At 71.1% G+C, this 55209-nt stretch carries 59 protein-coding genes and 1 pseudogene (1 of these 60 only partly in view); 29 read left to right on the forward strand and 31 right to left on the reverse strand.

Features of this window, described 5'->3' with window-relative positions; translation table 11 throughout:
• Positions 1-237: pseudogene (locus tag IG84_RS0117255) on the reverse strand (biotin synthase BioB); the annotation flags it as partial.
• A 144-nt stretch (positions 238-381) separates the two neighbouring features.
• Here IG84_RS0117255 and IG84_RS0117260 point away from each other — a divergent pair.
• Positions 382-1569, forward strand: coding sequence for an 8-amino-7-oxononanoate synthase (locus IG84_RS0117260; RefSeq protein WP_031057577.1), 1188 nt, complete (start codon positions 382-384; stop codon positions 1567-1569).
• Positions 1570-1650: 81 nt separating this feature from the next.
• Here IG84_RS0117260 and IG84_RS39890 read toward each other — a convergent pair whose 3' ends face one another.
• The gene (locus IG84_RS39890) at positions 1651-1887 is read right to left on the reverse strand and encodes a DUF397 domain-containing protein (protein ID WP_078648936.1); all 237 of its coding nucleotides are present in this window, start codon (positions 1885-1887) and stop codon (positions 1651-1653) included.
• A gap of 34 nt (positions 1888-1921) precedes the next feature.
• Positions 1922-2794: a helix-turn-helix domain-containing protein gene (locus IG84_RS0117265; RefSeq protein ID WP_031057579.1), complete on the reverse strand. Its 873-nt coding sequence runs from the start codon at positions 2792-2794 to the stop codon at positions 1922-1924.
• A 256-nt stretch (positions 2795-3050) separates the two neighbouring features.
• Between IG84_RS0117265 and IG84_RS0117270 the strand changes: the two genes are divergently transcribed.
• Positions 3051-3518, forward strand: a complete 468-nt coding sequence (locus tag IG84_RS0117270; protein ID WP_031057587.1) for an ATP-binding protein — start codon at positions 3051-3053, stop codon at positions 3516-3518.
• 54 nt (positions 3519-3572) lie between these two features.
• Here the strand turns inward: IG84_RS0117270 and IG84_RS0117275 are convergent, their stop codons facing one another.
• From IG84_RS0117275 to IG84_RS0117290, 4 genes are all read right to left on the reverse strand, one after another.
• Entirely contained in the window at positions 3573-4274 is a 702-nt protein-coding gene (locus IG84_RS0117275; protein ID WP_063761810.1) for a GNAT family N-acetyltransferase, read from the reverse strand.
• 130 nt (positions 4275-4404) lie between these two features.
• On the reverse strand, positions 4405-4923 hold the full coding sequence (locus IG84_RS0117280) for a C40 family peptidase (protein WP_031057590.1): 519 nt from the start codon (positions 4921-4923) through the stop codon (positions 4405-4407).
• 528 nt (positions 4924-5451) lie between these two features.
• A complete protein-coding gene (locus IG84_RS0117285; protein WP_031057592.1) occupies positions 5452-5763 on the reverse strand; it encodes a hypothetical protein in 312 nt (103 codons plus the stop codon).
• A gap of 4 nt (positions 5764-5767) precedes the next feature.
• On the reverse strand, positions 5768-6406 hold the full coding sequence (locus IG84_RS0117290) for an ATP-dependent Clp protease proteolytic subunit (RefSeq protein WP_031057594.1): 639 nt from the start codon (positions 6404-6406) through the stop codon (positions 5768-5770).
• A gap of 64 nt (positions 6407-6470) precedes the next feature.
• Here IG84_RS0117290 and IG84_RS0117295 point away from each other — a divergent pair, with 64 nt between their 5' ends.
• A complete protein-coding gene (locus IG84_RS0117295) occupies positions 6471-6785 on the forward strand; it encodes a type II toxin-antitoxin system Phd/YefM family antitoxin (protein WP_031057596.1) in 315 nt (104 codons plus the stop codon).
• A 42-nt stretch (positions 6786-6827) separates the two neighbouring features.
• Here IG84_RS0117295 and IG84_RS0117300 read toward each other — a convergent pair whose 3' ends face one another.
• Positions 6828-7775 (reverse strand): M28 family metallopeptidase, encoded by a 948-nt coding sequence (locus IG84_RS0117300; protein ID WP_031057598.1) that lies wholly within the window; start codon positions 7773-7775, stop codon positions 6828-6830.
• A 437-nt stretch (positions 7776-8212) separates the two neighbouring features.
• On the opposite strand from IG84_RS0117300, the gene IG84_RS0117305 reads away from it, so the two are divergent.
• The 7 genes from IG84_RS0117305 to IG84_RS0117335 all read left to right on the forward strand — a co-directional run bounded on the left by IG84_RS0117305 (position 8213) and on the right by IG84_RS0117335 (position 14519).
• Entirely contained in the window at positions 8213-8515 is a 303-nt protein-coding gene (locus IG84_RS0117305; protein ID WP_031057600.1) for an urease subunit gamma, read from the forward strand.
• A 17-nt stretch (positions 8516-8532) separates the two neighbouring features.
• Positions 8533-8844, forward strand: a complete 312-nt coding sequence (locus tag IG84_RS0117310; protein WP_031057602.1) for an urease subunit beta — start codon at positions 8533-8535, stop codon at positions 8842-8844.
• Complete coding sequence (locus tag IG84_RS0117315) at positions 8837-10558, forward strand: urease subunit alpha (RefSeq protein WP_031057606.1); 1722 nt, start codon at positions 8837-8839, stop codon at positions 10556-10558. Before IG84_RS0117310 ends, IG84_RS0117315 begins: the two co-directional genes overlap by 8 nt.
• Before the next feature lie 40 nt (positions 10559-10598).
• A complete protein-coding gene (locus IG84_RS0117320; protein WP_031057608.1) occupies positions 10599-11273 on the forward strand; it encodes an urease accessory protein UreF in 675 nt (224 codons plus the stop codon).
• Between the two features lie 32 nt (positions 11274-11305).
• Positions 11306-12007, forward strand: coding sequence for an urease accessory protein UreG (gene ureG / locus IG84_RS0117325; RefSeq protein WP_031057611.1), 702 nt, complete (start codon positions 11306-11308; stop codon positions 12005-12007).
• Complete coding sequence (locus IG84_RS0117330; protein ID WP_037800477.1) at positions 12004-12828, forward strand: urease accessory protein UreD; 825 nt, start codon at positions 12004-12006, stop codon at positions 12826-12828. Before ureG ends, IG84_RS0117330 begins: the two co-directional genes overlap by 4 nt.
• A 110-nt stretch (positions 12829-12938) precedes the next feature.
• Positions 12939-14519: an alpha/beta hydrolase gene (locus tag IG84_RS0117335; protein WP_031057616.1), complete on the forward strand. Its 1581-nt coding sequence runs from the start codon at positions 12939-12941 to the stop codon at positions 14517-14519.
• A 108-nt stretch (positions 14520-14627) separates the two neighbouring features.
• Here the strand turns inward: IG84_RS0117335 and IG84_RS0117340 are convergent, their stop codons facing one another.
• Positions 14628-15320: a lysophospholipid acyltransferase family protein gene (locus tag IG84_RS0117340; RefSeq protein WP_031057618.1), complete on the reverse strand. Its 693-nt coding sequence runs from the start codon at positions 15318-15320 to the stop codon at positions 14628-14630.
• Positions 15321-15525: 205 nt separating this feature from the next.
• Here IG84_RS0117340 and IG84_RS39300 point away from each other — a divergent pair, with 205 nt between their 5' ends.
• On the forward strand, positions 15526-16839 hold the full coding sequence (locus IG84_RS39300) for an ANTAR domain-containing protein (RefSeq protein WP_031057621.1): 1314 nt from the start codon (positions 15526-15528) through the stop codon (positions 16837-16839).
• A 107-nt stretch (positions 16840-16946) separates the two neighbouring features.
• Positions 16947-17708 (forward strand): MerR family transcriptional regulator, encoded by a 762-nt coding sequence (locus tag IG84_RS0117350; RefSeq protein WP_031057630.1) that lies wholly within the window; start codon positions 16947-16949, stop codon positions 17706-17708.
• Between the two features lie 22 nt (positions 17709-17730).
• Here the strand turns inward: IG84_RS0117350 and IG84_RS0117355 are convergent, their stop codons facing one another.
• Positions 17731-18459, reverse strand: coding sequence for an ArsR/SmtB family transcription factor (locus tag IG84_RS0117355; RefSeq protein WP_031057633.1), 729 nt, complete (start codon positions 18457-18459; stop codon positions 17731-17733).
• A 100-nt stretch (positions 18460-18559) separates the two neighbouring features.
• On the opposite strand from IG84_RS0117355, the gene IG84_RS0117360 reads away from it, so the two are divergent.
• Positions 18560-19201, forward strand: coding sequence for a flavin reductase family protein (locus IG84_RS0117360; RefSeq protein ID WP_031057634.1), 642 nt, complete (start codon positions 18560-18562; stop codon positions 19199-19201).
• Between the two features lie 24 nt (positions 19202-19225).
• Here the strand turns inward: IG84_RS0117360 and IG84_RS0117365 are convergent, their stop codons facing one another.
• The 4 genes from IG84_RS0117365 to IG84_RS0117380 form a co-directional block, all read right to left on the reverse strand.
• Positions 19226-21487 carry a family 78 glycoside hydrolase catalytic domain gene (locus IG84_RS0117365; RefSeq protein WP_031057635.1) on the reverse strand — a complete coding sequence of 754 codons (2262 nt, stop codon included), beginning with the start codon at positions 21485-21487 and terminating at the stop codon, positions 19226-19228.
• A 55-nt stretch (positions 21488-21542) separates the two neighbouring features.
• A complete protein-coding gene (locus IG84_RS0117370) occupies positions 21543-22853 on the reverse strand; it encodes an MFS transporter (RefSeq protein WP_051861863.1) in 1311 nt (436 codons plus the stop codon).
• 263 nt (positions 22854-23116) lie between these two features.
• On the reverse strand, positions 23117-23353 hold the full coding sequence (locus tag IG84_RS0117375) for a chaplin (RefSeq protein WP_031057639.1): 237 nt from the start codon (positions 23351-23353) through the stop codon (positions 23117-23119).
• Positions 23354-23534: 181 nt separating this feature from the next.
• A complete protein-coding gene (locus IG84_RS0117380) occupies positions 23535-24122 on the reverse strand; it encodes a TetR/AcrR family transcriptional regulator (protein ID WP_031057641.1) in 588 nt (195 codons plus the stop codon).
• Positions 24123-24228: 106 nt separating this feature from the next.
• Between IG84_RS0117380 and IG84_RS0117385 the strand changes: the two genes are divergently transcribed.
• A complete protein-coding gene (locus IG84_RS0117385; protein ID WP_051861865.1) occupies positions 24229-24936 on the forward strand; it encodes a nitroreductase in 708 nt (235 codons plus the stop codon).
• A 52-nt stretch (positions 24937-24988) separates the two neighbouring features.
• Here IG84_RS0117385 and IG84_RS0117390 read toward each other — a convergent pair whose 3' ends face one another.
• Together IG84_RS0117390 and IG84_RS0117395 are read right to left on the reverse strand one after the other, a co-directional pair.
• Positions 24989-25750, reverse strand: coding sequence for a GAF and ANTAR domain-containing protein (locus tag IG84_RS0117390; RefSeq protein WP_051861867.1), 762 nt, complete (start codon positions 25748-25750; stop codon positions 24989-24991).
• Between the two features lie 331 nt (positions 25751-26081).
• Positions 26082-26333 carry a hypothetical protein gene (locus tag IG84_RS0117395; RefSeq protein WP_157848899.1) on the reverse strand — a complete coding sequence of 84 codons (252 nt, stop codon included), beginning with the start codon at positions 26331-26333 and terminating at the stop codon, positions 26082-26084.
• 254 nt (positions 26334-26587) lie between these two features.
• Here IG84_RS0117395 and IG84_RS0117400 point away from each other — a divergent pair, with 254 nt between their 5' ends.
• From IG84_RS0117400 to IG84_RS0117415, 4 genes are all read left to right on the forward strand, one after another.
• Positions 26588-27007 (forward strand): STAS domain-containing protein, encoded by a 420-nt coding sequence (locus IG84_RS0117400; RefSeq protein WP_037800424.1) that lies wholly within the window; start codon positions 26588-26590, stop codon positions 27005-27007.
• 84 nt (positions 27008-27091) lie between these two features.
• A complete protein-coding gene (locus IG84_RS0117405; RefSeq protein ID WP_031057653.1) occupies positions 27092-27907 on the forward strand; it encodes a thioesterase family protein in 816 nt (271 codons plus the stop codon).
• A gap of 208 nt (positions 27908-28115) precedes the next feature.
• Complete coding sequence (locus IG84_RS0117410; protein WP_031057657.1) at positions 28116-28643, forward strand: hypothetical protein; 528 nt, start codon at positions 28116-28118, stop codon at positions 28641-28643.
• A 120-nt stretch (positions 28644-28763) separates the two neighbouring features.
• Positions 28764-29198 carry a VOC family protein gene (locus IG84_RS0117415; protein ID WP_031057660.1) on the forward strand — a complete coding sequence of 145 codons (435 nt, stop codon included), beginning with the start codon at positions 28764-28766 and terminating at the stop codon, positions 29196-29198.
• A 48-nt stretch (positions 29199-29246) separates the two neighbouring features.
• Here IG84_RS0117415 and IG84_RS0117420 read toward each other — a convergent pair whose 3' ends face one another.
• From IG84_RS0117420 to IG84_RS0117430, 3 genes are all read right to left on the reverse strand, one after another.
• Positions 29247-30392: an RNA polymerase sigma factor gene (locus IG84_RS0117420; protein ID WP_031057663.1), complete on the reverse strand. Its 1146-nt coding sequence runs from the start codon at positions 30390-30392 to the stop codon at positions 29247-29249.
• Positions 30393-30409: 17 nt separating this feature from the next.
• Entirely contained in the window at positions 30410-30817 is a 408-nt protein-coding gene (locus IG84_RS0117425; RefSeq protein WP_031057670.1) for a YciI family protein, read from the reverse strand.
• 136 nt (positions 30818-30953) lie between these two features.
• Positions 30954-32564 (reverse strand): molybdopterin-dependent oxidoreductase, encoded by a 1611-nt coding sequence (locus IG84_RS0117430; protein ID WP_051861869.1) that lies wholly within the window; start codon positions 32562-32564, stop codon positions 30954-30956.
• Positions 32565-32680: 116 nt separating this feature from the next.
• Between IG84_RS0117430 and ctaD the strand changes: the two genes are divergently transcribed.
• A complete protein-coding gene (ctaD, locus tag IG84_RS0117435) occupies positions 32681-34306 on the forward strand; it encodes an aa3-type cytochrome oxidase subunit I (RefSeq protein WP_031057675.1) in 1626 nt (541 codons plus the stop codon).
• A 16-nt stretch (positions 34307-34322) separates the two neighbouring features.
• Entirely contained in the window at positions 34323-34724 is a 402-nt protein-coding gene (gene ctaF / locus IG84_RS0117440; RefSeq protein ID WP_031057678.1) for an aa3-type cytochrome oxidase subunit IV, read from the forward strand.
• Positions 34725-34748: 24 nt separating this feature from the next.
• Here the strand turns inward: ctaF and qcrB are convergent, their stop codons facing one another.
• Complete coding sequence (gene qcrB, locus IG84_RS0117445; protein ID WP_078648940.1) at positions 34749-36431, reverse strand: cytochrome bc1 complex cytochrome b subunit; 1683 nt, start codon at positions 36429-36431, stop codon at positions 34749-34751.
• A gap of 140 nt (positions 36432-36571) precedes the next feature.
• Between qcrB and IG84_RS0117450 the strand changes: the two genes are divergently transcribed.
• Positions 36572-37372, forward strand: coding sequence for a hypothetical protein (locus IG84_RS0117450; RefSeq protein ID WP_051861874.1), 801 nt, complete (start codon positions 36572-36574; stop codon positions 37370-37372).
• A gap of 103 nt (positions 37373-37475) precedes the next feature.
• On the forward strand, positions 37476-38465 hold the full coding sequence (locus IG84_RS0117455) for an alpha/beta fold hydrolase (protein WP_031057695.1): 990 nt from the start codon (positions 37476-37478) through the stop codon (positions 38463-38465).
• Between the two features lie 52 nt (positions 38466-38517).
• On the opposite strand, the gene IG84_RS0117460 is transcribed toward IG84_RS0117455, so the two are convergent.
• The 3 genes from IG84_RS0117460 to IG84_RS0117470 form a co-directional block, all read right to left on the reverse strand.
• Positions 38518-39327 carry an SDR family oxidoreductase gene (locus IG84_RS0117460; RefSeq protein WP_051861875.1) on the reverse strand — a complete coding sequence of 270 codons (810 nt, stop codon included), beginning with the start codon at positions 39325-39327 and terminating at the stop codon, positions 38518-38520.
• A gap of 95 nt (positions 39328-39422) precedes the next feature.
• Positions 39423-39848 carry a DUF2267 domain-containing protein gene (locus tag IG84_RS0117465; protein ID WP_031057699.1) on the reverse strand — a complete coding sequence of 142 codons (426 nt, stop codon included), beginning with the start codon at positions 39846-39848 and terminating at the stop codon, positions 39423-39425.
• Positions 39849-39855: 7 nt separating this feature from the next.
• Positions 39856-40269 carry an SRPBCC family protein gene (locus IG84_RS0117470; protein WP_031057701.1) on the reverse strand — a complete coding sequence of 138 codons (414 nt, stop codon included), beginning with the start codon at positions 40267-40269 and terminating at the stop codon, positions 39856-39858.
• Between the two features lie 387 nt (positions 40270-40656).
• Here IG84_RS0117470 and gntA point away from each other — a divergent pair, with 387 nt between their 5' ends.
• From gntA to IG84_RS0117485, 3 genes are all read left to right on the forward strand, one after another.
• Positions 40657-41388 carry a guanitoxin biosynthesis heme-dependent pre-guanitoxin N-hydroxylase GntA gene (gene gntA / locus IG84_RS0117475; protein ID WP_031057703.1) on the forward strand — a complete coding sequence of 244 codons (732 nt, stop codon included), beginning with the start codon at positions 40657-40659 and terminating at the stop codon, positions 41386-41388.
• A gap of 195 nt (positions 41389-41583) precedes the next feature.
• Positions 41584-43128 carry an adenosine deaminase gene (locus IG84_RS0117480; RefSeq protein ID WP_063761811.1) on the forward strand — a complete coding sequence of 515 codons (1545 nt, stop codon included), beginning with the start codon at positions 41584-41586 and terminating at the stop codon, positions 43126-43128.
• Positions 43128-44495 carry a cytochrome P450 gene (locus IG84_RS0117485; RefSeq protein ID WP_051861877.1) on the forward strand — a complete coding sequence of 456 codons (1368 nt, stop codon included), beginning with the start codon at positions 43128-43130 and terminating at the stop codon, positions 44493-44495. Before IG84_RS0117480 ends, IG84_RS0117485 begins: the two co-directional genes overlap by 1 nt.
• Positions 44496-44543: 48 nt before the next feature.
• On the opposite strand, the gene IG84_RS0117490 is transcribed toward IG84_RS0117485, so the two are convergent.
• Both IG84_RS0117490 and IG84_RS0117495 read right to left on the reverse strand, forming a co-directional pair.
• Positions 44544-45323, reverse strand: a complete 780-nt coding sequence (locus tag IG84_RS0117490; protein ID WP_107053905.1) for a calcium-binding protein — start codon at positions 45321-45323, stop codon at positions 44544-44546.
• Between the two features lie 64 nt (positions 45324-45387).
• Positions 45388-45702, reverse strand: coding sequence for a hypothetical protein (locus IG84_RS0117495; RefSeq protein ID WP_031057714.1), 315 nt, complete (start codon positions 45700-45702; stop codon positions 45388-45390).
• 319 nt (positions 45703-46021) lie between these two features.
• Here IG84_RS0117495 and IG84_RS0117500 point away from each other — a divergent pair, with 319 nt between their 5' ends.
• Positions 46022-47710: a sensor histidine kinase gene (locus tag IG84_RS0117500; protein WP_157848900.1), complete on the forward strand. Its 1689-nt coding sequence runs from the start codon at positions 46022-46024 to the stop codon at positions 47708-47710.
• Positions 47698-48384 carry a response regulator transcription factor gene (locus IG84_RS0117505; protein WP_031057718.1) on the forward strand — a complete coding sequence of 229 codons (687 nt, stop codon included), beginning with the start codon at positions 47698-47700 and terminating at the stop codon, positions 48382-48384. The genes IG84_RS0117500 and IG84_RS0117505 overlap by 13 nt, the downstream gene beginning before the upstream one ends.
• Positions 48385-48456: 72 nt before the next feature.
• Here the strand turns inward: IG84_RS0117505 and IG84_RS41600 are convergent, their stop codons facing one another.
• From IG84_RS41600 to IG84_RS0117530, 5 genes are all read right to left on the reverse strand, one after another.
• Positions 48457-48615, reverse strand: a complete 159-nt coding sequence (locus IG84_RS41600; protein WP_030257823.1) for a hypothetical protein — start codon at positions 48613-48615, stop codon at positions 48457-48459.
• 142 nt (positions 48616-48757) lie between these two features.
• Positions 48758-49711: a cytochrome c oxidase assembly protein gene (locus IG84_RS0117515; protein WP_031057719.1), complete on the reverse strand. Its 954-nt coding sequence runs from the start codon at positions 49709-49711 to the stop codon at positions 48758-48760.
• A gap of 138 nt (positions 49712-49849) precedes the next feature.
• Entirely contained in the window at positions 49850-50875 is a 1026-nt protein-coding gene (locus IG84_RS0117520) for a 6-phosphofructokinase (protein WP_031057721.1), read from the reverse strand.
• A 404-nt stretch (positions 50876-51279) separates the two neighbouring features.
• The gene (locus IG84_RS0117525; protein WP_031057724.1) at positions 51280-52008 is read right to left on the reverse strand and encodes a type 1 glutamine amidotransferase; all 729 of its coding nucleotides are present in this window, start codon (positions 52006-52008) and stop codon (positions 51280-51282) included.
• Between the two features lie 31 nt (positions 52009-52039).
• Entirely contained in the window at positions 52040-53278 is a 1239-nt protein-coding gene (locus tag IG84_RS0117530) for a Mur ligase family protein (protein ID WP_031057726.1), read from the reverse strand.
• A gap of 255 nt (positions 53279-53533) precedes the next feature.
• Between IG84_RS0117530 and def the strand changes: the two genes are divergently transcribed.
• A complete protein-coding gene (gene def / locus IG84_RS0117535; RefSeq protein WP_031057730.1) occupies positions 53534-54088 on the forward strand; it encodes a peptide deformylase in 555 nt (184 codons plus the stop codon).
• Between the two features lie 16 nt (positions 54089-54104).
• Here the strand turns inward: def and IG84_RS0117540 are convergent, their stop codons facing one another.
• On the reverse strand, positions 54105-54746 hold the full coding sequence (locus tag IG84_RS0117540) for a TetR/AcrR family transcriptional regulator (protein ID WP_030257809.1): 642 nt from the start codon (positions 54744-54746) through the stop codon (positions 54105-54107).
• Positions 54747-54897: 151 nt separating this feature from the next.
• Between IG84_RS0117540 and IG84_RS0117545 the strand changes: the two genes are divergently transcribed.
• A protein-coding gene (locus IG84_RS0117545) for an acyl-CoA dehydrogenase family protein (protein ID WP_031057733.1) crosses the window boundary here: on the forward strand, positions 54898-55209 show its start. It continues 918 nt past the right edge of the window; the window shows 312 of its 1230 coding nt (coding positions 1-312); it begins with the start codon at positions 54898-54900; the stop codon falls past the right edge of the window.

Genomic DNA, 55209 nt, shown 5'->3' on the forward strand with positions numbered 1-55209 from the left:
CTTGGAGCCGAGCCGCTGGGAGCAGTAGGAACAGTCCTCCGGGCACAGGCCCGACTTGAGGTTGACCAGGTAGTTCAGCTTCACCCGCCGCCCGAACCACTGGCGGCGGACCTTGCCCGCCGCCGCTACGACGTCGAGCAGCTCGTCATCGGATGTCGCCAGTACGGCGAGTGCCTCTTCGCGGGTCGGCGACTCACGCCGCAGACCCTTCTCCACCAGAGCGTTCAGCAGGTCCATGGCGAAGATCCTGTCCTACGGCACCGCCCCGGGCCAAGGAGGATTCCCACAACGCCGCTGGATGGGGGTGTGTGTATCGCCACACCGTAAGCAGGCGTAACGACCGCTAACGTCTATCGACAGCCGACAAACCCGAGGAAGCCGATGCCTGCCGATCCCGCCGCCGCCCAGCCCGGAACCGACCCCTTCGCCTGGATCGACGAGGCGCGCGAACGGCGTCGCAGCGCCGGACTCGTACGGACGCTGAACCCGCGCCCGGCCGACTCCGACCTCCTGGACCTGGCGAGCAACGACTACCTGGGCCTCGCCCGGCACCCCGAGGTCACCCGGGCCGCCGCGGCCGCCGCGCACCGCTGGGGCGCCGGCGCGACCGGCTCCCGGCTGGTCACCGGCACCACCGAACTGCACGCGCAGCTCGAAGGCGAACTGGCCGAATACTGTGGTTTCGAGGCCGCACTCGTCCTCTCCTCGGGCTACGCGGCCAACCTCGCCGCCGTCACCGCGCTGACCGCGCCCGGTTCCCTGGTCGTCTCCGACGCCGGCAACCACGCCTCGCTCATCGACGGCTGCCGCCTCTCCCGCGCCCGTACGGCCGTCGTCCCGCACGGCGACCCCGAAGCCGTGCACAAGGCCCTGGACGCGGCCCACGCCGAACCCGACTACGAAGGCCGGGCCGTGGTCGTCTCCGACTCGGTCTTCTCGGTGGACGGCGACTCGGCACCGCTGGCCGGCTACGCCACCGCCTGCCGCGCGCACGGAGCCGCGCTGCTGGTGGACGACGCGCACGGACTGGGCGTACTGGGCGAGGGCGGCCGCGGCGCGCTGCACGCGGCGGGCCTGGCGGGGGACCGGGACGTGGTCGCCACCATGACGCTCTCCAAGTCCCTGGGCAGTCAGGGCGGTGCGGTACTGGGCCCGGCGAAGGTCATCGAGCATCTGGTCAACACGGCCCGTACGTTCATCTTCGACACCGGTCTGGCGCCTGCCGCCGCGGGTGGCGCGCTCGCCGCGCTCCGGCTGCTCCGCCGCGAGCCGCAGCGCGCGGACCGGGCCCGTGCCGTGGCCCGTGAACTCCACCGCCGCCTGACGGCAGGGGGACTGTCCGCGGTCCTTCCGGACGCCGCGGTGGTCTCCGTACGGGCTCCCTCGCCCGAGGCGGCCGTGCGGTGGGCCGCCGACTGCCGTGCGGCGGGTCTGAGGGTCGGCTGTTTCCGTCCGCCGTCCGTTCCCGACGGTATTTCGCGGCTCCGGCTGACCGCCCGCGGGGATCTGACCGACCGGCAGATCGACGAAGCGGTCGGCGCGATTCTTTCGACCGCGCCGACCGCTTGACCGAATTCCCCGGAACGGGCTCGGAATTTTATTCTTGAACCGTTTCCGGAAGGGCCTGGATCAGCCCTCTTTTTAGCTGGATCAGCCCTCCTTTATGGGCCGACCGGTGTGCAGGGCGTCGACAAAAGCCCGCCATGCAGGGGCCGCAAACAGCAACGCCGGTCCCGTAATGTCCTTCGAGTCGCGCACGGCGAGAGTTTCACCGTTGACCCGGGCGGTCTCGACGCAGTTGTTCATTCCCGTGCTGCGCGTGCTGCGCACCCAGCGCGCGCCCGCAAGGGCCGTGCTGGCGGGTACGTACCGCGGCGATGCCGTCATGTTGGAGCCTCCTCAACGCGCCCGGGCCAGGCTGTCAGCCGTCTGCGGCCCGGGCAATCAAAACCGATGATTCCTCGCATGAGAGGGCGTGCCCCCGCAGCGTGTCGAATGCATCGCTGTACGCCCTGAGGTCCTCTTTGCGTTCGAGGTAGAGGCTACTCGTCAAATGGTCGAGAACCACCACATCCAAGTCAGCAATGAGCGGAAAGGAGAAGATAACGAAAGGGCCGGTGATGCCGATGTGGACCCCGGCAGTGAACGGCAGCACCTGCAGCCGCACATGCGGCAGTTCCATGACCTTGAGGAGATGCCGCAATTGGGCTTTCATCACCTCTGGACCACCCGCCGGACGGCGTAGTACCGCCTCGTCCAACACGGCTGAAAGTTTCAGCGGAGGGTCCCCCTCCAGAACGCTCTGCCGCGCTATACGGACGTCGACAAGCGCATCGATTCTGCTCTGCGGCAGGTCGGCCAGCGCGGCCCGCGTGACGGCCCGCGCGTAGTCCGGGGTCTGCAGCAGACCCGGTACGACCGTCGTCTCCAGCGTCCGCGCGTGCGAGGCGCCGGCCTCCAGGCTGATGAAGTCCCGGTAGGCGGGCGGCAGCAGGTCGCGGTAGGTGTGCCACCAGCCGCGCCCGGCGTCCCCGCCGCTGCCGCCGCCCGCGTCCTGGCCGCACAGCGCGGCCAGCAGTGCGCGGGACTCCTCGTCGCGCACCTCATAGGCGTCCAGCAGTCGTTCCACGTCGGCCGGACGCACTCCGCTCCGGCCGGTCTCTATCCGGCTCACCTTCGACTGATGCCAGCCCACAAGACGGGCGGCCTCGCCGCTCGTGAGCCCGGCCAGATTCCGACGGCGCCTCAACTCCGCACCGAGCTTGCGACGGCGCACTGCGGGACCGTGGTGCATGAACCCTCCTCACGGACGTACCGCGATTCGTCATAACTGACACCGATGCGTCAGTGTGCCGCCCAAATACGGTCTCGCGTAGCAGAGTTCACCGCTTCGAGCGACAGATATATGCATATCTTGGTGGATGGCTCACGGCAGGGGCAGCATGAGTGGCAGTCTGGCGCAAAGCAGCGGCAAGGGACCGATTTTCGGACCCGATCATGTCGCTGTCCAGCGAGGAGACGGCCTCGGGCGGGAAAGGGACGGCGCGGCGATGGCGGATCACCAGGAAGCATCACTGACCCTGCCGAGCGCGCCCGAGTCCGTACCCGTGGCGCGCAGATACGTTACGGGAGTTCTCACGGAGTGGGACGACGCGCCGACCGGCGGGGGCCGCGCCGAACTCCTCGACTCCGTCCGGCTCATCGTCTCCGAGCTGGCCACCAACGCCGTGGTGCACACCTCGGGCCGGTCCCCGGCCTTCACGGTCGACGTGCACCTCGACCGCCACGAAGTCCTGCGCATCGGCGTCACGGACGGCCACCCGCGGATGCCGCGCCGGCTGCCGGCCGCGGTCCAGCAGGACAACGGCCGCGGCATGGTCATCATCCGCTCCCTCGCGGCGGAATCCGGTGGAAAGATCACCGTCGAACCGACGGAGAGCGGCGGCAAGACGGTCTGGATCGCCCTCCCGTGGCCGGCCCCAGTGCCGCCCGCGGAACAGCGGACGGCCGGCGCCTGATCCGCCCGCGGAAGCGGACGGCGGGCACCTGAACCGCCCCGAATGCGGCCGAGATCATTCGCCCGGCACGTGCCGCGGTTGCGGGCCGGTCCCGGTATGCATGGGTCTCTCTCCGTACCGGTTCTGCTTCAGCAGCGCCTCCGCCCCCACGGGGACGAACCCGGCGGCGAGCAGCGCCCGCACGCTCGCGGCATTCGCCGGCGCCACCTGAGCCCACACGGGCTCGCCCGGCGGCACGAGATGCCGGCCCGCCGCGGCGAGCCGCCGCCCGAGCCCCCGCCCGCGTGCCGCCTCCGCCACTTCGAAGGCCACCTCCCACCGGCCGGCGACGCCGCGGCCGACCACGACGGCGGAGCCTTCCCCGTCGGCCGTCCACGCCCGCACGCCGTCGCGATGGCGCAGCGCCCGCGCGATACGGGGATGCGCCGGGTCCCGCGTCTCGCGCAGCGCCACCGGGGGCGGGCCCGGCAGTGGCCCGGCGACCGTGAGCAGATCGATGTTCTCGATCTCCCGGCCCGTGCGGGCGGCGAGCGCGCCGAGGAAGGAGGGGCTGAGCGGCCCGGCGAGATCGCCCGGGGCGAGACGGGCGTGCACCCAGGCGGCCGTGACCTCGGCGAACACGACGGCGCACCCCGAGAACGAGATGACCCCCCAGTCGCGCTCCGAGACCGGGGGCAGCACGCTCACCGACCCGTCGGCGGGCGGAAAGCCGCCTCGGGCGGCGGCGGTCAGCGTCTTGGCCAAGTCATCGATCACGGCTGCAAGTTAGTGCCCGCGCGTCCGGCAGTGGCGCGGGCACGGGCCGAACACGGGCCGTACGGGGGGCGGAGCCGTTGGCCCCGCCCCCTCGACGTCACCTCTGCATCAGATCCGCATCACACCCGCATCACGCCCGTCCGTACCAGACGCGCCCGGTCCAGATCCGCTCCTTGCGCACCGAGGCCCCCGGCTTGGGCGCGTGCCACATGCGGCCCTTACCGGCGTAGATGCCGACGTGGTACACGTACCGCCCCGAGTGGAAGAAGACCAGGTCACCCCGCTTCCGTGAGGACGCCTTGATGTGCCGCACGTGCCGGTACTGAGAGTCCGCCGTACGCGGCAGCCGCTTCCCGGCACGCTTGAACGCGTACTGCGTAAGCCCTGAGCAGTCGAACCGGTGTGGTCCCTCGGCCCCCCATGCGTACGGCGCCCCCTTCTTCGACGCCGCGACCCGCAGTGCCGCCTTGCCGGACCCCGAGGTTGCCGCCGACACCGCGGAGGTGGCACCGGAGGCGGGCGCCGCCGCAGCGTCCCCCGCGCCGCCGGGAACCAGGAGCGCCAGCCCGAGGGCCGACACCACTCCGGCACGGGCCAGGAGGCCGGGCGCGGCAACACCACGAACAGGAAGATCAACGCGCGCAGTCATGCGCACTCCTTCGTCAGCCGCCTGCGAAGGAAGACCTGTCGGGTTCGGGCAGGCGAAGATGCCCGGCCGGATGCACCGCCGACAAGGCGGCAACGGCTTCACCCCAAGGGACCGGCCGGCCAGTACCACGGCCGCGGCCCCGTCGTGCTCGGGTCCTCCGCTCCTGCCGGTCCACGCGTATCGACCAGGCGCCCGGGTACGGCGGCAGGATTCGGCGTCCGCCCGGACCGCCCCGCCGCTGCGGCGGGGGCTTGTCGTCGGAGGGATCGTGACGCAGCGCCGGGTCGGTTCAGTTGCGGAACATGATGTGTGTGAGGGTGGTCACGCCTGATCCGTTCGGGTGGACAGGGGCGGTCCGTCGAGCGGCCCGCACCCCGTACGCACCCTCGCACCGGCGCCGTCGTACCGCCCGCAAGGCGACACGTCGACGGAGTGCGCAAGTCGTACGCCGTCGCAAACGGGCCCAGGAGTACTCCAACGGCGGTAGCCCGATCGGATTCCGTGCCCCCGTGGAACGGGATCGTCCCGTCATTCCTCATCAGGCGGCGGCACGGCGACGAGACCGGACCGCCGCTCACCGTCCAGCACCCGCAGCGCGCGGCCGAGCGTCTCGGCGTGCAGCTCCGTCTCACCGCGCTCGTGCATCAGCGCCAGCGCGTCCCGCAGCGCCACCGCCTGGCCCACCAGCGCCTGCGCCGCCCGCAGGCCCCGGTACGTGCCCTCGCCGCGGGCGGGATTGATCCGCCCCAGGAGATCCAGGACCTGGAGGTAACTGTCGATGACCGCGCCCTCGGCCCGGGTCAGCGCGGGCAGCGGCGGCAGCTCGGGAGGCAGGGCCATCACCTCACCTCGCGCCGGGAGCCGCGGACGAGGACGCCTTGCGGCCACGGGTGAGCCCGTCGACCAGCCCGTACGCCACGGCCTCCGGGGCACTCAGGATCTTGTCGCGCTCGATGTCGGCGCTGATCCGCTCGCGCGGCTGTCCGGTGTGCCGGGCGAGCAGCTCCTCCAGCAGGTCGCGGGTGCGCAGCATCTCTTGGGCCTGCAGGGCGAGATCGGAGACCTGGCCCTCGATCGGATCGCTGAGGGACGGCTGGTGGATGAGGATGCGGGCGCCGGGCAGCGCGAGCCGGCGCCCGGGGTGGCCGGCGGCGAGCAGGACGGCGGCGGCGGAGGCGGCCTGTCCGAGGCAGACCGTCTCGATGGGGCTGGTGATGAACTGCATCGTGTCGTAGACCGCGGTCATCGCGGTGAACGAGCCGCCGGGGGAGTTGATGTAGAGCGAGATGTCCTGCTCGGGCGCGGCGTGTTCGAGGTGCAGGAGCTGGGCCATGACGTCGTTGGCCGAGGTGTCGTCGATGGGGGTACCGAGGAAGACGATGCGCTCCTCGAGCAGCTTGGAGTACGGATCGAGCGTCCGGGTGCCCTGTGTCGTGCGCTCGGTGAACTCCGGGAGGACATACCGGGCCGTGGTTTCGCGCATGATGCTGCTCCTCTGTTCCGTTGTAAAAAATGTACAGGACGTACATCCCGTTAGAATGGGGAGCATGACCTACGAGATTCCGGTGACGCAAGCCCGGGCGGAGCTGGCGGATCTGATCAACCGCGTGGTGTACGGCTCCGAGCGCGTCGTCGTCACGCGCCACGGCAAGCCGTTGGCGGCCCTGGTGTCCGCCGCTGACCTGCGACGACTCGAAGAGCTCGACCGGGCGGAGGCGGCCCCCGAGGAGGAGGTCATCAGTACGGTCTCCTCGGTCCGGCCGCTGCCGGCGTCCGCTGCGGGCGAACGGGGCCGGTTCGGCATCGCCGCTGAGCACCGCGGCCCGGCCGCCGGGGATCGGCGACCGGGCCACGAGAGATGATGCGGAGTCAGCCCGCAGGCTGATCCGTCAGGTGAGCAGGCGTCAGGAGCTGAGCTCCCAGACCGCGTGGGCGATGGCGTCCGTGTTCGTGTCCAGCGCCTTCTCGTCGATGTTCTTCACCGTGTCGCAGGACTGGTGGTAGCAGGCGTCGAACGGCTCACCCTCCGTGCCGCCCCAGTTCTTCGCCTGTTCCGCGGTCTTCTTGTAGTCGGCGCCGGAGAAGAGGCCGCCGACGGGGATGCCCGCGTCCTTGAACGAGGCGTGGTCGGAGCGGCCGTCGCCCTCGGTCTCGATCTCGGTGGCGATGTTCTTCGTGGCGTACCAGTCCTTGAAGACCTTCTCCAGGCGCGGGTCGTCGTCGTAGACGAAGTAGCCCGGGTTGGGCGAGCCGATCATGTCGAAGTTGAGGTACGAGTCGAACTTCGCCCGGTCCGCGTCGGCGAGGCTCGACACGTAGTGCTGCGAGCCGACCATGCCGTACTCCTCGGCGCCCCACCAGCCGAACCGCAGGTGCTTGGCGGGCTTGAGGTCGGCCTTGGCGACCGCGAGGGCGACTTCGAGGATGCCGGCCGAGCCGGAGCCGTTGTCGTTGATGCCAGGCCCCTCGTCGACCGAGTCCAGGTGGGCGCCGGACATCACTGTTTTGCTCTCGTCGCCGCCGGGCCAGTCGGCGACGAGGTTGTAGCCCTTGGTGCCGTTGTGGTCGAACTCCTGGACCTGGGTGGTGAACCCGGCCTCGTCCAGCTTGCCCTTGAGGTAGTCGACGGACGCCTTGTAGCCGGGCTGTCCGTGGGCGCGGTTGCCGCCGTTGGCGTCGGCGATGGACTGCAGTTGGTCCAGGTCCGCCTTGACGGCGGAGACCGGGATGTCCGGCGCGGCGAGCGGGGCGGGGTCGGCCTGGGCGCCGGCCGCGGTGAAGAGCGTGGCGGCGACGGCGGTGCAGGCGCCCGCGGCCAGAGCGGCCCGGCGTATGCGTGCGGAACGGGTCACGATGTGGCTCCGATGCTGTGTGGGGGGTTGGTGCGGAGCTTGTTGTTGTGGTCTGCGAGCACGTCCGCGACGCGTGGGGCGTACGGGCGCGCGCAGATGAGCATCGTGACTTGTCTGTGGGCAGTCAAGAGCGCATAGCGAACGCGTTGTTCCGGCGAGCGGGATGCCGGTGCGTTTTGTCTCTTTCGAGGGAAGTGCGGGATGGGCGGAAAACGTTCCCCAAAGGCCCGCTCCCCAGATTTAACAAGGGATTCACCGGGTTAACGCGGCCGAAATCGGGCGGAGCTAGCCTGCGAAGTCCTCGCCGTTTCATGGAACTTACCTGGAGATCAGTTTGCTTCTCCTTTGTTGAATGTGTGATACATCTACTTACGCGGGTGTGTCCACGCCCGTGACCTGGGCCGATGCGGTCCGGGCGCTTGATTGTGAGGTGGAATATGCAACTGACCCCGCATGAACAAGAACGGCTGATGATTCATGTCGCGGCGGACGTTGCCGAAAAGCGCCGGGCCCGCGGCGTGCGGCTCAACCACCCCGAAGCCATTGCCCTGCTGACCGTGCACATCCTGGAAGGCGCGCGCGACGGCCGTACGGTCGCCGAGCTCATGTCCTCCGGGCGTCAGGTCCTCACTCGCGACGACGTGATGGAAGGCATCCCCGAGATGATCCACGACGTCCAGGTCGAGGCGACCTTCCCGGACGGCACCAAGCTCGTCACCGTTCACGACCCCATCAGCTGACCCAGGGAGAGCCGAAGATGATCCCGGGACAGATCTTCTACGCCGATGAGCCGGTACGCCTCAACGAGGGGCTTCCCGTCACGCGCATGACCGTCCTCAACGTCGCCGACCGCCCCGTGCAGGTCGGCTCCCACTACCACTTCGCCGAGGCCAACCACGGCCTCGACTTCGACCGTGCGGCCGCGCACGGCAAGCGCCTGAACGTCGCCGCCGGCTCAGCCGTGCGCTTCGAGCCCGGTATCCCCACCGAGGTCGAACTGGTGCCCCTCGGGGGCAAGCGGATCGTCGCGGGCCTGCGTGGCGAGACCGGAGGCACCCTCGATGGCTGAACTTTCCCGTGCCGCGTACGCCGACCTCTTCGGCCCGACGGCGGGCGACCTGGTGCGCCTGGCCGACACCGATCTGCTGATCGAGATCAGCGAGGACTGGGCGGGCGGCCCCGGGCGCAGCGGCGACGAGGCCGTCTTCGGCGGCGGCAAGGTCATCCGCGAGTCGATGGGCCAGTCCCGGCTCTCCCGTGCTGAGGGCACCCCGGACACCGTGATCACCGGCGTGATCGTCATCGACCACTGGGGCATCGTCAAGGCCGACGTCGGCATCCGCGACGGCCGCATCGTGGCGCTCGGCAAGGCCGGCAATCCCGACACCATGGACGGCGTCCACCCCGACCTGGTCATCGGCCCGGAGACCGAGATCATCGCCGGGCAGGGCAAGATCCTCACCGCCGGAGCCATCGACACCCATGTGCACTTCATCTGCCCCGAGCAGGCGACCGAGGCGCTGGCCTCCGGCGTGACGACGATGATCGGCGGCGGTACCGGCCCGGCCGAGGGCAGCAAGGCCACCACCATCACCCCCGGCTCCTGGCACGTTGCCCGCCTCTTCGAGGCGATGGACGCCTTCCCCGTCAACGTCGGCCTGCTCGGCAAGGGCAACACCACCTCGCTCGCCTCCATGCGCGACCAGTTGCGCGCCGGCATCCTCGGCTTCAAGATCCACGAGGACTGGGGCGCCACCCCGGCCGTCATCGACGCCTGCCTCGGCGTGTGCGAGGAGAGCGGCGCCCAGCTCGCGATCCACACCGACACCCTGAACGAGGCCGGCTTCCTCGGCGACACCCTCGCCGCGATCGCAGGGCGCTCCATCCACGCCTTCCACGTCGAGGGTGCGGGCGGCGGCCACGCCCCCGACATGATCGCGATGGTCTCGGAGCCCAACGTGCTGCCCGCGTCGACCAACCCGACCCGGCCGCACACCGTCAACACCGTCGAGGAGCACCTCGACATGCTGATGGTCTGTCACCATCTCAACCCCGCGGTCCCCGAGGACCTGGCCTTCGCCGAGTCCCGCATCCGCCCCTCGACCATCGCGGCCGAGGACTTCCTGCACGACATGGGCGCCATCTCGATGATGTCCTCCGACGCGCAGGCCATGGGCCGCATCGGCGAGGTCGTCATGCGCACCTGGCAGACCGCGCACGTCATGAAGAAGCGCCGCGGCGCGCTGCCCGGTGACTTCGCCGCCGACAACAACCGCGTACGCCGGTACGTCGCGAAGTACACCATCAACCCGGCGATCGCCCAGGGCATCGACCACGTCGTCGGCTCGGTGGAGACCGGCAAGCTCGCCGACCTCGTGCTGTGGGACCCGGCGTTCTTCGGCGTCAAGCCGCGGCTGGTCATCAAGGGCGGCCAGATCGCATACGCGCAGGTGGGCGACGCCAATGCGTCCATCCCCACCCCGCAGCCGGTCCTGCCGCGCCCGATGTTCGGCGCGATCGGCAAGGCCCCTGGCACCAACTCGCTCAACTTCGTCTCCGAGCAGGCCATCGCGGACGGGCTGAGCGACCGGCTGGGCGTCGCCAAGGAGCTGACGGCCATCCGCTCCACCCGGCAGGTGACCAAGGCGTCCATGCGCAACAACGACGCGCTGCCGAAGGTCGTCGTCGACCCCGACACCTTCACGGTGACCATCGACGACGCGGTGGTCGAGCCGGCCCCCGCGGCCGAACTTCCCATGGCCCAGCGGTACTTCCTGTTCTGATGGCCATGTGCGATGCACCGCTGCTGAAAGGCGGGGACCGATGAGCCGCGCCGCGCTGCTGGTCCTGGCCGACGGCCGCTTCCCCGCCGGCGGGCACGCCCACTCCGGCGGCGCCGAACCGGCCGTCGCCGCCGGCCGCATCCGGGACGGCGGCTCGCTGGAGGAGTTCTGCCGCGGTCGGCTGCACACGGCCGGACTGGTCGCGGCGGGCCTCGCCGCCGCGGCCGCCGCGGGCTGCGACCCGCTCGCCCTGGACGAGGCGGCGGACGCCCGGACACCCGTACCGGCCCTGCGTACCACCGCCCGCAGGCTCGGCCGCCAGATGATGCGCGCGGCCCGGGCGACCTGGCCCTCGCCCGAGCTGGACGCGCTCGCCGCGGCCCGGCCGCGCGGCGCCCACCAGCCCGTCGTCCTCGGCCTCGCCGCGCGCTCGGCGGGCCTGGGCCCGGAGGACGCCGCGTACGCCGTCGCGTACGAGACCGTCAGCGGCCCGGCCACCGCCGCCGTACGGCTGCTGAGCCTGGACCCCTTCGACGCGACCGCGGTCCTCGCGCGCCTCGCCCCCGACATGGACGCCGTCGTCGCCGAGGCCGTCGCGGCCGCGGCGCGCGTCCCGCAGGACGGGACCGGCGCGCTGCCCGCCCGCTCCGCACCGCTGCTGGACATCACCGCCGAGCAGCACGCGGCCTGGCCGGTACGGCTGTTCGCGTCCTGACCCACCCACTTGCCGCACCACACGGAGTTCGTATGCACCTCGACCACGATCTCGACGAGAAGTTCCCGCACCGCCACACCTACAGCGCGGCCGAGCCGAAGCGCGCCGACGGCACCCGCCGCGCGCTGCGCATCGGCCTCGGCGGCCCGGTCGGCTCCGGCAAGACCGCCACCGTCGCGGCCCTGTGCCGCCGGCTGCGCGACGAGCTGTCCATCGCCGTCGTGACCAACGACATCTACACGCGCGAGGACGCCGAATTCCTGCTCCGCGAGGCGGTACTGCCGCCGGAGCGGATCACCGCCGTCGAGACCGGCGCCTGCCCGCACACCGCCATCCGCGACGACATCTCCGCCAACCTGGAGGCCGTCGAGGACCTGGAGGACGAGATCGGCCCGCTCGACCTCGTGCTCGTGGAGTCCGGCGGCGACAACCTCACCGCCACCTTCTCCAAGGGCCTGGTCGACTTCCAGATCTTCGTGATCGACGTCGCGGGCGGCGATGACATCCCGCGCAAGGGCGGCCCCGGCGTCACCACCGCCGACCTGCTCGTCATCAACAAGACCGACCTCGCCCCGTACGTCGGCTCCGACCTGGAGTCCATGGCGCGGGACGCGAAGGCGCAGCGCGGCGACCTGCCCGTCGCCTTCACCTCCATCAAGGGCGAGAACGGCGTCGCGCCGGTCGCGGACTGGGTCCGCGAGTGCCTCGCCAAGTGGACCGCGGGCGCGGCATGACGCTCGCGCCGCCACCACCCGCGCCCACAGCGTCTGCCGTCGTACCACCGGCCGCCCGGCAGTTGCGCGCCACCGCCCGCATCGCCGCGGTCGCCGACCCGTACGGCGTCTCCCGGCTGCCCGTACTGGACGGCGACGGGCCGCTGGCGCTGCGCCGGCTGCGCTCGCACGACGCGGCCGCCCGGGTCTGCGTGGTCGGCGCGATGAGCGCCCCGGTGGGCGGCGATCACCTGCGCATCGAGGCGACCGCGGGGGAGCGCAGCGACCTGCGGATCACCGCGGCCGCCGCGACGATCGCCCTGCCCGGCCACCACCCGGGCACCGCCCGCTACGACGTGGCGCTGGACGTGGCCGACGGGGCGCGCCTGGACTGGCTGCCCGAGCCGCTGATCTCCGCGGCCGGCAGCGACCTGATCCAGACCACCACCGTCGACCTCGCGCCCACCGCCCGGCTGGTGCTCCGCGAGGAGCAAGTGCTCGGCCGGACCGGCGAGGCCACCGGACGGCTCGCCGCCCGGCTGACGGTCCGGCGCGCGGGCCGGGTCCTGCTGGACCAGGAGACGGCGTACGGCCCCGGGGTGCCCGGCTGGGACTCCTCCGCGGTGCTCGCCGGACACCGCGCCGTCGGCCAACTGCTCGTCGTCGACCCGGCGTTCGAGGAGCAGCCCGTACCGGTACGGACCCTGGCGGCGTCCGACGGCCCCGGGCAGGCCGTGATCACGCCGCTCGCCGGGCCCGCTGCATTGGTCACCGCCGTCGCACCCGACGCACTGGCCGTCCGGCGGCTCCTCGAAGCGGCAGCGATTCCTACGGGTTGGTAAAGAAATGGCCGTCCGGTCTTTCCATCGGACGGGTGTACGAGACAGGATCCCCCTGCAGCTCTGTGATCATCGCCGCCACAAGTGGCGCACCATGCAGGGGGAACACCTACGTGAGACGAACAGCAGCGCTCGGCGCCGCCGGGACCGTGGTGGCCGGCGCACTCATAGCCGGCGCCATCGCCGCCACGCCCGCCAGCGCGGGCGTGAACCACCAGCGCGGCTCCGCCGAGGACCGCGGCGTACAGACCGCCGCCGCGCGCGCCGCCAAGGCGGGCATCGACTGGCAGACCTGTCCCAAGGACTGGGGCCTGGATGCCCCGATCCAGTGCGGGTTCGTGACCGTGCCGGTCGACTACGCCGAGCCGGACGGCAAGAAGATCAAGATCGCCGTGGACCGGGCCAGGAGCACCGGCACCAAGGACGAGCGCCAGGGCTCGCTGATCTACAACCCCGGTGGCCCCGGCGGCTCGGGCCTCCGCTTCCCCGCCCGGGTGACCAGCAAGAACCCCCTGTGGGCCAAGACCTCCAAGGCGTACGACTTCGTGGGCTTCGACCCGCGCGGCGTCGGCCACTCCGCCGCCATCTCCTGCATGGACCCGCAGGAGTTCGTCAAGGCGCCCAAGGCCGACCCGGTGCCCGACGACGAGGCCGACAAGCTCGCCCAGCGCAAGCTCGCCAAGGAGTACGCGGACGGCTGCAAGGAGCGCAGCGGCGCCCTGCTCGCGCACATGACGACGCCCAACACCGCCCGTGACCTGGACGTCGTCCGCGCAGCGCTGGGCGACAAGAAGCTCAACTACCTCGGCGTCTCCTACGGCACCTACCTCGGCGCCGTCTACGCCACGCTCTTCCCCGACCACGTGCGCCGGATGCTCGTCGACTCCGTCGTGAACCCCTCGCGCGAGAAGGTCTGGTACCAGGCCAACCTCGACCAGGACATCGCCTTCGAGACCCGCTGGGGCGACTGGAAGAAGTGGGTCGCGAAGAACGACGCGACGTACCACATCGGCGACACCCCCGAGAAGGTCCAGGCGCAGTGGGAGAAGCTGCGCGCGGCCGCGAAGAAGTCCCCGCTCGGCGGCCAGGTCGGCCCGGCCGAGCTCACCGGCTTCTTCCAGAACGCGCCGTACTACGACTCGATGTGGGCGCCGGTCGCCAAGGCGTGGAGCGCATACGTCGCCGGTGACGAGAAGCCGATCGTCGAGAACGCGGCCCCCGACATGAGCGACAAGGCCGGCAACATCTCCTCGGAGAACGGCAACGCGGTCTACACGGCGGTGGAGTGCAATGACGCGAAGTGGCCCACGAGCTGGCAGCGCTGGAACCGCGACAACACCCGCATCCACGAGCAGGCCCCGTTCATGACCTGGTCCAACGCCTGGATGAACCTGCCCTGCGCCACGTGGCCGGAGAAGCAGCGGACCCCGGTGGACGTCAAGACCGGCAAGGGCCTGCCCAGCGTGCTGATCGTGCAGAGCGAGCGGGACGCCGCGACCCCGTACGACGGCGCCGTCGAGCTGCACCGCCGGCTGTCCGGCTCGCGCCTGATCACCGAGAAGGACGCCGGCTCGCACGGCGTCACCGGCCAGGTCAACCCGTGCATCAACAGTCGCGTCGACGCGTACTTCGTGGACGGCAGGACCGACGCCAAGGACGTGACGTGCGCGCCGCACGCCACGCCGAAGCCGTAACGCCGTAGCGAGGCGCGGCAGCGTATACAGGGCGGGGCGCCCGGGGTTTCCCGGGCGCCCCGCTTGCTTACTTACGGTGCGCGGCGCGTTGAAGGGCGTGGAACGGCATCACTGCTTGCCGGTCTGCTGCTGCGCCGCCTTGGCGTCGGCCGCGTACATGTCGACGTACTCCTGCCCCGACAGCTTCATGATCTCGTACATGATCTCGTCCGTGACGGCCCGCAGCGCGGCGTGCTCGGAGGTCATGTTCGCGTACCGGGAGAAGTCCATCGGCTCCCCGAAGCGGATCGTGACGCGCATGGCGCGCGGCAGCCGCCGGCCGGCCGGCTGGGCCTCGAACGTGCCGATCACCGCGCACGGCACCACCGGTGCCCCGGCCTCCAGCGCCATCGCGGCGACGCCCGTACGGCCCTTGTAGAGCCGCCCGTCGTGCGAGCGGGTGCCCTCCGGATAGATACCCAGCAGCCGCCCCCGGCGGAGCACGCTCACCCCCGACCTGATCGCGCTCCGCGACGCCTTCCCGCCGGACCGGTCCACCGGGATCTGCCCGATCCCGCGGAAGAACGCCGCGGTCAGCCGGCCCTTGAGGCCGGGCCCCGTGAAGTACTCGGCCTTGGCGAGAAATGTCACTCTGCGCGGCACGATCGCGGGCATGACGAAGTGGTCGGCGAAGGACAGGTGATTGCCGGCGATGATCGCCGCACCCTCCTCGGGGATGTGCTCCAGCCCCTCCACCCGCGGCCGGAAGACCGCCCGCAACAGCGGCCCCAGGACGACGTACTTGAGCACCTGGTAGAACACGCGGTTCTCCTCATTCTGTCTGGACCGGCTCGACGACGGTGTCTTGGCAGGTCTACTGCGCGAACCTCCTGCGCGACAGCCGTAGTGTGACGTAGGTGCGCCTGGCACCTCGGCGATTCAGGCCATGCCGATGAAAGTCGGTGACACGTCGGTGACGCCGAGGACGACATGGCGACATGACGACACGACGGGATACGGAGGCGGTATGAAGAGCGAGGCAGCACGGGAAATCCGGACCGACATGGTCCGTTTGCCTGCTGCGGCCGGGTGGCTGCGGATGCTCGGCGTCGAGGGGGCCCTGGACTCCGCCGACCACCCGCTCCTCGCGGCGATCCGCGACACCGCCGGGCAGCCGGAGGCGGTCGCGGTCGACCTGTCGACGGTACGGGAGGTGTCCGTCGCCGCGGCGCGCGGTCTGGCGGAGTGCGCGGCGGAACTGGACCGCCGGGGTATCCGGCTCCTGCTGGCCGCCCCGTCCGAGGAGGTCACCCGGGCCCTGACCGCCGCCAACGGGAACGGAAACGCCGATACCGCCAACGGGACCGCGAACACCGGCAACGGGGCCGGCAAGGGGACCGCCGACGGCCGCCTCGTCGTGCTGCCGACCGCGCACGACGTGATCACCGCCTGCGTCCCGGCCCCGCCGGAGACCGTACGGGCAGCCGCCGTTCCCGCCCCCCTCGCCACGACGCCCGACGAGAAGCCCGAGCCGGAGCTGGAGCAGGAGATCGAGCGCCTGCGCGGCAAGGTACGGGACCTCCGGGGGAAGGTCCGTACGCATCCCATGATCGCGCAAGCACAAGGAGTACTGCAGGAGCGCTACCGATTGCGCGACGGACAGGCGGCGTTCGCCCTGCTGCGCAACGCCTCGCAACAGCACAACGTCAAGCTCCGGTCCCTGGCCTCCGCGGTCCTCAACGCGCCCCGGCCCAAGAGCGGCACCGCCCGCTGGTTCCCCGACCGCATCCGGACCCGCCCGCCGAAGCTGTCGGCACTGCCGCAGGTGAACGGGGACGCCACCCACCGCGGCGCGGTGATCTCCGCCGTCCTGCACCAGTCCCTGACGCTCTCGGACACCCCGATGGGCAACGTGCAGCTCACCGACCGCCACGCCGGCGGCCTGCGCATCGAGGCACACCACGGCCTGAACGAGGAGTTCGTCGACTACTTCGACCTCGTGGGCAAGGAAGGCACGTCCTGCGCGCTGGCCGCGCGCAACGTCACACGGGTCACCGTGACCGACGTCGCCACCGACCCGGTCTTCACCGACGAAGCCCGCTACAAGATCCTCCAGGCCGGCAGCCGCGCCGCGCACAGCACGCCGCTGACCACCGCGAACGGCGTCTGCCTCGGCATGGTCTCCACCCACCACGACCGCCCCCAGCAACTCCTCGCCCCGGCCCAGGCCCGCGCCCTGGACCGGATCGGCGACCAGGCCGGCCGCTGGCTCGCCTGGCACCACCGCACCATCGTCCTCGACGCCCTGGAACACCTCCACCGCACGGCGACCGCGGCGTGAAGACCTTCCTCCTCCGCAGGGCTTGAAGTTGCCGCTGCGGCAGCTTCTACCGTTCTGACCAGGGCCGGAGAGACCGGCCCGGTGAGGCACCCGTGAGGGAGGCGGCAATGGGCTGGTCCATCGCGGAGGTCGCCCGGATGTCGGGCGTGACGGCCCGGACACTGCGGCACTACGACGAGATCGGCCTGCTGCCGCCGGCCCGGATCGGCTCCAACGGCCACCGCTACTACGAGGAGCGGCAACTGCTGCGGCTGCAGCAGCTCCTCGTGCTGCGGGCGCTGGGCCTGGGCCTGTCCGAGATCGGCCGGGTCCTGGCCGCGCAGGTCGACGAGGTGGAGGCGCTGCGCGGACACCACCGCCGGCTGCTCGCCGAGCGCGACCGGCTGGACGCTCTGGCCCGCACCGTCTCCCACACGATCGCCGAACTGGAACAGTCCAGGAAGGACGGTGTCCCCATGACCGCCATCAATCGCCCGGAGAACCTGTTCGAGGGCGTCCGCCCCGACCAGTACCAGGAGAGCCTGCGCGACTTCCCCGCGCGGGCCGCGGAGGTCGAGCGCTCCACCTCGGGGATGAGCCAGGAGGAGATCGAGGCGGGGCAGCGTGCGCGCACCGCGCAGATGATCCAGCTCGCCGAGTGGATGGCCGCGGGCACGCCCGCCGACGCGGACCCGGTCCAGGCCCAGGCCGACGCCGGATACCGGGCACTGTGCGAGTTCCGCACGGTCGCCGCCGAGGAGTACCGCGCGATCGGCCGCGCCTGCGTCGAGAACGACCAGTGGCGCGCCGCGTACGAGGCGATCGCCCCGGGCCTGGCCGAGTACCAACGGGCCGTGATCGAGGCGTACGTCAACACGCGGCTGAGCTGAGGACAACCGGGACCGGGACGGCCTATTTCCGGGAGAGGAGGGTGTCGGGCAGGGCGAGGTGGGCCTGGAGGGCGTGTCGGCCGGCGGGGGTGACCGCTACGGCGCGCGTGGTGCCGATGCGAGTGATCCAGCCCGCGTCGAACGCGTGGCGGCAGAGGGCGGCGCCGACGGCACCCGCCAGATGCGGGCGGCGCTCGGTCCAGTCCAGGCACGAGCGCACCGACGGCCGGCGCGTCCCGTTCGGGACGGTGATCCCGAGCGCTCCCAGCCATGCCGCTCCGTCGCCCGTAAGCTGCAGTCCGTGCTGCCAGTCCAGCAGCCCCCGCGCTGTCATCGCGTCGGTGATGGCGACCCCCACGGTTCCGGCGAGGTGGTCGTAGCACGTGCGGGCGTGGGCGAGCGCCTGGCGGCGGCCGGCCGCCGACAAGGAACGGGGCGGCGGGACGCGGCCGGGCGCCATCGCGGCGAGACTCTCGATCAACTCGGCGACGTGGGGATCGGCCAGCCGCACGTACCGGTGGCGGCCCTGCCGTTCCTCGGCGAGCAGGTTGCCGCGTACGAGCGCGTTCAGGTGCTCCGTCGCGGTCGAGGGTGCCACGCCCAGGTGGCGGGCCAGTTCGGTGGCCGTCCACGCCCTCCCGTCGAGCAGCGCGAGGCAGAAGCCCGCACGCGTGCCATCGGCCAGGAGCCTGGCCACCGAGGCCAGGTCCGGGCCTGCCTCACGTACGTCATGTACGTGCTGAGTGTTCATGGCTCGATTATCTCCGGTGACAGTTCGGCGCCTGCCGAAGTGTCCGGTTCCTAGGCTCCGGATCATGCAAGCGATCAACGCCAGGGACGACATCAACGCCATGAACGGCATCTCGAACCGGATAGCCATCGAGCCCAGTGTTTTGTACTTCGGGACCCCCGTCGTCCTGCTGTCGACCGAGAATCAGGACGGGTCGTTCAACCTCGCCCCGATGTCCTCCGCTTGGGCGCTCGGGCAGACGGTGGTACTCGGGCTCGGCCGGGACGGGCAGACCGCGCGCAATCTCGGCCAGCGGCCCGACCTGGTGATCAACCTGCCGGACCCCGCGCTGTGGCCGGCGGTGGAGCGACTGGCGCCGCTGACCGGCCGGGATCCGGTGCCCCCGACCAAGGCGGCGGGCTGCCGCTTCGAGCCGGACAAGTTCGGCGCGGCCGGCCTGCACGGCGAGCCTTCCCACATGGTCCGGCCGCCGCGCGTCGCCGAATGCCCCCTCCAGCTGGAGGCCCGCGCCGAGCGGGTGCAGCCCGACGTCTCCGGGGAATTCGTCATCGTCGAGGCCGCCGTGCGGAAGGTGCACGCGGACCCCCGGCTCGTCGTCCCCGGCACCGACCACGTCGACCCCGCCGCGTGGAGCCCGCTCATTTACAACTTCCGCCACTACTTCGGACTCGGTCCGGAACTCGGCCACTCCTACCGTACGCAGGCGCCCCGGAAGGTCGAGGCGCCTGCCGTACAACGGTGAGTTCCGTGCGTTTTCGTGGTGGTGTTACCGGAAGACGTGCTCGCCGCCCGTGACGGTGGTCGTGGAGCCGTCCGGGAGCAGTACGTCGGCCTCGACGCCCGGCGGGATGACGACGCGGACCTCGACCCCGGATTCCGTACGGCGCCAGTGTGATTCGACGCGGCCGTGCGGGGTCCGGAGGGTGGCCCCGGCCCAGTCGAGGCCGGGGCCGGGGGTCGGGGCGATGCGGAGGCGGGCGTAGCCCGGTGCCGCAGGCTGGATGCCGGCGACGACCTTGTAGAGCCAGTCGGCGACGGCGCCCAGCGCGTAGTGGTTGAAGCTCGTCATCTCGCCCGGATTGATCTTCCCGTCGGGGAGCATCGAGTCCCAGCGTTCCCAGATCGTCGTCGCGCCCTTCGTCACGGGGTAGAGCCAGGAGGGGCACTCCGTCTCCAGCAGCAGCCGGTACGCGTCGTCGACGTGCCCGGTCTCGGAGAGCGCCCAGGTGACGAAGGGCGTGCCGGCGAACCCGGTGGTGACGCGGTAGTCACGGTCGCGGACGACCTCGGCGAGGCGGCGACCGGCGGCCGCGCGCGTCGCGTCGTCCAGCAGGCCGAAGCAGATGGCCAGCGCGTAGACCGTCGCGCAGTCGGAGCGGATCCGGCCGCCGTCCTCGACGTAGTACTGCCGGAACGCCTCCTTGGTACGGTCGGCCAGCTCCTCCCAGCGCGCCGCGTCGGCGTCCTCACCGATGAGGCGTGCGGTCTCGGCGGCGAAGGAGGCCGAGCGGTACAGGCACGCGGTCGCGACGACACCGGCGTCGGCCTTGGCGGCCCACGGCTCGTGCGGCGAGGCGTCGGGGTCCAGCCAGTCGCCGAACTGGAAACCCTTGTCCCACAACCCGTTCTCCGAGAGGAGGGGGAGTACGGACTCCAGGTGCAGCACCATGCCCGGATAGTGCGCGGCGAGTTGCTCGCGGTCGCCGTACGCCTCCCAGAGGGCCTGCGGGACCCAGACCGCGGCGTCGCCCCAGATGGCGGTGGGTCCGTTCCACTTCTCGAACAGCGCCGGATCGGAGAAGTTCCCGTGCTTCAGGACGTCGGGGACGACGTGCGGCACGCCGTCGGGGCCGGCATGGCGGGTCTCCTCGGCGAGGTCGAGCAGCCATCGGTGGAGGAAACCCGACGTGTCGTACTGGAAGGACGCCGTGGCGGCGTACGCGGCGATGTCACCGGTCCAGCCGAGCCGCTCGTCCCGCTGCGGACAGTCGGTCGGGACGTGGAGGAAGTTGCCCTTCTGGCCCCATACCGAGTTCTCGACGAGCCGGTTGACCAGGTCGTGCGAGCAGGTGAAGGTGCCGATGCGCGCCATGTCCGAGTGGACGACGACGGCCTCCAGCGCATCCTCCGTGAGCCGCCCGGGATACCCCGTGACCTCGGCGTACCGGAACCCGTGGAAGGTGAGCGTCGGCTCGAACTCGTCGTCACCGCCGGAGAGTACGAAGGTATCGGTGGCCTTCGCGGCGCGCAGCGGCCGCGTGCCGAGCTCGTCGTCCTCCAGTACCTCGGCGTGCCGGACGACGATCTCCGTGCCGGCGGGGCCCGTGGCACGCAGACGGACCCAGCCGACGAGGTTCTGACCGAAGTCGACGAGGGTCCGGCCCTGCGGCGAGGTCCAGATGCGCTGCGGCCGCAGTACTTCCTGCCGGGTCGCTTGTGGACCGGTTCGAGCGACGAGGGTGGCGCGGTCGAAGGCGGTCTCGCGGACCTCCAGCGGTACGCCGGTGCCGCGCAGCCGGGCGTCGATCCGCTCGCCGTTGTAGAGACTGTTCTCCAGGACCTCGCTCGTCCGTCCGGACCAGGAGGTGTCGGTCGGTACGGACTGGGTGTGCCCGTCGGCGAAGGTGATCTCGAGCTCGCCGATGAAGCCGATTTCCTCGCCGTAGTTGGCGTTCGCGCCCTCGAAGCCGAGGTCGCCGCGCCACCAGCCGTTGCCCAGCAGCACGTGGATGCCGAGGGTGTGGTGGCGGTCGTGGTCGTCGCCGTTGTTGTTGTCGTTGTCGAGGAGGTGGGTCACGTCGTACGTCTGGACCTCCAGCCGCCACTCGTAGGAGGTCCAGCCCGGATCGAGTACCGAGCCGGAGACCGGGCGACCGTCGATACGGGCCTCGTAGACGCCGTGGGCGCTCGCCCGCAGCCGTGCCGCGGTCACCTGCGAGCGGGGGGCGTCGAGGGCGACGGTCCGGTGCAGGACGACGGCGGCGGCGCGGTCGGTGCCGGCGGTGATCATCGTGGCGTTGTCGAGCATGCGTGACCTTCGGGGTGTGTGAGGTGCGGTGCGGAGGGAGGTGGCGTGAAGTGGGTTATGCGGGCGTCGGGTTGCTGCGCACGGGGACCGCCCCCTGGTCGCCGTCGATCTCGTCCTCCGCGTCGAATTCATTGCGCGTCCTGCGGCGGAAGGCCAGCCAGGCGGTGCCCAGGCCGATGGCGGTGGCGAGGCAGAGGCCCGCGTAGGTCAGCCGGGGACTGTACTGGAGGAGGGCCGGGGTGAGGACGGCCGCGACGGCGGCGAGGACCCGGGCCACGGCGATGATCCCGCCCTGCGCGGTGGACCGCAGCATCGTCGGAAACGACTCCTGCGTCCAGACCTTCATGATCCCCTCGAAGGCGAGCATGCCGCCGGCGCCGCCCAGGATCCCCATCGTGACGAACGCCGGGAGGCTGAATCCCGCGACGGCGGGCGTCGCGTAGGACACGATGAGCATCACCGCGCCGGTCGCGAAGAGACGCATCCGGTGGTGGGTGCCGACGTACTTCATGAAGACCAGGCTGCTGAGCATGCCGAGCGGAAAGCCCAACAGGCTGAGCTGCGAGGCAAGTTCGACGCTGATCCCGACGACGTTGACGGCGATGTGGGTGTTGAACTGGCCATTGGTGTTGGCCGCGAGATTGGTCAGGCAGTAGAAGACCAGCAGCGCGAGGAACGGTTTGGCGTACGGGCGCTTGAACAGCTCGCCGAAGCGCACCCGCTCCGCGCGGACCGTCTCGATGCCGCGGCGTCGCTCGTCGCGGGCCCTGAGCCAGTACGGCGACTCGGGGATCCCGAGCCGGAGGAGCAGGATGATCAGGGCGACGATGCCCACGTGGGCGTACAGGATCTGCCCGCCGAGCCGGCCGAGGCCGCCGACGAGGGAGGCGACGAGGGCCGTGGCGAGGATGCCGACCGTCCAGAGCATGTTCGACAGGCCGAGCAGCGCACCCCGGTTCTTGTCGGTCGCCGCCTCGGAAATCGTGGCGAGCGAGACGGGCAGGTCGGCACCGGTTCCCAGGCCCACGAGGGCGACGCCGGCCAGCATGAGCGGGAAGGAAGCCCCGAAGACCAGCAGCGTGGCACCGGCTACGGTCATCGCCATCGTCACGAGGAAGACGGCGCGCCGGCCGAAGGCGTCGCCGAGCTTGCCGCCGACGACGGCACCGATGGCGATGCAGAAGGTGAGGATGCCCGAGAGCCAGCCGAACTCGCTGCCGCTCAGGCCGATCGCGTCCTGGTAGATGACCAGCGCGGTGCCGTTCGAGACGATCGCTGCCGCGTCGATGTAGGACGCCATTCCGGAGACGACGCCCACCCGCCAGGGGTTGGGCGCTTTCGCGGTGAGGGGGAGGGGCTGAGCCATGACGGTTCCCCTTTGAAACGTCGCGTATGGAAAGCCTGGAGCAGCTTGAGTTACGGTGTGACCGCTGGCTGAATCGATTCAAGTGGCGATACCGTAAGGCGGCGGTGAACCGCTCCACAAGGGCGCTGCGCCGGGTTTCTCGACGAGGCGCTGAACCTCCTTCACGTGCGGGCATGCGGAACGCCCCGCCGCAAGGGGGAGATGGCGGGGCGTCCGACCGGAGACCGGCGTTGAATCGGTGCAGGCGTGATGGGGCTCGAGAATCAGCTGTTCACGCAGGTGTTGCCGAAGGCGGGGTTGAGCAGTCCGACGACGTTGATGGTGTTGCCGCAGACGTTGACCGGAATGTGGATGGGAGCCTGGATGACATTGCCGGAGGCGATGCCGGGCGAGTTCAGGGCGGCGCCCTGTGCACCGGAGTCGGCTGCTGCGACGCCCGCTCCTCCCAGGACAGCGGCGGCGGCCAGGGTGGTGGCGGCGACTGCGCGACGGATGCTCATGATTGTCTCCTGATGTGAGGGAATGCCCGCACGGAGCATCTCCGGTGCGATGTGCAGAAAACGCCCGTAACCCGAACGGGTCACCAAACTCGCTGGTACGTATGCACATTCCGCCCACCGGTTGACCGCGCGCCGGCCGTCCGGCCGTCCGGGTGGCCGCCACCGACAGGGTCGACGAAGCTCAGCGACGCGTCGCCCGGTCGAGCAAAATTTCCGCGGCCGCGCGCGCGTGCCGGCCGTAATCCGGCTGATCCAGCACCATCGCGCGGCTGGCCGCGCCGTCGGCGAGGGTGACCAACTGCTCGGCGAGCGCGGCGGGCTCGGCGGCGCCCAGCTCCGCCGCCAGCTCGGTGACGAGCTGCGCCATCAGCAGCTTCTGCTCGCGCGCGTATGTGTGGATCTCGCTCAGCGGATCCGGGAACTCGACCGCGGCGTCGATGAACGGGCATCCACGCACCGGGTTCGCGCCCGGTGCTGGGAGCTCGAACAGCCGGAGGACGCGTTCGCGGGGATCGAGATCCTCGCGGGTGAGCACGCTCTCCAGGGTCAGACCCGATGCGGCCAGCTCCCGCAAGTGGGCGATCACCAGGTCGCTCTTGACCGGGAAGTGCGCGTACAGCGTCCGTTTGGACACCGGCGCCGCCTCCGCGACCTGCTCCATGCCGGTCGCGTTGATCCCCTGCTTCGCGAACAGCAGGGCGGCCGCGGCCAGGATCCGCTCCCGCCCGCCGCGTCCCCGGCGCCGGGTCTTCGTGGTCGTCGCGCTCATGGAGCAAAAGTATACGCGAACGTTTACTTAAGAGCGGAGATGCTGTTACGGTCCAGACTTAGGTACACGCTTCCGTGTACCTAAGTGACCCCTCGAGGAGTGCCCCATGAACCCGTCCGGCACGTCCGGCCCGCCCCACCGCACCGAGCTGAGCAGTCACGCCGAGAAGCTGATCCGCGGCCGCCGGGCGACCCGCGCCTTCCTGCCCGACCCGGTACCGGAGGAGACCCTGCGCGCGGTCTTCGCGCTCGCCGGCGCCGCGCCGTCCAACTCGAACGCGCAGCCCTGGCGAGTCGAGGTGGTGAGCGGGGCGCCGCGCGACCGTCTCGCCGACGCACTCCAGGCGGCCCACGCCGAGCGGCGCACCACGATCGACTTCCCGTACGACGAGGACATGTACTCGCCGGCGCAGCAGCGCCGCCGGGCCGCGTTCGGCGGCGAGCTCTACGGCGCGCTGGGCATCGGCCGGGACGACGTGGCGGCCCGCGGGGCCTACGACGCCGAGAGTCTGCGCTTCTACGGCGCCCCGCACGTCGCCTTCCTCTTCGTGACCGGTGATGCCGGGGCGCGGCTGGCCGCGGACGTCGGCATCTACACCCAGACGCTGCTGCTGGCGATGACCGCGTACGGCATAGACAGCTGCCCGCAAGGGCTGCTGAGCTTCTACGCCGACACCGTTCGCGAGGAACTAGGCGTGGCAGAGGGAAAGTTGCTCGTGGGAGTCTCCTTCGGTTACGCCGACGGGGCCGCACCGGTCAACCACCTCACGACCGGCCGGGCTCCCCTCGAAGCGACCACGACCTTTCACCGTTAGGGACAGTGCGCCCCCCTGAGCCCGGTGGCGCGTCCCTGTGGGGGCGGGCCGGTTACCGGGGTGATGTGCGCCGGAACGGGCCCTCGGTGGGCGGGCCGTCGATGACCGAGCGGACGAGGTCGTTGAGGCGGGTGTTGTGGCTGCGCGCGTAGGAGCGGAGCAGTTCGAACGCCTCCTCCATGGTCCACTCGAAGCGTTCCGCGAGCATTCCCTTTGCCTGCTCGATGGCGATCCGCGAGGTCAGGGCCGATTGCAACTGGTCGACGTACCGTTGTTGCCTCTCATGAGCCACACCGATGACCGCCGCGTCGCTCATCGCTTGTGCTGCCCGGACGGATTCGCCGGGTAATGCGTGGTGGGGGCAGTGCTGGTGATGGAGATGGAGTGCGGCGATCGCCCGGTGCTGGTGGCGGAGGGGGATGACGGTGATGCCGGTGAATCCCTCGGACAGGGACCGGGGGACGAATCGCGGCCATCGGGAACGGAAGCTCGGGCGGTCGAGGGGGAGGTCGGCGAGCCGACGTCCGGTGCGGAGGGCTTCGAGGCCAGGGCCTTCGTCGAATTCCAGTTGTGCCTGTGCCAGTTGACCGGATGCGTGGTCCGATGCGGCTGCCACCGTAGGAGTGTTCTTGGTCCGCTCGTCCACGGAGATCACCGCCGTCGCCTCGACGCCCGGCAGCTTCTGGCTGTGGTCGGTCAGTCGCCGCAGGACGCCACCGTTGTCGAGGTCGCGTGGGGCAGTGTCGGCGAGGTCGAGGAGAAGAGGCGTCAACTGCTGGTGGACCGATGGCTGATGGGTCGTTTCGTCGCACATGCGTAGTCGTCTCCTGTGGACCGAACGCCCGATGATCCTGGCTAGAATCTGACGTTGGCATGCTGCTGGGTCATATCTCAAGTGCACCCGCATCCTGGCAATGGTCGCTCAGCGGAGCAAGTGGGCTACTCCCGGTCAGCGCTGTGACCTTGGCGGATGCCATGCTTCCGGTTCAGTGCACGAGGAGCGTGGTGCGGACCCTGAACAGGTGAGGGCGCAGGTCGCGGCGTTGACCGCTGATAAGTGATGCCTTATCAGTCCGCACGGTATTCCTATCAATCCGTGCGGTATATCACTCAGCGCCCGGTCGGGGGCGGGTGAGGTCGCCGGATTACTCGGCCGTGCCGTCCGGCCGGGGCGTGTTGCTTCGAGGCGGGGCGGCCAGCGGTTCGGCGGCCTCCAGGAGCAGTTCGATCGTCTTCTTGAGGCCGGCGAGGCGGTGCCGCATCTGGCCGCTCTGGTCGCCGGGGGCGAACGCCTCGGCCTCGGCCGCGTTGCTCGCCAAGTGGCGGCGGGCGAAGTCGATCATCGTGCGGAGTTGGGTCTGGTCGTCCATGACGGTGCGAGCCACAGGTCCCGCCACTGTGCCCACCTCCTCTCGCCGGGTGTTGCCTGAACGGACCGTACCGCAGAGACCGCACCAACTCCTCACCGGAGAACGGCAGAAGGAGTGAGGCGGAAGGGACAAGGCGCAAGGGACAAGGTGCAAGGAGGGCAAGGAACAAGGCCGAGGGCGGAGCAAGCAGAAAACTCGGGGAAATCACCTTGTTTCCGCCCGCGCGGCCCGTACGATCCGCAGCAACGAGGAAGTGGCATGGAGAGCGCCGGAGGTGCTGGATGCCGTACGCCGACGGACTGGCGATCACCACGCTCGCCTCCTGCGACACCGGCGCCGTGCTGCGCGTCAGCGGCGAACTCGACCACGGCAGCGAAGGCGTCTTCCGTGTCACGATGGGCGCCTGCGTCGGCGCCGGTTACCGCTATCTGACCCTCGACTGCTCAGCGCTCACCTTCTGCGACTCCCGCGGCCTGAACTGCCTGCTGGGCCTGCACTGGCTCCTGCGCCGCCGCCAGGGCCGCCTCCTGCTGGCGTGCGTGGGCCGCCGCGTACGGCAGGTACTGGACCAGACCGGCAGCGGCGAGCTGCTCCCGGTGTTCACCACCGTCACCCGGGCCCTCGCCACCCTCCCCGAGGGGCACCGCCCCGTCTGGCCGCCCGACACGGCCCGCCGGCCCGCGGCCCAGGGCCCGGCCTGACGATCTGCACCGCCCGCATCCTGCATGCCATCCTGACCTGACACTCTTTGACATGAGGGACATCGGGCCGAGGAGAACCTTCCGTTGAGCACCGGCGCGCCGCACCACGACAGCTTCTATGAGCCCATAGATGAGCACCGTTACAAGCCCACCCCGCACGCGAGCGGTGCCTGGGACGTCAATGAGCAGCACTTCAGCCCGCTCGGTGGTCTCATCGTGCACGCCATGGAGCGCCACCTGGCCGCGCGTCCGGACAGCGGGCTGGTCCTCGGGCGGATCAGCTTCGACATCCTCGGGCGCCTCGCGCTCGACGAGTGCGAGATCCGCGTGGAGACGCTGCGGCCCGGCCGTACGATCGAGCTGATCGAGGCCGTCGTACGGATCGCGGACCGCACCGTGGTCCGGGCGCGCGCCTGGCTGCTCGCCGCCGTGGACACCACGGCCGTGGCCGGCGGCGCCGGTGGCCGGCTCCAGCCGCCCGAGTCGCTGCCCTCCTGGCCGCTGGCCTCCGTATGGCCCGGCGGGTACATCGCCTCCCTGGACGTCCGGCCGGTTACGCCGCCGCGGCCGGGCCGCACGACCGCCTGGGTATCGACGGATCTCGACCTCGTCGCGGGACAGCCCAGCAGTCCGCTGGCGTCCTACCTGGCCCTGGTCGACACCGCCAACGGCATCGCCGTGCGCGAGTCGCCCACCGCCTGGATGTTCCCCAACGTCGACCTCACCGTGCACCTCCACCGCCGGCCGGAAGGGCGCTGGACCGGGCTGGACACCACCGTCACCTTCGGCGGCACGGGCCAGGGCATCACCAGCACGGTCCTGCACGACATCAACGGCCCCGTCGGCCACGCACAGCAGATCCTCACCGTCCGCCCCCAGCCCACCGCCGACCCTGCGTAGGACCGGGGTCGGCCGGGCGGCGCCTTTCGCTGCCGGCCCGGGGCCGTGCGAGACATCCCCGGGCCGGTCGTCGGCGGGCACCGGGCCGGTACTGGACGCGCGGAGACGAATGCCACGTCCCGGTCGTGACCTGCGTCATTTATCCGGAGAGTTCCGCTGGGTAACGTTCTGTGCGGCCTGCCCCCTCACCGACTCGGAGGGCTCATCGGTGCCCACAGACCTCTCCCTGCTGATATCGGCGACGACCCGGTGGCTGACGTGCGCGTATCCGTCGAGTGGCGGCGCCATGAGCGCTGCCCTCACCGAAGCGCAGGCCCGGCAGGCCGTGACCGTCGCGGCGTGGCTGCGCTACCCGACGCCGATGGACGCCGCGCTGGTCTCGGTCACCGGCCCGGGCGGCTCGGGGCGTCTCGACTGGCTCACCGGCGCGGACGCCCCCGGACAGGACGACGAGGCGGAGCAGGCGTGGCGGTCGTGGGTGGACGAGGTCGTCGCGAGCTGGGCGGCGTCCCTGCTCGGTACGCCGGCCCTGGCCGAAACCGCGGTGACCGCGCTCGCCGACTCCTGGCACGCGACCGGGACGCCGGTCGAATTCCGCCGCCTGGTCTCGCCCGGTGCCCACGACCAGCAGGCCGCCGCCCTGCTGCGCCACCCGGACCTGCTGGCCCCCCTGGCGGAACTCCACCACCCCGAACTCCTCACCCGCCTGGACACCGACCGCGTACTCGACGGCTGAAGACGGCGGCCGTTGTACTGGAGCGTGGCGGCAACTCGCCTGCGCGCAGGCGACGTTCCCGAAATCCGCCAGGGGCGGACCCGTGGAGACGACGAAAGATCCCGCCTCTAAGATGGGCCGATGGCATCGGTCAAGCAGGTCCAAATCACCTTCGACTGCGCGGAACCTGAGCGCGTCGCTCGTTTCTGGTGCGAGGTGTTGGGGTACGTCGTACCGCCGCCGCCGAAGGGGTTCGCTTCGTGGGACGCATTCGATCGCTCGCTGCCGCCCGAACGTCAGGGTGCGGCGTTCGCCTGCATGGATCCCTCGGGGGTGGGCCCGAGACTGTTCTTCCAGCGCGTTCCCGAAGGCAAGGTCGTCAAGAACCGGGTGCATCTTGACGTACGGGTCGGCACCGGGCTCGTGGGCGAGGAGCGGGTGGCCGCACTCGAGGCCGAATGCGCACGGCTGATCGAGCTCGGCGCGGTACGCCTGCAGCTCCTGCGTGCCGATGGCTTCAACGAGTCGTGCCTCCTGATGCAGGACATCGAGGGCAACGAGTTCTGTCTCGACTGAGTGGCCGCGGACGCGGTACCTCCGAGAGCCGACCGGTGCGGTTCGCCGTCATTGACATCGGCGGGTGTTGAGCCGGGCGACCTGGCGCGTCAGGTGGTCGCGCTCGGCGAGGTCGGATGCCTTGTGGGCCGCCTCGGCGTACATCCGGGCCGCCGTCGCCGGGTCGCCGTCGCGCTCGTGGAGGTACGCCGCCACCGCGGTGTGGCGGGGCAGTGAGGCGTCCAGCTCGGCGAGCGCCGCCAGGCCGGCGCGCGGTCCGTCGGCCTCGCCGACGGCGACCGCGCGGTTGAGCCGGACGATGGGGCTGTCGGTCAGGCGCGTGAGCTCGTCGTACCACTCGACGATCTGCACCCAGTCGGTCTCCTCGGCGGTGGGCGCGTCGGCGTGGAGTGCCGCGATGGCGGCCTGGGCCTGGAACTCGCCCAGCCGGTCGCGGGCGAGGGCCGCCTGGAGGATCCCGACGCCCTCGGCGATCAACGCGGTGTCCCACCGGCCGCGGTCCTGCTCGGCGAGCGGCACCAGGCTGCCGTCGGGCGCGGTGCGGGCGGCGCGCCGGGCGTGGTGGAGCAGCATGAGGGCGAGCAGCCCCGCCACCTCCGGGTGGTCGATCGCGGCCGCGAGCTGCCGGGTGAGCCGGATGGCCTCGGCGGCGAGGTCGACATCGCCGGAGTAGCCCTCGTTGAAGACCAGGTAGAGGACGCGCAGCACGGTGGCGACATCGCCGGGCTGGTCGAATCGCACATGAGAGACGGTGCGCTTGGCCCGGCTGATGCGTTGCGCCATGGTCGCCTCGGGCACCAGGTATGCCTGGGCGATCTGACGGGTGGTCAGCCCGCCGACGGCGCGCAGCGTGAGCGCGACCGCGGACGCCGGTGTCAGCGACGGGTGGGCGCACAGGAAGTAGAGCTGGAGCGTGTCGTCCACCGCGGGCGCGGGCCCGGGATCCGGCTCCTCCTCGACGCGGTCCTCACGCCGGCGGCGGGCGGCGTCGGCGCGGGTCGCGTCGAGGAACTTGCGCCAGGCCACGGTGACCAGCCAGCCCTTCGCATCCCGCGGAGGGCCGGCCGGCCAGACGCGGAGCGCCTCGACGAGCGCGTCCTGCACGGCGTCCTCGGCCGCCGCGAAGTCGGCTCCGCGGCGGACGAGGACGGTGAGCACGCTCGGCGTGAGGCTCCTCAGCAGGGCCTCGTTCAGCTGCGTCACCTGAGAGGTCACTCCGTGATGGTGGGCGGCGCGGTCAGGAACGGGCGCAGCTCCAGCCACTCGTGGATCGGCTTGCCGCCGGCCCCCGGCGCGGCCGACAGCTCCCCGGCCAGCTCCACGGCGCGCTCGTAGCTGTCGACGTCGATGATCATCCAGCCGGCGATGAGGTCCTTGGTCTCCGCGAACGGTCCGTCGGTGACCGGCGGGCGCCCCTCGCCGTCGTATCGGACCCACGCCCCCTCGGGGGCGAGCGCCTGACCGTCGACGAACTCGCCGGTCTTCTCCAGCCGCGCCGCGAAGTCGTTCATGTACTGCATGTGGGCCGAGATCTCCTCCGGCGTCCACTGGTCCATCGGCACGTCGTTGGCCGGAGCCGGGGCGCCGCGGTAGTGCTTCAGCAGCAGGTACTTGGCCATCGTGGTTCTCCTCGGTTCTGGTGCGGCCCATTGTGGTCGCCTTCACCCCGGGGACGGAGCCGGACGCGGGTTCTCGACATCGCCGTCCGATGATTTTTGGGCGCTTGTGGATGCGCTTCGGTGAGCCGTCTCGCGGTCACTCGACGGTGACGACCACCGAGTGGTGGCCCGTCGCGCCGTCGGGGACGGGCGGAGCGCGGTGTGCGGACTGGGTCTTTCCGGTGCGGTCCGTGGCGCGGACCGTGAGGGTGTGGGTACCGGGGGTCGCCCGCCACGGGAAAGACCACTGGCGCCAGGTGTCGCGGCTGTCCTCGGCAGCGAGACCGGCCCGCCGCCACGGCCCGTCGTCGATCCGCACATCGACCCGGTCGATGCCGCGGTGCTGCGCCCACGCGATGCCCGCGATCATGACCGTGCCGGCCCCTGGCCGGGCGCCGGGCCTGGGAGTGTCGATGCGGGACTGCGTCTTGACGGGCGCCTCGCGGGCCCACGCCCGCTCGACCCAGTACGCGTCGTAGGCGTCGAAGGTGGTGAGCTCGATGTCCTCGATCCATTTGCAGGCCGAGACGTAGCCGTACAGGCCGGGGACGACCATCCGTACCGGAAAGCCGTGCTCGAACGGCAGCGGCCGGCCGTTCATGCCCAGCGCCAGCAGCGCGTCCCGGCCGTCCATGACGTCCTCGACCGGACTGCCGATCGTCATGCCGTCCACCGACCGTGCCACGAGCTGGTCGGCCGGCCCGCCCCGGGACGGCGGCCGGACGCCGCATTCCCGGAGCAGCTCCGCCAGCGGAACGCCGATCCACCGCGCGTTGCCCACGTATGGGCCGCCGACCTCGTTGGACACACAGGCGAGGGTGATGTCGCGTTCGATCAGGTCGCGTTGGAGGAGATCGTCGAAGGTCAGCGTCAGCGGCGCGGTGACGCCCTTGCCGTGGATGCGCAGCCGCCAGGTCGTGGCGTCGACCTTGGGGACGAGGATCGCCGTGTCGACCCGGTAGAAGTCCTTCGAGGGGGTGCGGAACGGGCCGAGGCCCGGGACGCGAAGCCGGGCTCCCCGCGGGACGGGAGGCGCGGGGGACGCCGGCGGGGGCAGGACGACGCGGTTCCGGGAGGCGAGCGCGTCCCTGCCCGAGCTGCTGAGCGTGCGGCCCAGCGCGCCGACGCCGGTGGAGGCCGCCGCCGCGGCCCCGGCTGCGAGGAGGAAGCCACGGCGGTCCCAGCCCTTGCCTGCCACGGGTGTTTCCCCGGCCGTCGCCTCCGGTTCCGATGCCGTACGTGCCCGCAGCCGCCCGGCGAACCAGTACAGCAGGCCGCTGCCCGCCACCGCCCCGACCAGCGACGGCAGCGCGTCGACGGTGCCTCCGTCCGGCCGGCTCACCGCGGCCACCGCCCCGACCACGCCGAACAGCAGGACGCCCGCCGCGCCCAGCCGTCGGTGGCGCAGCGCGAGGACGCCCAGCGCGAGCGCGAGCAGCACCAGTACGGCCAGGATGCCGAGCTGGAGGACGAGCTTGTCCGCCGTCCCGAAGGACCGGATCGCCCACTCCTTCACCGGCGCCGGGGTCAGGTCGATCGCCGCGCCGCCCACCGCCACGACCGGGCCGGCCTGCGGCCCCACCGCCGCCGACGCCAGCTCGGCGACGGCCAGCGCCGCGTACCCGGCGAGCAGCCCGCTCACCGCCCCCGCCGCCGTCACCCGCAGCCGGGCGCCGCGCACCCCTGGTACGTCCCGATCCCTGCTCACACACGAATTGTCCCGCCGACCGGGCGGATTTTCCCCCGCGGCGCGGGGCACTCGGGCACGGTCGATGCGGCGTGTTCCCGGGAGGCGAGTCTGTGACCGAACTGGCGGACGGCGCGGTGCGGCCGGTGTACCGGCCGGCCCCGCCGCTGGGCAGGCGACTGCTCCGGCTGACGAAGACAACCGATCACAAGGTGATCGGCAATCTGTACCTGGTGACGTCCTTCTGTTTCTTCCTCCTCGGCGGCCTGCTCGCGCTGCTCATGCGCGCCGAACTGGCGCGGCCGGGACTGCAGATCGTCGATGAGCACCTCTACAACCAGCTCTTCACGATCCACGGCACGGTCATGATGCTGCTCTTCGCCACCCCGCTCTTCGCGGGCTTCGCGAACGCCGTCATGCCGCTCCAGATCGGCGCGCCGGACGTGGCCTTCCCCCGCCTGAACGCGCTGTCGTACTGGATGTACCTCTTCGGCGGCCTGATGGTGGTGAGCGGATTCCTGGTGCCCGGCGGGGCCGCGGCCTTCGGCTGGTTCGCGTACGCGCCGCTGAACGGGGCCGTCCGGTCACCGGGCGCCGGCGGCGACCTGTGGACGATGGGCCTGGTCGTGGCGGGTGTGTCCACCACGCTCGGCGCGGTCAACTTCATCACCACCATCATGTGCCTGCGCGCGCCCGGCATGACCATGTTCCGGATGCCGATCTTCACCTGGAACGTGCTCTTCACTTCGATCCTCGTGCTCCCCGCCTTCCCGGTGCTCACGGCGGCGCTGCTGGCGCTGGAGGCGGACCGGAAGTTCGGCGCGCACGTCTTCGACGCGGCCAACGGCGGGGCGATCCTGTGGCAGCACCTGTTCTGGTTCTTCGGCCACCCCGAGGTGTACATCGTCGCGCTGCCGTTCTTCGGCATCGTGACGGAGATCCTGCCGGTCTTCTCCCGCAAGCCGGTCTTCGGATACGTCGGGCTGATCGGCGCGACCGTCGCGATCACGATGCTGTCGGCCGTGGTCTGGGCGCACCACATGTTCGCCACCGGCGCGGTGCTGCTGCCGTTCTTCTCCCTGATGTCGTTCCTCATCGCGGTGCCCACCGGGGTGAAGTTCTTCAACTGGATCGGGACCATGTACCGCGGGTCCCTCTCCTTCGAGCCGCCGATGCTGTGGGCGGTCGGCTTCCTCGTGACGTTCCTGCTCGGCGGGCTCAGCGGCGTACTGATCGCCTCGCCGCCGCTGGACTTCCACCTCACCGACTCGTACTTCATCGTGGCGCATCTGCACTATGTGCTGTTCGGGACGGTCGTGTTCGCGATGTTCGGCGGCTTCTACTTCTGGTGGCCCAAGCTGACCGGGAAGATGCTGGACGAGCGGCTCGGCAAGATCCACTTCTGGACGCTCTTCGTGGGCTTCCAGACCACCTTCCTCGTCCAGCACTGGCTCGGCGAGAACGGCATGCCGCGGCGCTACGCCGACTACCTCGCGGCCGACGGCTTCACGGTCCTGAACACCGTCTCGTCCATCGGCGCGTTTCTGCTCGGCACCTCGACGCTGCCGTTCCTGTACAACGTGTGGAAGACCGCGAAGTACGGCACGCGCGTCGGCACCGACGATCCGTGGGGCTACGGCCGGTCGCTGGAGTGGGCCACCTCCTGCCCGCCGCCGCGGCACAACTTCGTCGCCCTGCCGCGCATCCGCTCCGAGTCGCCGGCCTTCGACCTGCACCACCCGGAGAAGGAGTGGCACACATGAGGACGGAGGCGCTGACATGAAGACGGAGGCGCTGCTCTTCGCCGGTGTGGCGGGCTTCTTCGCCATCACCGCGGGCTTCTACGGCAGGTACGGGCACGACCCCGCGGGCACCAGCGTGCTGATCGTCGCCTGCCTGATGGCCGCGCTGGTCGCCTTCTTCCTGGCCGTCCAGTACCGGCGGCGCGGGCGGCGGGCGCAGGACCGCCGCGACGCCGAGGTGGCCGACACCGCCGGGCCGCTGGACTTCTTCCCGCCCGCCAGCCCCTGGCCCCTCGTCGTCGCCGCCGGCTTCACGGTCATCGCGCTCGGGGTCGTCTTCGGGCTGTGGCTGGCGCTGCTCGGCGCCGGGGTACTGGCCCTCGGCGTCTTCGAGATGGTGTTCCAGTATGCGGGGCGTCAGGACCGACAGGACCGCTAGGACCCGTGAGGACCGTCATGGCCGTCAGGAGTCCGGCGACCGCGAGCCGCCCGTCGGCCGGCCGCGCAGCTCACGGCCGGACTCCCGGGAATCCGCGCGCGGTTGCGAGCCCGCCGCGAACCAATGGCTGAGCGCGGACCGCAGCCGCCCGGCCTCGACGCCTTCACCGGCACCCTCCACGGCACCGTCACCGGACCCGTCCCGCCCGGCCGCCGGCAGCGGGGGAGGGGCCGGCATACTGCCGTACAGCACCACGTACCGCTCCTCGTCGCCCACCGGCCGGTGCTCCTCCTCGTAACCGCCCTCGACCGTCTGGCGCATCCGCCCGGTCTCCTCGCCCTCGGCCAGCCGTGCCAGCTCGGCTTCGCGCAGCGCCAGGCACACCCGCTTGACCACCACGAACACCAGGACGGGCAGCACGATCAACGCCGTCCGCAGCACCCAGGTCAGCGCGTTGAGGGAGATGCCGAACGCGGCGGCCGCCACGTCGTTGCCGCCGGCCAGCAGCAGTACCGCGTACGCGCTGACCGCCGCCGCGCCGAGCGCCGTGCGCACGGGCCGGTCGCGCGGCCGGTCGCACAGATGGTGCTCGCGCCGGTCACCGGTCACCCACGCCTCGGCGAACGGGTAGGCGTACAGCAGCGCGAACATCGCGAGCGGCAGCACCACGGCCGGGAGCAGCACGTTCCACATGAGGGTGTGGCCGGCGACCGACGTCTCCCACGGCGGTACGAGCCGCAGCGCACCCTCCAGGAAGCCGACGTACCAGTCCGGCTGGGCGCCGGTGGACGCCTGGTCCGGCCGGTAAGGGCCGTACACCCAGACCGGGTTGATCTGCGCCACCCCGCCGAGAAACGCCGTCACACCGAAGACCATCAGGGACAGACCGCCCGACGTGGCCATGAACTGGGGGAAGAGGGGCTTGCCGACCACATTGCGATTGGTGCGGCCCGGAGCCGCCCACTGGGTGTGCTTGAGGTAGAAGACCAGGATCAGATGGACGGTGACCAGGGCCAGGATCAGGCCCGGCAGCAGAAGGATGTGCGCCCCGTACAGCCGGGGGATCACATCGTGTCCGGGGAACTCCGCGCCGAAGACGAACATGCTGATGTACGACCCGACGAGCGGCAGCGACAGCATGATGCCCTGCGCGATCCGCAGTCCGGTGCCCGACAGCAGGTCGTCGGGGAGCGAGTAGCCGGCGAAGCCTTCCGCGAGCGCCAGCAGGAAGAGCGTCACCCCGATCATCCAGTTCACCTCGCGGGGCTTGCGGAATGCCCCGGTGAAGAAGACCCGCAGCAGGTGGACGCCGATCGCCGCGAGGAAGACGAGCGCGGCCCAGTGGTGCATCTGCCGGATCAGCAGCCCGCCGCGGACGTCGAAGCTGATGTGCAGGGTGGAGTCGAACGCCTCGGACATGCGGACACCGGAGAGGGGCGTGTACGAGCCGTGGTACACCACCTCGTGCATGCCGGGCTTGAAGAAGAGCGTGAGGTAGACCCCCGTCAGCACCAGCACGATCAGGCTGTAGAGGGCCAGTTCGCCCAGAAGGAACGACCAGTGGTCGGGGAACGGCTTGCGCAGCAGCCCGCCGCCCTCGGCGACCGGCAGCCGGGCGTCCAGCGCCTCCGTGGTGCGGCCGGCGGCCTGCCTCGTTTTCTGCTTCACGGCGCGTGCCTTCAGGCGGGACCGCCGGAAGAAGATCATGCCAACTCCTCCCTGTCCGGGCGTCCCTGACGCTGTGCCCGCCAGGTACCCACGAGGACGTGTAGCCGCTTGTCGGCCGGCCACGCAGGACGGGAGAAAACCGCTGGCCGGAGCGGTGGTCTTGTGGCAGCGTCCGCGCCATGACCGACACCGACCGCCGTGGCGGCGCCCGCGCTGTGACAGACACCGACCGCATCCGGATCACCCCCGTCGCCGAGCGCCCGGCGCTGCTGCCCCGGCTCTACGAGTTCGCCGACACCTGGCCGGCCTTCATACCGCACGACCCGGTGGCGGACGCCTTGTTGGGCCGGGTGGCCGCGGACTTCCCCGAGTACTGCGTGGTGGCGACGGACGGCGACCGCGTCGTGGCGCGCGGGCTGAGCGTGCCCTTCGACGCCGGGCGCGACGGTCGTGAAGAAATGCCGGACCGGGGCTGGGACCGGGTGCTGGGGTGGTCGTTCCACGACCGGCGGGACGCGCGCCCGCCGACGGCGGCCAGCGCGCTGGAGATCACGGTGGACACCGAATACCTCGGCCGCGGGCTGTCCTACCGGATGCTGGAGGCGCTGCGCAACGCCGTCGGACGACAGGGCCACGACGCGCTGCTGGCCCCGGTCCGCCCGACGGCCAAGCATCTCGCACCGCGCGTCCCCATGGCCGACTACGTCCGCCGGCGGCGCGCGGACGGACTGCCGGCCGACCCGTGGCTGCGGGTGCACGTCAAGGCCGGCGGCACCATCGAGAAGATCGCCCCCGCGTCGATGACGGTCAGCGGCTCCCTGGCCCAGTGGCGCCGGTGGACCGGCCTGCCCTTCGACCACGACGGCGCCGTCGAAGTGCCCGGCGCCCTGGTCCCCGTGCACTGCGACACCACCCAGGACCACGCGGTCTACGTCGAACCCAACGTCTGGGTCCGGCACCGGGTGCACCCGCAGCCGTAGCGGGCACGAAATGCTCCGGTAACGGTGTCGGGGCGCCGGACCTTCTACGCTCGTACCGAGACACGGGGAGACGGGGCGACGGGCGGGGGAGGGGGCGTCGGGCGTGCAGGACGACGTGGAGCTGCGCTACCACGTGGTGCACGGCTACCGCCGCGCCTTCCGGGTCGCGGGCCGTGGACCCGCCCTCGTGTTCCTCCACGGCATCGGGGACTCCTCCGCGACCTGGTCGGGCATCCTCCCGGCACTGGCCAGGAACCACACCGTGATCGCCCCCGACCTGCTCGGCCACGGCGCCTCCGACAAGCCGCGCGCCGACTACTCGGTCGCCGCCTACGCCAACGGCGTCCGCGACCTGCTCGGCGTCCTTGGCATCGACCGCGTGACCCTGATCGGGCACTCGCTCGGCGGCGGGGTGGCCATGCAGTTCGCGTACCAGTTCCCCGAGCGCACCGAGCGTCTGGTGCTGGTCAGCGCGGGCGGCGTGGGACGGGAGGTGACCCCCGTCCTGCGGGCCGTGTCCCTGCCGGTGGCCGCCGCGCTGCTCTCGGTGCTCGGCCTGCCGGGAATGCGCTGCCAGACCCGGCTGGCCGTCGGGCTGCTCAAGCGCCTCGGCACGGACCTCGGGCAGGACGCGCAGGCCCTGCTCCGGCTGGTCGACGCGTTTCCGGACGCGGCCTCCCGGAACGCGTTCGTCCGGAGCCTGCGTGCCGTCGTCGACTGGCGCGGCCAGGTCATCACCATGCTGGACCGGTGCTACCTGGCCGAGGGCATGCCGACCCTGCTGCTGTGGGGGTCGCGGGACGGCGTGATACCGGTACGGCACGCGTACCGCGCGCACGCCGCGATGCCCGGCAGCCGCCTGGAGGTCTTCGAGGGCGCCGGGCACTTCCCCTTCACCGCCGATCCGGACCGCTTCCTCGCCGCGGTGCAGCACTTCATCGCCACGACCCGGCCGGCCGACTGGAGCCCGGAGCGGTGGCGCGAGCTGCTCAGGGCGGGCCGGCCCGGCAGCGCGGCCGGCCGCCCGGACGACGCCCGCAACCGCGCCGTGGAACGCGAGCTGCGGGACGAGAGCGAGCGCAGCGCCACGTAAAGCCTGTGTCTCAAAGGCGTGGAGGCGTCCTAAAGGCGTGGCGGCCCGGCTTTCAGGGGCGGCGCCAGCTGTGGTCCGGGAGGTGGGAGCCGGCCTGCGGGCCCATCCGCAGCATCCCGCCGTCGACGGCCCACGACGCGCCCGTCACATACGCCGCGTCCGGGCCGGCGAGGAAGGCGATGACGGCGGCCACCTCACGGGCGTCGCCCGGCCTGCCCAGCGGGACGCCGGGCCGGTCCTTGGCGGTCACGTCCTCGTCCTCCTGCCCGGTCATCGGGGTGGCGATCTCGCCGGGCGCGACGGCGTTCACGTTGATGCCGTACTCGGCGAGCTCCAGTGCCATGACCTGCGTGAGCAGGCCCAGCCCGCCCTTGGCCGCGCAGTACGGGGCGGCGCCGACCCGGGGCTGGTGCTCGTGCACGCTGGTGACATTGACGATCCGGCCGCCGTCCCCCTGCTCGATCATGCGCCGGGCGGCGACCTGGGAGCAGAGGAAGGGGCCGGCGAGGTCGACGTCGAGCACGTGCTGGAACGTCGCGTGGTCGATGTCGAGGAAGGGCGTGGCGGTGCCGGTGCCGGCGTTGTTGACGAGGACGTCGAGCCGGCCGAGCCGTTCGGCGAGCCGGTCGACGGCGCCGGCGGCCGCGGGCAGGTCCGCGAGGTCCATCCGCTCGATCACCGCGTTCCGGCCCTTGCCGCGTACCTCGGCGGCCGTCGCCTCGGCGCCCTCCCGGTCGCTGTGCCAGGTGATGCCGATGTCCAGCCCCTGCTCGGCGAGGCGTACGGCGGTGGCCCGGCCGATGCCGGAGTCCGAGCCGGTGATCACGGCAGTACGCGGGTCGGATGTGGGGTTTGCGGGCATCGCGGTCCTCCTGACGTGTACGGGGGCCTCTCATACGGGTCATACGGGTCGTAGGGGTCTACGGGTCCTCTTGGGGACGGTTCACGGGGCGGTTCTCACGAGGGGTCGTCCATCCGGCTCTCGGGCAGCAGCTCGCGGATGTCGGGCGGCAGGACGCTGCCGAGCTTCTCGCTGAGCTCGGGCGCGAGCGCCGCGTCCAGCGTTTCGAAGACCGCGCTCGCCTCCTGCAGCGCGGCGTCCTCGGAAACTCCGCCGCGCCAGGCGATCCGCGCGGCGAAGGTCGTCAGATCGAACCGCTCCGCCGTGTGGTGCTCCTCGGGCCCGCCCTCGTGCGCGGCGACCACCCGGCGGAGGTGCTCGCCGATCTCCTGCGGGAGCTGGGCCGCCAGATGCTCGGCGAGGCCGTCGGGGATGCGCTCGGCCAGCGTTTCCAGCGTGGCCCGTACCGCACGCTCCGCCGTCCCGCGGTCGGGGAGCGCGGCCCCCGTCTGCACCAGGCGCAGGAACTCGTCGTGATGCATGATCATTTCACCCTTCCGTGCCGTCGGCATGCAGCCTTACCTGCTCCGCCAGCCGCTCCAGGCTCCGGTCCAGCGCGGCGTTCACGGCCTCGCCGCCCGGGTCGTGGGACGCCTCGAAGAAGGACAGGTGAATGGTCACCTCGCTCGCCCCGCTCCCGATGCCGGCCACCTGGAGCCAGCCCGCGTAGCTGCCGCTCTCCCGGGTGCCCCATTCCAGGCGCTGTTGATCCGGCTGGGCCCGGAAAAGGGCGGACGCGTCCTCGCCCGTACGGTCCTCGTGCACCGTCACGGCCGGCAGCTCCTCCTCCCGTACGTGCAGCTCGGCCGGCATCCAGGAATCGAGCCGCGACACATCGCTCGCCTGGTCGAAGACGTGCTCGGGCAGCGCCGGCATCGTGCGGGAACGCTCGTACTCACTCATGCCACACCTCTCCTCGGTCGAGATCGGTCGAGATCGACCCGGGTGGGGTCCGGACCGGGGCCGGATCGGGCCCGGAACGGTCCGAACGCTTCCACGGAACGCCTGCCCCGTGACGGCGCCCGGAGGCGCACAACCACCCGATTGCAGGGGGATGGGGGCGATTCGTCGCCACCCGATTCCCGGCGGATTTTCTTTGATCGGCCTTCGGCCGTCACAATCACCGAGCGACCTTTCCCTGATTTCCCAGCGGACTCGGTCCTGCCCACGCGGCGCAGCGCTCACAGCCGCCGTGGGTCCGGGCGCCGCCGCTCCGGGGTGGGCGCTGCACGTACACACGGCGGAACGATCTCCCGTTGAGGAGGCACGTAATTGGAAGGAAGGCTGGCCATGACGGCGGATGCGCGTGGCAAGGTCGAGGAGTTCATCCTGGGGGAGCGGTTCTCCTGCCTGGCGGGACGATCGGCCTGGCGCCGGGGCGGCATAACCCACCGGCACTACGACCGGATGGGGAGTACGGAAGCCGCCCGGCTGATGGCGCTCGATCTCGCGGAATTCGTCGGCTCGGCGGACTGGAGTCCCCGGACGTTCACCAGCTTCATCGCGACCTTCGAGGAACCTCGCGGGGTCGATGAGCTGCGGTTCGAAGAGCTTCTCTGGCAGCAGCTCCAGCTCCTCCACGAGCAGGACGCGGAATCCCATCGCTGGGCCGAGGGCTATTCCTCCGATCCGCAGTCCGGAAAGTTCGCGTTCAGCGTGGCCGGCCATCCCTTCTTCGTCATCGGTCTGCACGAGACGCACCGCCGCTGGGGCCGCCGGCCTCCCTTCCCGATGCTGGCCTTCAACTCCCACCAGCAGTTCGACCTGATAAAGGGCGCCGGCATGTGGGACCGGCTGGCGGACAAGATACGCAAGCAGGACATCAAGCTGCAGGGGGACATCAACCCCAATCTGTACGAGTACGAGCAGCTCTCCGAAGCCCGCCGCTACTCCGGCCGCCCCAAGCCCGCCGACTGGCAGTGCCCCTTCGCCGCCCGGGAAGCCGGCCGGGAAGCCGCCATGGAAACCGAGCGGGAGCCGGCGGAGGAGCGCGAGCGCGAGCTGACCGCCTCGGGGGCGTAACCGCGACTCCGGTCGGCAGCAGTACAGCCACGCACAGCCACGGGCCGCCGTGCCCGTGGCTGTGCCGACCGCGTGGCCGGTTCCGTGGCTGTGCCGATCAGGCCGTCGTACCCGTGGCTGTGCCGACCGGGTGGCCTTGCCGCGGCCGCGGCCTGTCAGGTCGCACCCGGCCCCCCGGCGTGCCGAAGATGCACCGTGATCTTCGGCAACCGGCTCCGCAGGAGCGCTTCCGCACCCCGCCCCACGCCCGGCCTGCGCGCCGCACTGGCCCTCCTGGGCGCCGCCGCCCTGGGCGCGGCAGCCCTGCCCGCCGTACCGGACGCCGCCGCGACACCGCCACCGCCCGGCCGTCCCGCGACCGCCGCCGAGCAGCGCGTCGACGCGCACCTGGACGCCATCCGGCACGACCCGCGGGCGCTGCGCGCGTTCATGCGGGCCCTGCCCAAGGGCGGCGACCTGCACAACCACCTCACCGGCGCCGCGTCCACCGAGCTGCTCGTCCGCCTCGCCGCGCAGGACGGGCTGTGCATCGACCGGACCGACACGGCCCTGCCGCCGCCGTGCCGCGCCGGCACCCGGCCCGCCGCCGACACCCGTACCGACCCCGCCTTCCGGCAGCGGCTGATCCGCGCCTGGTCGATGCAGGACCTCCCGCCCGGCGCATCCGGGCACGACCACTTCTTCGCCGCCTTCGACAAGTTCGACGAGGTCACCGAGCGGCACACCGGCGAGCTGCTGGCCGACGTGACCGGCACCGCGGCCGCGCACCACCAGTCGTACCTGGAGACCATGATCACCCCGGCCGCGCCCGCCGCGCGCCGGCTGGCCGCCGGCATCGGGTACGACGCCGACCTGTCCCGGATGCACCGCGCGCTGCTGGTCGGCGGCAAGCTGGACCGAGTGGTGCGCGACGCCCGGCAGGAGACCGACCGGGCCACGGCCGTCTTCCGCCGCACGGCACACTGCGACACCCGCGCCCCGGCACCCGGCTGCCGCGTAATCCTCCGCTTCATCTCCCAGAGCATCCGGTCCGAGGCGCCCGAGCAGGTCTTCACACAGCTCGCGCTCGGTATGCGGCTGGCCGAGCGCGACCGGCGCTTCGTCGCGGTGAACCTGGTCGCGCCGGAGGACGGCAAAACCGCCCTGCGCGACTACCGGCTCCACATGCGGATGCTCGACTACCTGCACGGCGTCTACCCCCGCGCACACATCACCCTGCACGCCGGCGAACTCACCCCCGGCCTGGTCAAACCCGCCGACCTGCGCTTCCACATCCGCGAAGCCGTCCACACCGGCCACGCCGAGCGCATCGGCCACGGAGTGGACCTGGCACACGAGGACGGCGCCGAAGAGCTGCTGCGCACCATGGCCCACCACGGCATCGCCCTCGAATCGCCGCTCACGAGCAACGCCCAGATCCTCGGCGTCAGCGGGGACAACCACCCCTTCCAGCGCTACCGCCGGGCCGGCGTACCGGTGACGCTCGCCACCGACGACCCCGGGATCTCCCGCACCGACATCAGCCACGAGTACCAGCGCGCCGCGACCACGTACCACCTGAGCTACCCCGAGCTGAAGGACCTCGCCCGTACCTCACTGGAGGAAGCCTTCCTGCCCGGCCCCGGCCTCCGCGACCGCGCCGCCGGCTCCCCGGCCACCGGCCTCAAGGCCCGGCTGCAGGAGCGCCTGGAGGCCGCCTTCGCCCGCTTCGAGCGCCACGTGGCACACAGCAGGCACTGATGCCCGTGACCACAGTCCCCCTGACATCCGTCCCCCTGAAGCCCGTCCCCGGCCCCCGCGGCCTGCCCCTCCTCGGCAACCTCCCCGCCTTCGGCAGGGACCCCTTGGGCTTCCTCGTACGGCTGCGTGACGAGTACGGCGACGCGGTGACCTGGTCCCTCGGACCGCGCCGCAGCCTCTTCCTCTTCCACCCCGCGCACATCGCCGAATTCCTCGCCGCCAGAGAGCGCACCTTCGAGCTCCTGGAGATCGGCTGGGCCTTCAAGCAGCTCACCGGCCAAAGCCTCATCCTCAGCAAGGGCAGCGACTGGCGCCGCAAACGCTCCCTGGTCCAGCCCACCGTCCGCCCCCGCCAGGTCCGCGGCTACGCCGCCGCCATGGTCGAGTGCGCGCAGGCCGCGGCCGGACAGTGGCAGGACGGCGACCGCATCGACGTACGCCACCAGATGGCGCTCCTCACCCAGCGCATCGTCCTGCGCACCCTGTTCGGCAACGACCTCGGCGACCGGACCCGGGCGCTCAGCGAGGCCATGGCCGTCGCCGAACACGGCATCGGCGCCGAACTGCGGAACATGACCCTCTTCCTGCCGGGCTGGATCCGCACGCCGGGCCGGCGCCGCCTGCTCCGGGCCGTCGCCACCATCGACGCCGAGGTGCACCGGCTGATCCGCGCGCGCCAGCGGCACGGCGGCACCGAAGACCGCGACGACCTCCTCAGCAGACTCCTGGCGGCCCGCGACGAAGAAGGCCGGCCGCTGACCACCCAGGAGGTGCGCGACGAGGCCGCCACCCTCTGGGCCGCCGGGCACGAGACCACCTCCACGGCCCTGACCTGGACCTGGTACCTGCTCTCCCGCTCCCCGGAGGCCCGCGAACGGCTCACCGCCGAACTCGACGAGGTACTGGGCGGACGCCCGCCCACCATCGACGACTACGACCGCCTCCCATGGACCCGGCAGATCATCAAGGAGGCCCTCCGGCTCTACCCGCCCGCCTGGCTCATCCCCGCCGTCGCCCGCGACGGCGCCACCCTCGCCGACACCCGCATCCCACCCGGCACCGTCGTGTGGTGCAGCCAGTGGACCACCCACCGCGACCCGCGCTGGTTCCCCGAACCCACCCGCTTCCGCCCCGAACGCTGGGACCCCGAAGCGCCCGACCCCGTACCGGACCACGCGTGGTACCCCTTCGGCGGCGGCCAGCGCACCTGCCTCGGCGCCCGCTTCGCCCAGGTCGAGGCCGCCCTCCTGCTCGCCACCCTCGCCCAGCACTGCCACCTCGACGTGACCCCCGCCGCCCCCGCCCCCCGAGTCGGCCTCCTCCTCCAGCCACCCACCCCCCTGCACGCCACCGTGCGGCGGCACTAGGTCGTGATCGATGGGCCACCGCGAGCCGCGGCGACCCATCGGACGTCCCTAGGGCTTCTCGCAGTTCACGGCTGTGGGTGCGCTCGGGTTGACGCACTTGTCGTGGCCGGCGCCGCCATCATTCGTGTTGTTTCCCGCGTTGCCGTTGAGATCGTCGTTTCCGTCCTCACCACTGAGGTTGTCGTCCCCCTGGCCTCCGCTGAGTTTGTCGTTGCCGTCCCCACTTTCCAGCGTGTCAGCGCCTTCTTCGCCGAAGAGGCGGTCGTTTCCACCCATGGCGTTGCTCTCCCGCAGCATGTCGTTGCCGGGGCCGCCGTACATGGTGTCCTTGCCTTCCAGGCCGTTGTGGTTGTCGTCACCCGGGCCGCCGCGCAGCTCGTCGTTGCCGGTCCCGCCCTCGAGCTCGTCCGGTCCGTCCTCGCCGAAGATCCTGTCATCGCGCTCGTCCCCGCGGATCTCGTCGGTGTTGAAGGTTCCGGTGCCGCTCGCTCCTGCGTAGATGGTGTCGCGGCCCGGCTTCGCGTTGGGCGGCTGGCTGTCGCCGTAATCCCCGCAGAGGACGTCTGCACCGTCGAGACCGCGAATAGTGTCGTTGCCTCCCAGCCCCATGATGATGTCGCGGCCATTGGTGCCGACGAGAGTGTCGTTCTTCTCCGTGCCGAGCACCGTGGGAGCCAGGTTGACACAGGTGAAGGCGGCAACCGCATCCGCATCGGCATGGGCCGCACCAGGAGCCGCCAACACGGCTGCGAGCGCTGCCGCCAGCAGGGCAGTCCGAGGGGCCGGTCGCCTGGCCCTGCGCGTCCGGCACTGCAAACTGGGAATCATGGGTCCCCTCCTCTTCTTCGCTGTCGTTGTCGCATGAAGGCGGGTGGAGAAGCCGCCTAGGTGGTCACCAGCCACTGGAGGAGCCCATGTTCCTCTGGAAGTTCTCGTAACCGTCGTCGAGCAGGTCTTCGTTGCTCAGGCCGTTCTGACGCTCCAACTGCTTGTGGTCGTAGTACTCGTCGAGATCGCCGTTCAGCGGCTGGTCGGTTGTCTCTTCGGCCGGGGTGTCGTACAGCGGCTCGTCCGTTGCTTCTTCCACCGGATCCTCGTTCACGATGCCGGGCGGCTTCTCCGGCGCGTCCGATTCCGAACTTCCGCAGGCACTCAGGCCCATGACCAGCGCCGTGCCGGCCGAGACCATCAAGAGCTTCGCTCGCATGGTCCGTTCCCCCTGTCGTTTCCACCGTGTGCGGTGCTTTGCGTCCAAGCTGCCAGCGAGCGATCGGCACCGCTGCAGGGTGACCCCTCCGAGCGGCAGCGGGTTTTCCCTCCGGTATGGGGGTGCCGGTATGGGTGTGCCGCACCGCCACCGCGCCGCGGCTCGCCTCGAAAACTCTCTGCACAAACCCGGATCCGGCCGCGACAATGGAGGAATGCCAGCGGCCGGCGCTGTCCCGACACCGACCACTGCCTGGCCATGGGGGGAAGACCGGGAACCGGGCCGGTCGCTCGGACCTCTCCTGCTGGGGGTGGCGGGCATGCTGCTCGCTTCGGCAGCCACCCTCGCCACATGGCGCAGAGCGCCGTATCCGCCGTGGTTGTGGCTGCCGGTGCAGACGGCCGGGGTGACCTTCGTATGGTCCGGGGTGGTGCTGCGGCTCCGCAGACCGGCGAACGCCACCGGCCGATGGATGATCCTGGTCGGCTTCACCTGGTACATCGGGGACTTGCAGCTCAGCGACAACGCGGCGCTGTTCGCGCTCGGCTTCTGCTGCTTCTACCTCTCCTACGCCGCCCTCAGCCACTTGGTGCTCGCCCTGCCCTCGGGACGGCTCCGCAACCGCTACGAACGCGGGGTCGCTGCTCTCCTCTACACCATGCCGTTGGTGACCCAGGGGGTGCGGTACGTAGTGGAGTACCCGCCGCAACCGCAGCAGTGGGGGGATCCACAGGGACGGTATTCGGTCTGGGCGTCGATCGGCAGCGTCTTCGGCCTCGCGCTGACCGCACTGACAGCCGCCCTCGTGGTGCGCCGATGGGCCACGGCCGGGCGTCCGGTCCGCCGCGCCTACGCGCCGGTGTGGACGACCATGTTCGCGCTGGGCGGTGTGGTCGTTGCGGCCACCTTCGCGGCGTTGCTCGACGCGCCGCTCGGGCTGCAGAAGATGACGCTCCTGGCGTACGCCCTCTGCATGATCGTCACACCCGTCGCACTCGCCGGCGGGCTGGTGCGGGTCCGCATGGCACGGGTACGGGTGGCCGATCTCGTCGTACGGCTCGAAGAATCCGCTGAGCCCGAGGCCGTACGGGCGGCCATCGCCGAGGCGCTGGGCGATCCCGCCCTGGAACTGTGGTTCCCGCGTCCCCCCACCGAGGGGCATCCCGGGGCCGGCTATCTGCGCACGGACGGAGCGGCCTCCGACGTCCTTCCCGGGGACGGCCGCGGTGTCACGCCCGTCGTCCGACGAGGGCAGCCGCTGGCGTTTCTCGTCCACGACCCGGCACTGCGCGAGCAGCGCCCACTGGTCGACACCGTCCTGGCCGCGGCAGGGCTCGCGCTGGACAACGCCCGCCTGCTGGCCGCGCAACGCGCCCAGCTCGAAGAAATACGTGCCTCCCGCGCGCGCATTGCGCTCGCGGGCGACGCCGAACGCCAGCGCATCCAACGCGACCTGCACGATGGCATCCAGCACAAGCTGCTGGTGATCTCCATACTGGTGGACCGGGCCCGAGCGGCCGGCGCGGCGGAGGCGGGCGACGACGGGCAGCGGCCCGATCTCGCCTCGGCCGCGCTGTACTTGACGGAGGTCCTGCACGAGCTTCGTGCGCTGGCCGAAGGGATCAGCCCGCCGATCCTGGTGGAAGAGGGCCTGGCGGCCGCCGTCGAAGCACTCGCCGAGCGAGGCCCGCTGCCCGTACTGGCCTGCATTCCCCACCGTCGCTGGCCTGACCATGTGGAACGGACCGCCTACTTCGTGATCACCGAAGCTCTGGCCAATACATACAAACATGCGGAGGCGACCCAGGTGCGTATCCGGGCGGACGACGAGCCGGACCGTCTGGTCGTCGAAATCGCCGACGACGGCATAGGCGGCGCGGACCCCGCGCGCGGGACGGGTCTGCGCGGGCTGGAGGACCGGGTGGGAGCCCTCGACGGACGGCTCCACGTGAACAGTCCGCCGCGCGCAGGCACCCGGCTGGTCGTGGAGCTGCCATGCGCATCGTGATCGCGGAGGACTCCGGGCTGCTGAGGCAGATGCTGGCGGAAATCCTCACCGCGCGTGGCTTCACCGTCACCGCGCAAGTCGCCACCTTGCCCGAACTGCTGCGAGCGGTCGCGGCCGATCCGCCCGATGTCGCCGTTCTGGACATCCGTATGCCACCGACCCACCGCGACGAGGGGCTGGAAGGCGCGGAGCGGATCCGGGCGAGCCATCCCTCGGTCGGTTTACTGGTGCTCTCGCACTACGCCGAGACGTCCTACGCGATGCGTTTGCTGCAAGCGGCCGACCAGGCCGTGGGGTATCTCGTCAAGGACCGGGTCCGGGACGCGGACCGGCTTGTCGACGCCATCAAGCGGGTGGCCTCCGGAGAGGTCGTCGTCGACCCGGAGGTCGTCCAGCGCGTACTCACCCGTCCCCGGACGACCGACCCACTGGCCGCACTGCTCCCGGTGGAGCGGCAGATCCTGGCGCTCATGGCTGAAGGGCACTCCAACGCGGCGATCGCCACGGAACTCAGCTACAGCCTCAAGACGATCGAGAAACGTGTCACCTCGATCTCCCAGAAACTCGGCCTGCCGCACCCCGAAAGCCACGAACGTGCCCACGTCAACCTCCGCGTGCTCGCGGTACTGGCCTATCTGCGCAGCACGCTTCCCACAACGGATCCCACCGGCTGAGAATCGAACGAGAGTGTGATTTTCTTCAGCCGGCCACTCCGGCGGCCACCCGTCCGGCAACCGCCAGGAACGTCACCACCGCTTCCCGGCCACCACCCCGACCGTCACCAGGGCCAGTACCACCCACGCGAACCAGAGCCAGCCGCTGCTGCCGACCGCCACCGTGTACGCCGTGGCCAGGATCAGCCCGCCCACCGTGCACCCTGCCATCGCCTTAGCCGATCCGGGCATCCTGGCATCCTCCTCACGGCCGCCCGTACGGGGATATGCCACGGGCCGCGGCCTTGGGGACATGTTCCCCGGCCGCGGCCCGCACCGCCAGCTTTCTCCGGATTCCGCCTCGCCCGTCCGACTACCGGACCGAGCCCGCGCCTCAGCCCTGGCTGCGCGCGTTCAGCGACGCGAGATAGGCGTTGTACGCCGCCAGCTCCTTGTCGCCGTCCCGGTCGGCGGCCCGGTCCTTCCGTACCGACTGCCGCTTCTCCGTCGTGTACCACTGGAAGACCAGCGCGATCAGCACCAGCACCGACGGGATCTCACTGAAGGCCCAGGCAATACCGCCCGCCGCCTGCTGATCCGCGAGCGCGTCGACGCCCATCGAGGCCGGCGGGTGCTGGAACGTCTTCACCATCGTCTCCGAGGCCATCATCAGCGCGATGCCGAAGAACGCGTGGAACGGCATCCCCGCGAACAGCTCCAGCATCCGCATCACATAGCCGGGACGGTGCGGCCCCGGGTCCACACCCATGATCGGCCAGAAGAAGACCAGGCCGACCGCGAGGAAGTGCACCATCATCGCGATGTGCCCGGTCCGCGACTCCATCAGGAAGTCGAAGAGCGGCGTGAAGTACAGCGCGTACAGGCTCGCGATGAACAGCGGGATCGTGAACGCCGGGTGCGTGATGATCCGCATGTACCGGCTGTGCAGCAGCGCCACCAGCAGCTCACGCGGACCCTTGCGGCCGCGGCCCGCGGTCGGCAGCGCCCGCAGCGTCAGCGTCACCGGCGCGCCGAGCAGCAGCAGGATCGGCGACAGCATGCTGATCACCATGTGCTGCACCATGTGCACGCTGAACATCGCCATGCCGTAGTCGTTCAGCTTCGTGCACATCACCAGCGCGACCGTCAGCACGCCCACGACCCAGGCCACGGTCCGGCTCACCGGCCAGCTGTCGCCGCGCCGCCGCAGCCGCAGCACGGCCCAGCCGTACAGCGCCAGCCCCAGCAGGCATTCGACGAGGAAGAAGGCGTCGCCGCCGAACTCCAACCCGCGCCCCAGCGTGAACGGCGGCAGATCCATCATCATGCCGTGCCCGCTGTGATCCATCCGCTCGCTCCTGATTCGCACCAATGCTCCGCGACCAGCCTAGAGCCGCCCCCGGCACGGACGGTGACCGGGGGCGGCTCGTACGACATGCAATTCTCGCCCGGGCGAGCAGCGGGAGCCATGGGGCGGCAGCCCGGGCTAGAGGACGGTCTCCACCTCGGCGTACCGGTCGCCCGGTACGGTCTTCAGCGTCTCCACGGCCTCCGCCAGCGGTACCAGCGTGATCTCCGTCCCGCGCAGCGCGGTCATCATGCCGAAGTTGCCGCGGTGCGCCGCCTCCACCGCGTGCCACCCGAAGCGGGTCGCGAGCACGCGGTCGTACGCGGTCGGGGTCCCGCCGCGCTGCACGTGGCCCAGGATCACCGCGCGGGCCTCCTTGCCGAGCCGGTCCTCCAGCTCGACGGCCAGCTGCCGGGCGACGCCCGCGAACCGCTCGTGCCCGTACATGTCCTTGCCGCCGACCTCGAAGTCCATCGAGCCGGCGCGCGGCTTCGCGCCCTCCGCCACGACGACGATCGCGAACTTCTTGCCCGCCTCGAAGCGCGCAGCGACCCGCTCCGACAGCTCGTCGATGTCGAAGGGGCGCTCGGGCACGACGATGGCGTGCGCGCCGGCCGCCATGCCCGAGTGCAGCGCGATCCAGCCGGTGTGCCGGCCCATGACCTCGACGATCAGCACCCGCTGGTGCGACTCGGCGGTGGTCTTGAGCCGGTCCAGCGCCTCGGTCGCCACGCCGACCGCCGTGTCGAACCCGAAGGTCAGATCGGTCGACGCGATGTCGTTGTCGATGGTCTTCGGCACGCCGACGATCGGCAGGCCGGCGTCCGACAGCAGCCGGGCCGCCTTGAGGGTGCCCTCGCCGCCGATCGGGATGATCGCGTCCAGGCCGAGGTCGGCGACGTGGCCGCGGGCCCGCTCGACGCCGTCCCGCAGGTGGGCGGGCTGCACGCGCGAGGAGCCGAGGATGGTGCCGCCACGGGCCAGGATGCCGCCCACCGCGTCCAGGTCGAGCTTGCGGTAGTCGCACTCCAGCAGGCCGCGCCAGCCGTCGACGAAGCCGATGACGTCATCGCCGTGGTCGGCGACGGCTCGGTGGACGACGGAGCGGATGACGGCGTTCAGACCGGGGCAGTCGCCTCCGGAGGTGAGTACACCAATACGCATTACTCGTAGAAACCTCTGCAGCTCAACCGGATGACCGGACCCCGTCGTCCGGTTGGATGCGCACACCCTACAAGCGCGGCGCGCCCCTCCGTAGCGCCTGCCCGCACTACGGGAAACCGGGCCCTCACATGCGCCAATCCCGGCCACACTTGAGCGGACCGGACTGGCCCGGATGAGCACATCGGGCACCACTTCGCCCCCTCAACCGTTCCCCAACACGAGGGGGCCCACGAGACGAAACGTCACCTCGGGCCCCTCTCCGAGCCTCGTTTCGCTCGGCCTCTCTCAGCGGCTTCGTTCAGCCCCTCTTTCCACTCGCCCCACCCCAGGCACGCAAAGCCCCCCTCGCCCGTTGATACGGCAAGGGGGGCCTCGCGCCGAAACGTTGCTTTACGCCTCGCGTCTCACGCCGGCTGCGTAGCCGCCGCGATCCGCTCCTGGCGCAGCGCCTCGTACCAGTGGTCGCTCACCGGCGGCAGCGCGTTGACGTCCAGCGCCAGCTTGATCAGCAGGTCGGCGATGTGCGGGTTACGGGCCATCACGGGGCCGTGCATGTAGGTACCGAAGACGGTGTCGTTCCACGCGCCCTCGTAGCCGTCACCCACGCCGTTGCCGTTGCCGAACCGTACCTTCGCGAACGGGCGGGCGGTCTGCCCGAGGTGGGTGACGCCCTGATGGTTCTCGAAGCCGGTCAGCGGCGGGAGGTTCAGCTCCGGGTCGATGTCGGCCAGTACGTCACCGACGCACCGCTCGCCCTCGCCGCGGGTGCTCACCACGTCCAGCAGCCCGAGCCCCTGCTCGCGCTCGCCCAGGTCGTTGATGAACTCATGGCCGAGGATCTGGTACCCGGCGCAGACCGAGAAGACGATCGCGCCGTTGGCGACCGCCCGGTTCAGACCGCCGTCCCGGCGCAGCCGCTCGGCGGCCAGCCGCTGCGGCCGGTCCTCGCCGCCGCCGATCAGGTAGATGTCGCCCGAGGTGGGGATCTGCTGGTCGGAGCGGACGTCCAGGCGCTGGACGTCCAGCCGGCGCTGCCGCGCCCGGCGCTCCACCACCAGTGCGTTGCCCTGGTCCCCGTACGTGCTCAGCAGGTCCGGGTAGATCCACACCAGACGCAGGCTGTTGTCACTCATGCTTGCTCGTCCTTGTCCGTTGCGGATCGGGTCAGTTGCCCACGCGGCGGCGCAGGTCCTGGAAGGCGGTGTAGTTGGCGATGACCTCGATACGGCCGGGCGGTGCCTTCCGTACGGCCTCGTCGACGTTCTCGCACACCTGGAAGTCCAGGCCCGCGACCTCCAGCCGGACCGCGAGGTCCAGCTTGCGGTCGCCGATCACGAAGATCGGGTGGCCGGCGAGCCGGGTGTAGTCGACGTCCCAGAGCCAGGAGGTGTCCGTGCCGTCGGCGCCGCGGGCGTTGACGGACAGGATCACCGGCGTCGGCGGCGGGTCGATCAGCGAGAACGTCTCGAGCCAGCCGGCCGGGTTCTTCGCCAGCAGCAGGCGCAGCTCGCGGTCCATGAAGGAGACCACGTCGTACCGGCCCGCGACTGCCTGGACGTCGTACATCCGCTCCAGGGCGACCTGCGGGGGCACGCCGAAGGCCGCGGCCACCGCGGCCGAGGTCGTGGCGTTGGCCTTGTTCGCGCGGCCGGGGAGCTGGAGCTTGATCGGCCAGGCCGAGCCGTGCGGGTCCAGGACGTGGTCGCCGGAGAGCGCCCAGCTCGGCGTCGGGCGGCGGAAGCCGCACTCGCCGCAGAACCAGTCGTCGCCGGGGCGCTGCATCACGCCGCCGCAGGACGGGCAGGACCAGGCGTCGTCCTTCCACTCCTGGCCCGCCGCGACCCATACGACGTTGGCGGACGAGGAGGCCGCCCAGACGATCAGCGGGTCGTCGGCGTTGGCGACGACGAGCGCCTTGGAACCGGCCAGCCCCTCGCGCCACTTCTCCGCCAGCATGCGGGTCTCGGCGGCGCGGTCGAGCTGGTCACGCGAAAGGTTGAGCAGCGCGATGGCCTTGGGGGTGACGTCCCGGGCGACGCCCGCGAGGTACTTCTCGTCGACCTCGATGACGCCGTACTTCGCGTCCGAACCCCCGGCCAGCGCCGAGGTGATGCCGGCCGGCATGTTCGCGCCGAGCGCGTTGGAGACCACCGGGCCGCTGGCCCGCAGCGCCTCCGCGATCAGCCGCGTGGTCGTCGTCTTGCCGTTGGTCGCGGACACCAGGACCACGTCCAGGTGCTGGGCGAGCCGGGCCAGCAGGTCGGGGTCGAGCCTGAGCGCGACCTTGCCACCGATCACCGATCCGCTGCCGCGGCCCACCGCGCGCGACGCCGCCGCCGCGGCCCTGCCCGCCGTCACGGCCAGCTTGGCCCGCGGCGACAGCGGGTCCGTGTTGCCTGCCATCGTCCTAGATCCTCCTTGCATCCGGCGCCCTCCTGCCCCCGGGGCCGCCGGTGGAACGCCCCTCCGTACCGGCCCGGCCGGCCGGGAGGCTGTGGTTGGGGATCAGCCTATCGATTTCCGCGCCGGGGCCCGAACCAGACCACCCGTGAGGGGGGTGTGGAGGTTCCTGCTCAGCGGCCGTATCCGGAGGGACGGCCGGGTCGGCGGCCGGGACCGGAACGTCGCTGGTCTCGGCCGGAACGTACTCTTGCCCCCATGCGACACCGCTCCGTCCCCGGCAGTTCCGGCCGCGTCCGCCCTATGCGGCTGCTCGGCGACCCCGTCCTGCACGCGCCGTGCGAGGAGGTCACCGACTTCGGGCCGGCGCTGGCGCAACTGGTGGAGGACATGTTCGCGACGATGTACGCGGCTCGGGGTGTCGGCCTCGCCGCGAACCAGATCGGCGTCGCGCAGCGGGTGTTCGTCTACGACTGCCCGGACGACGAGGACGTCCGCCATCTCGGGCACGTGGTCAATCCCCGGCTCGTGGCGGTGGACGGCGAGGTCCTCCGCGGCCCCGAGGGATGCCTGTCGCTGCCCGGGCTCGAGTCCGGTACGCCGCGCCACGACGAGGCGGTGGTCGAGGGCGTCACGCTGGACGGGAAGCCGTGCCGGATCTCCGGTACCGGCTTCTTCGCCCGCTGCCTGCAGCACGAGTGCGACCACCTGGACGGCGGCCTGTACCTCGACCACCTCACCGGCCTGCGCCGCCGCCGCGCGCTGCGGGCGGCGGCGAGGGCCCCGTGGGCGGGGCGGACGGCGGCGGGCTAGCCGGTACTCCTGCGGCTCAGAAACCCGGCCCGCCCGGACGGTCGCCCGCTGCCGCGAGGCGTCCCCACAGCAGGTCCGCGAGATGCTGTACCAATTGCGCTCGCGAACACGGCTGCTCGCGCAGCCACCAGTCGCCGGCCGCGTGCATCATCCCGACGATGCCGTGGCCCCACACCCGCGCCAGCTCGTCGCCGACCGGTCCCAGGTCCACCCGCTCGGCGATGACCTGCGCGAGCTCCTCGCCCATCCGCCGCAGCAGGGGAGCGGAGTGCCGGCCGACGTCGAAGCCGCTGTCGGGTGTCTGTCCCTCGTCGGACGGATGCATCAGGAAGCGGTAGACCTGCGGCCTGGCTTCGATGGCCGAGAGGTAGGTGTCGAGGGTGGCCTCGACCCGGTCCCTTCGCGGTACGGGAGAGTCCAGCGCGGCCCGCAGGCCGGCGAGGAGGGCGTCGGTGTGGCGTACGGCGAGGGCGCGGTAGAGGCCGCCCTTGTCGCCGAAGTGCCGGTAGAGGATCGGCTTGGTGATCCCGGCCTCGGCCGCGATCGCGTTCATCGATGCTTCGGGGCCGTCGCGGAGCACCACGCGGTCCGCGGCCTCCAGCAGCTCGCGTCGTCGGCGCTCACTGGCCGTACGGCGGCTCTCCTGTGTCATTTCCATTCGTCCGGCTCCCCGCCCTGGTGACTTCGTGCTGTTCGCGCAACGTAACACCCTGTCCATCGGACGGGAGATATCGGTCGCTGAGGTTGACAGTGCTTACTGGTGAGTAACAGACTGTTGTTACCGCAAGTAACGCACTGCTGGAGGGGTCATGGCCGAGTTCATCATGGAACTCAACGACGAGCAGAAGGAAGTCCGGGACTGGATCCATGGATTCGCCGCGGACGTCATGCGCCCCGCCGCCGCCGAGTGGGACGAGCGCGAGGAGACCCCCTGGCCGGTGATCCAGGAAGCGGCCAAGATCGGAATCTACTCGCTCGACTTCTATGCCCAGCAGTACTTCGACCCCACGGGCCTCGGCATCCCCATGGCCATGGAGGAGCTCTTCTGGGGCGACGCGGGCACCGCCCTGTCGATCGTCGGCACCGGCCTCGCCGCGGTCGGCGTCCTCGCCAACGGCACC

Source organism: Streptomyces ochraceiscleroticus (assembly GCF_000720485.1).
Lineage (GTDB): Bacteria > Actinomycetota > Actinomycetes > Streptomycetales > Streptomycetaceae > Streptomyces > Streptomyces ochraceiscleroticus.

Coding starts and splice junctions, on each gene's coding strand:
- IG84_RS0117500 (WP_157848900.1), top strand. CDS start 46,022: ATGCTGCTCGCTTCGGCAGCCACCCTCGCCACATGGCGCAGAGCGCCG.
- IG84_RS0117265 (WP_031057579.1), bottom strand. CDS start 2,794: ATGCACCACGGTCCCGCAGTGCGCCGTCGCAAGCTCGGTGCGGAGTTG.
- IG84_RS0117350 (WP_031057630.1), top strand. CDS start 16,947: ATGGGCTGGTCCATCGCGGAGGTCGCCCGGATGTCGGGCGTGACGGCC.
- IG84_RS0117315 (WP_031057606.1), top strand. CDS start 8,837: ATGGCTGAACTTTCCCGTGCCGCGTACGCCGACCTCTTCGGCCCGACG.
- IG84_RS0117305 (WP_031057600.1), top strand. CDS start 8,213: ATGCAACTGACCCCGCATGAACAAGAACGGCTGATGATTCATGTCGCG.
- qcrB (WP_078648940.1), bottom strand. CDS start 36,431: ATGATCTTCTTCCGGCGGTCCCGCCTGAAGGCACGCGCCGTGAAGCAG.
- IG84_RS0117380 (WP_031057641.1), bottom strand. CDS start 24,122: ATGAGCGCGACGACCACGAAGACCCGGCGCCGGGGACGCGGCGGGCGG.
- ctaF (WP_031057678.1), top strand. CDS start 34,323: ATGAAGACGGAGGCGCTGCTCTTCGCCGGTGTGGCGGGCTTCTTCGCC.
- IG84_RS0117360 (WP_031057634.1), top strand. CDS start 18,560: ATGAACGGCATCTCGAACCGGATAGCCATCGAGCCCAGTGTTTTGTAC.
- def (WP_031057730.1), top strand. CDS start 53,534: ATGCGACACCGCTCCGTCCCCGGCAGTTCCGGCCGCGTCCGCCCTATG.
- IG84_RS0117310 (WP_031057602.1), top strand. CDS start 8,533: ATGATCCCGGGACAGATCTTCTACGCCGATGAGCCGGTACGCCTCAAC.
- IG84_RS0117295 (WP_031057596.1), top strand. CDS start 6,471: ATGACCTACGAGATTCCGGTGACGCAAGCCCGGGCGGAGCTGGCGGAT.
- IG84_RS0117320 (WP_031057608.1), top strand. CDS start 10,599: ATGAGCCGCGCCGCGCTGCTGGTCCTGGCCGACGGCCGCTTCCCCGCC.
- IG84_RS0117495 (WP_031057714.1), bottom strand. CDS start 45,702: ATGCGAGCGAAGCTCTTGATGGTCTCGGCCGGCACGGCGCTGGTCATG.
- IG84_RS0117515 (WP_031057719.1), bottom strand. CDS start 49,711: ATGGATCACAGCGGGCACGGCATGATGATGGATCTGCCGCCGTTCACG.
- IG84_RS0117400 (WP_037800424.1), top strand. CDS start 26,588: ATGCCGTACGCCGACGGACTGGCGATCACCACGCTCGCCTCCTGCGAC.
- IG84_RS0117415 (WP_031057660.1), top strand. CDS start 28,764: ATGGCATCGGTCAAGCAGGTCCAAATCACCTTCGACTGCGCGGAACCT.
- IG84_RS0117540 (WP_030257809.1), bottom strand. CDS start 54,746: ATGGAAATGACACAGGAGAGCCGCCGTACGGCCAGTGAGCGCCGACGA.
- IG84_RS0117425 (WP_031057670.1), bottom strand. CDS start 30,817: ATGGCCAAGTACCTGCTGCTGAAGCACTACCGCGGCGCCCCGGCTCCG.
- IG84_RS0117490 (WP_107053905.1), bottom strand. CDS start 45,323: ATGATTCCCAGTTTGCAGTGCCGGACGCGCAGGGCCAGGCGACCGGCC.
- IG84_RS0117270 (WP_031057587.1), top strand. CDS start 3,051: ATGGCGGATCACCAGGAAGCATCACTGACCCTGCCGAGCGCGCCCGAG.
- IG84_RS41600 (WP_030257823.1), bottom strand. CDS start 48,615: ATGCCCGGATCGGCTAAGGCGATGGCAGGGTGCACGGTGGGCGGGCTG.
- IG84_RS0117370 (WP_051861863.1), bottom strand. CDS start 22,853: ATGGCTCAGCCCCTCCCCCTCACCGCGAAAGCGCCCAACCCCTGGCGG.
- IG84_RS0117450 (WP_051861874.1), top strand. CDS start 36,572: ATGACCGACACCGACCGCCGTGGCGGCGCCCGCGCTGTGACAGACACC.
- IG84_RS0117285 (WP_031057592.1), bottom strand. CDS start 5,763: ATGGCCCTGCCTCCCGAGCTGCCGCCGCTGCCCGCGCTGACCCGGGCC.
- IG84_RS0117290 (WP_031057594.1), bottom strand. CDS start 6,406: ATGCGCGAAACCACGGCCCGGTATGTCCTCCCGGAGTTCACCGAGCGC.
- ureG (WP_031057611.1), top strand. CDS start 11,306: ATGCACCTCGACCACGATCTCGACGAGAAGTTCCCGCACCGCCACACC.
- IG84_RS0117520 (WP_031057721.1), bottom strand. CDS start 50,875: ATGCGTATTGGTGTACTCACCTCCGGAGGCGACTGCCCCGGTCTGAAC.
- IG84_RS0117365 (WP_031057635.1), bottom strand. CDS start 21,487: ATGCTCGACAACGCCACGATGATCACCGCCGGCACCGACCGCGCCGCC.
- IG84_RS0117375 (WP_031057639.1), bottom strand. CDS start 23,353: ATGAGCATCCGTCGCGCAGTCGCCGCCACCACCCTGGCCGCCGCCGCT.
- IG84_RS0117355 (WP_031057633.1), bottom strand. CDS start 18,459: ATGAACACTCAGCACGTACATGACGTACGTGAGGCAGGCCCGGACCTG.
- IG84_RS39300 (WP_031057621.1), top strand. CDS start 15,526: ATGAAGAGCGAGGCAGCACGGGAAATCCGGACCGACATGGTCCGTTTG.
- IG84_RS0117485 (WP_051861877.1), top strand. CDS start 43,128: ATGCCCGTGACCACAGTCCCCCTGACATCCGTCCCCCTGAAGCCCGTC.
- IG84_RS0117530 (WP_031057726.1), bottom strand. CDS start 53,278: ATGGCAGGCAACACGGACCCGCTGTCGCCGCGGGCCAAGCTGGCCGTG.
- IG84_RS0117260 (WP_031057577.1), top strand. CDS start 382: ATGCCTGCCGATCCCGCCGCCGCCCAGCCCGGAACCGACCCCTTCGCC.
- gntA (WP_031057703.1), top strand. CDS start 40,657: ATGACGGCGGATGCGCGTGGCAAGGTCGAGGAGTTCATCCTGGGGGAG.
- IG84_RS0117390 (WP_051861867.1), bottom strand. CDS start 25,750: ATGTGCGACGAAACGACCCATCAGCCATCGGTCCACCAGCAGTTGACG.
- IG84_RS0117385 (WP_051861865.1), top strand. CDS start 24,229: ATGAACCCGTCCGGCACGTCCGGCCCGCCCCACCGCACCGAGCTGAGC.
- IG84_RS0117460 (WP_051861875.1), bottom strand. CDS start 39,327: ATGCCCGCAAACCCCACATCCGACCCGCGTACTGCCGTGATCACCGGC.
- IG84_RS0117330 (WP_037800477.1), top strand. CDS start 12,004: ATGACGCTCGCGCCGCCACCACCCGCGCCCACAGCGTCTGCCGTCGTA.
- IG84_RS0117280 (WP_031057590.1), bottom strand. CDS start 4,923: ATGACTGCGCGCGTTGATCTTCCTGTTCGTGGTGTTGCCGCGCCCGGC.
- IG84_RS0117505 (WP_031057718.1), top strand. CDS start 47,698: ATGCGCATCGTGATCGCGGAGGACTCCGGGCTGCTGAGGCAGATGCTG.
- IG84_RS0117525 (WP_031057724.1), bottom strand. CDS start 52,008: ATGAGTGACAACAGCCTGCGTCTGGTGTGGATCTACCCGGACCTGCTG.
- IG84_RS0117470 (WP_031057701.1), bottom strand. CDS start 40,269: ATGAGTGAGTACGAGCGTTCCCGCACGATGCCGGCGCTGCCCGAGCAC.
- IG84_RS39890 (WP_078648936.1), bottom strand. CDS start 1,887: ATGACGGCATCGCCGCGGTACGTACCCGCCAGCACGGCCCTTGCGGGC.
- IG84_RS0117465 (WP_031057699.1), bottom strand. CDS start 39,848: ATGCATCACGACGAGTTCCTGCGCCTGGTGCAGACGGGGGCCGCGCTC.